Annotated in this window: 58 protein-coding genes and 1 tRNA gene (1 of these 59 cut by a window edge); 21 read left to right on the top strand and 38 right to left on the bottom strand. The window is 69.6% G+C overall.

Annotated elements, in window-relative coordinates; all coding sequences use genetic code 11:
* The 9 genes from J2847_RS00300 to J2847_RS00260 form a co-directional block, all read left to right on the top strand.
* Positions 1-302 carry the 3' portion of a hypothetical protein gene (locus J2847_RS00300; RefSeq protein WP_233474200.1) on the top strand. 262 nt of this gene lie to the left of the window's left edge, so 302 of the gene's 564 nt are visible here — the last part of the coding sequence; the start codon falls outside the window, past its left edge; the stop codon is at positions 300-302.
* Positions 299-1123, top strand: coding sequence for a 4Fe4S-binding leucine-rich repeat protein (locus J2847_RS00295; protein ID WP_209776183.1), 825 nt, complete (start codon positions 299-301; stop codon positions 1121-1123). Before J2847_RS00300 ends, J2847_RS00295 begins: the two co-directional genes overlap by 4 nt.
* Positions 1124-1155: 32 nt before the next feature.
* Positions 1156-1467, top strand: a complete 312-nt coding sequence (locus J2847_RS00290; protein ID WP_209776180.1) for a nitrogen fixation protein NifZ — start codon at positions 1156-1158, stop codon at positions 1465-1467.
* An 81-nt stretch (positions 1468-1548) separates the two neighbouring features.
* Positions 1549-1857 (top strand): nitrogen fixation protein NifZ, encoded by a 309-nt coding sequence (locus J2847_RS00285; protein WP_085556119.1) that lies wholly within the window; start codon positions 1549-1551, stop codon positions 1855-1857.
* Positions 1854-3005 (top strand): cysteine desulfurase family protein, encoded by a 1152-nt coding sequence (locus J2847_RS00280; protein WP_209776179.1) that lies wholly within the window; start codon positions 1854-1856, stop codon positions 3003-3005. Before J2847_RS00285 ends, J2847_RS00280 begins: the two co-directional genes overlap by 4 nt.
* Before the next feature lie 45 nt (positions 3006-3050).
* Positions 3051-3260, top strand: coding sequence for a putative nitrogen fixation protein NifT (gene nifT, locus J2847_RS00275; RefSeq protein WP_209776176.1), 210 nt, complete (start codon positions 3051-3053; stop codon positions 3258-3260).
* A 5-nt stretch (positions 3261-3265) separates the two neighbouring features.
* Positions 3266-3550 (top strand): hypothetical protein, encoded by a 285-nt coding sequence (locus J2847_RS00270; RefSeq protein ID WP_209776174.1) that lies wholly within the window; start codon positions 3266-3268, stop codon positions 3548-3550.
* Positions 3551-4762: a DegT/DnrJ/EryC1/StrS family aminotransferase gene (locus tag J2847_RS00265; protein WP_209776172.1), complete on the top strand. Its 1212-nt coding sequence runs from the start codon at positions 3551-3553 to the stop codon at positions 4760-4762.
* Positions 4763-4786: 24 nt separating this feature from the next.
* Complete coding sequence (locus tag J2847_RS00260; RefSeq protein ID WP_209776171.1) at positions 4787-5683, top strand: SIR2 family protein; 897 nt, start codon at positions 4787-4789, stop codon at positions 5681-5683.
* 43 nt (positions 5684-5726) lie between these two features.
* Here J2847_RS00260 and J2847_RS00255 read toward each other — a convergent pair whose 3' ends face one another.
* Together J2847_RS00255 and J2847_RS00250 are read right to left on the bottom strand one after the other, a co-directional pair.
* Complete coding sequence (locus tag J2847_RS00255) at positions 5727-6350, bottom strand: FMN-dependent NADH-azoreductase (protein ID WP_209776169.1); 624 nt, start codon at positions 6348-6350, stop codon at positions 5727-5729.
* A gap of 134 nt (positions 6351-6484) precedes the next feature.
* Entirely contained in the window at positions 6485-7255 is a 771-nt protein-coding gene (locus J2847_RS00250) for a class II glutamine amidotransferase (RefSeq protein WP_209776167.1), read from the bottom strand.
* Between the two features lie 214 nt (positions 7256-7469).
* On the opposite strand from J2847_RS00250, the gene tyrS reads away from it, so the two are divergent.
* The gene (gene tyrS, locus J2847_RS00245) at positions 7470-8726 is read left to right on the top strand and encodes a tyrosine--tRNA ligase (RefSeq protein ID WP_209776166.1); all 1257 of its coding nucleotides are present in this window, start codon (positions 7470-7472) and stop codon (positions 8724-8726) included.
* 108 nt (positions 8727-8834) lie between these two features.
* On the opposite strand, the gene J2847_RS00240 is transcribed toward tyrS, so the two are convergent.
* Positions 8835-12551 carry a YhdP family protein gene (locus J2847_RS00240; protein WP_209776164.1) on the bottom strand — a complete coding sequence of 1239 codons (3717 nt, stop codon included), beginning with the start codon at positions 12549-12551 and terminating at the stop codon, positions 8835-8837.
* Between the two features lie 114 nt (positions 12552-12665).
* On the opposite strand from J2847_RS00240, the gene J2847_RS00235 reads away from it, so the two are divergent.
* From J2847_RS00235 to J2847_RS00225, 3 genes are all read left to right on the top strand, one after another.
* Complete coding sequence (locus J2847_RS00235; RefSeq protein ID WP_209776161.1) at positions 12666-15665, top strand: bifunctional [glutamine synthetase] adenylyltransferase/[glutamine synthetase]-adenylyl-L-tyrosine phosphorylase; 3000 nt, start codon at positions 12666-12668, stop codon at positions 15663-15665.
* Positions 15662-16138, top strand: a complete 477-nt coding sequence (gene bcp, locus J2847_RS00230) for a thioredoxin-dependent thiol peroxidase (protein ID WP_209776159.1) — start codon at positions 15662-15664, stop codon at positions 16136-16138. The genes J2847_RS00235 and bcp overlap by 4 nt, the downstream gene beginning before the upstream one ends.
* A 180-nt stretch (positions 16139-16318) precedes the next feature.
* Positions 16319-16786: a cache domain-containing protein gene (locus tag J2847_RS00225; RefSeq protein ID WP_209776158.1), complete on the top strand. Its 468-nt coding sequence runs from the start codon at positions 16319-16321 to the stop codon at positions 16784-16786.
* A gap of 235 nt (positions 16787-17021) precedes the next feature.
* On the opposite strand, the gene J2847_RS00220 is transcribed toward J2847_RS00225, so the two are convergent.
* The 4 genes from J2847_RS00220 to J2847_RS00205 form a co-directional block, all read right to left on the bottom strand.
* Positions 17022-18575, bottom strand: a complete 1554-nt coding sequence (locus J2847_RS00220; RefSeq protein ID WP_209776156.1) for a SpoVR family protein — start codon at positions 18573-18575, stop codon at positions 17022-17024.
* An 89-nt stretch (positions 18576-18664) separates the two neighbouring features.
* Positions 18665-19957, bottom strand: a complete 1293-nt coding sequence (locus J2847_RS00215) for a YeaH/YhbH family protein (RefSeq protein WP_209776154.1) — start codon at positions 19955-19957, stop codon at positions 18665-18667.
* Between the two features lie 160 nt (positions 19958-20117).
* Complete coding sequence (locus J2847_RS00210) at positions 20118-22064, bottom strand: PrkA family serine protein kinase (RefSeq protein ID WP_085556105.1); 1947 nt, start codon at positions 22062-22064, stop codon at positions 20118-20120.
* Between the two features lie 909 nt (positions 22065-22973).
* The gene (locus tag J2847_RS00205) at positions 22974-23411 is read right to left on the bottom strand and encodes a response regulator (protein WP_209776153.1); all 438 of its coding nucleotides are present in this window, start codon (positions 23409-23411) and stop codon (positions 22974-22976) included.
* A 134-nt stretch (positions 23412-23545) separates the two neighbouring features.
* Between J2847_RS00205 and J2847_RS00200 the strand changes: the two genes are divergently transcribed.
* Complete coding sequence (locus J2847_RS00200; RefSeq protein WP_209776693.1) at positions 23546-24397, top strand: NUDIX hydrolase; 852 nt, start codon at positions 23546-23548, stop codon at positions 24395-24397.
* Between the two features lie 4 nt (positions 24398-24401).
* Here J2847_RS00200 and gluQRS read toward each other — a convergent pair whose 3' ends face one another.
* Positions 24402-25259 (bottom strand): tRNA glutamyl-Q(34) synthetase GluQRS, encoded by an 858-nt coding sequence (gluQRS, locus tag J2847_RS00195; protein WP_209776151.1) that lies wholly within the window; start codon positions 25257-25259, stop codon positions 24402-24404.
* Positions 25260-25319: 60 nt separating this feature from the next.
* Positions 25320-25487 carry a hypothetical protein gene (locus J2847_RS00190; RefSeq protein WP_179166214.1) on the bottom strand — a complete coding sequence of 56 codons (168 nt, stop codon included), beginning with the start codon at positions 25485-25487 and terminating at the stop codon, positions 25320-25322.
* Between the two features lie 310 nt (positions 25488-25797).
* On the opposite strand from J2847_RS00190, the gene J2847_RS00185 reads away from it, so the two are divergent.
* Positions 25798-26361, top strand: a complete 564-nt coding sequence (locus J2847_RS00185) for an HNH endonuclease (protein ID WP_085556102.1) — start codon at positions 25798-25800, stop codon at positions 26359-26361.
* Positions 26362-26365: 4 nt separating this feature from the next.
* Here the strand turns inward: J2847_RS00185 and J2847_RS00180 are convergent, their stop codons facing one another.
* The gene (locus tag J2847_RS00180; RefSeq protein WP_209776148.1) at positions 26366-26935 is read right to left on the bottom strand and encodes a demethoxyubiquinone hydroxylase family protein; all 570 of its coding nucleotides are present in this window, start codon (positions 26933-26935) and stop codon (positions 26366-26368) included.
* Positions 26936-26940: 5 nt separating this feature from the next.
* Positions 26941-27468 carry a disulfide bond formation protein B gene (locus J2847_RS00175; RefSeq protein WP_143268385.1) on the bottom strand — a complete coding sequence of 176 codons (528 nt, stop codon included), beginning with the start codon at positions 27466-27468 and terminating at the stop codon, positions 26941-26943.
* Positions 27469-27867: 399 nt separating this feature from the next.
* On the opposite strand from J2847_RS00175, the gene J2847_RS00170 reads away from it, so the two are divergent.
* Positions 27868-27952, top strand: a tRNA-Leu gene (locus J2847_RS00170).
* Positions 27953-28038: 86 nt separating this feature from the next.
* On the opposite strand, the gene modC is transcribed toward J2847_RS00170, so the two are convergent.
* The 5 genes from modC to J2847_RS00145 all read right to left on the bottom strand — a co-directional run bounded on the left by modC (position 28039) and on the right by J2847_RS00145 (position 31753).
* The gene (gene modC, locus J2847_RS00165) at positions 28039-29109 is read right to left on the bottom strand and encodes a molybdenum ABC transporter ATP-binding protein (RefSeq protein ID WP_209776145.1); all 1071 of its coding nucleotides are present in this window, start codon (positions 29107-29109) and stop codon (positions 28039-28041) included.
* 1 nt (position 29110) lies between these two features.
* Positions 29111-29788 carry a molybdate ABC transporter permease subunit gene (gene modB / locus J2847_RS00160; protein ID WP_209776143.1) on the bottom strand — a complete coding sequence of 226 codons (678 nt, stop codon included), beginning with the start codon at positions 29786-29788 and terminating at the stop codon, positions 29111-29113.
* A 17-nt stretch (positions 29789-29805) separates the two neighbouring features.
* Complete coding sequence (locus J2847_RS00155; RefSeq protein ID WP_209776140.1) at positions 29806-30603, bottom strand: sulfite exporter TauE/SafE family protein; 798 nt, start codon at positions 30601-30603, stop codon at positions 29806-29808.
* A 17-nt stretch (positions 30604-30620) separates the two neighbouring features.
* A complete protein-coding gene (gene modA, locus J2847_RS00150) occupies positions 30621-31391 on the bottom strand; it encodes a molybdate ABC transporter substrate-binding protein (protein ID WP_209776137.1) in 771 nt (256 codons plus the stop codon).
* A gap of 155 nt (positions 31392-31546) precedes the next feature.
* Positions 31547-31753: a TOBE domain-containing protein gene (locus tag J2847_RS00145; RefSeq protein WP_209776136.1), complete on the bottom strand. Its 207-nt coding sequence runs from the start codon at positions 31751-31753 to the stop codon at positions 31547-31549.
* A gap of 279 nt (positions 31754-32032) precedes the next feature.
* Here J2847_RS00145 and J2847_RS00140 point away from each other — a divergent pair, with 279 nt between their 5' ends.
* On the top strand, positions 32033-32932 hold the full coding sequence (locus tag J2847_RS00140) for a helix-turn-helix transcriptional regulator (RefSeq protein WP_209776134.1): 900 nt from the start codon (positions 32033-32035) through the stop codon (positions 32930-32932).
* A gap of 16 nt (positions 32933-32948) precedes the next feature.
* On the opposite strand, the gene J2847_RS00135 is transcribed toward J2847_RS00140, so the two are convergent.
* The 3 genes from J2847_RS00135 to J2847_RS00125 all read right to left on the bottom strand — a co-directional run bounded on the left by J2847_RS00135 (position 32949) and on the right by J2847_RS00125 (position 36033).
* A complete protein-coding gene (locus J2847_RS00135; protein ID WP_209776133.1) occupies positions 32949-34193 on the bottom strand; it encodes an MFS transporter in 1245 nt (414 codons plus the stop codon).
* Positions 34190-35551 (bottom strand): NAD(P)-binding protein, encoded by a 1362-nt coding sequence (locus J2847_RS00130; RefSeq protein ID WP_209776132.1) that lies wholly within the window; start codon positions 35549-35551, stop codon positions 34190-34192. The genes J2847_RS00135 and J2847_RS00130 overlap by 4 nt, the downstream gene beginning before the upstream one ends.
* Positions 35552-35616: 65 nt before the next feature.
* Positions 35617-36033 carry a PadR family transcriptional regulator gene (locus J2847_RS00125; RefSeq protein WP_233474199.1) on the bottom strand — a complete coding sequence of 139 codons (417 nt, stop codon included), beginning with the start codon at positions 36031-36033 and terminating at the stop codon, positions 35617-35619.
* 226 nt (positions 36034-36259) lie between these two features.
* Here J2847_RS00125 and J2847_RS00120 point away from each other — a divergent pair, with 226 nt between their 5' ends.
* The 4 genes from J2847_RS00120 (at position 36260) to arsB (ending at position 39275) form a co-directional block, all read left to right on the top strand.
* Positions 36260-36655 (top strand): ArsR/SmtB family transcription factor, encoded by a 396-nt coding sequence (locus J2847_RS00120; protein ID WP_209776130.1) that lies wholly within the window; start codon positions 36260-36262, stop codon positions 36653-36655.
* 145 nt (positions 36656-36800) lie between these two features.
* Positions 36801-37310: an arsenate reductase ArsC gene (locus J2847_RS00115; RefSeq protein WP_209776128.1), complete on the top strand. Its 510-nt coding sequence runs from the start codon at positions 36801-36803 to the stop codon at positions 37308-37310.
* Entirely contained in the window at positions 37307-38194 is an 888-nt protein-coding gene (gene arsN2, locus J2847_RS35025; RefSeq protein ID WP_459208591.1) for an arsenic resistance N-acetyltransferase ArsN2, read from the top strand. Before J2847_RS00115 ends, arsN2 begins: the two co-directional genes overlap by 4 nt.
* A gap of 58 nt (positions 38195-38252) precedes the next feature.
* Positions 38253-39275: an ACR3 family arsenite efflux transporter gene (arsB, locus tag J2847_RS00100; protein WP_209776689.1), complete on the top strand. Its 1023-nt coding sequence runs from the start codon at positions 38253-38255 to the stop codon at positions 39273-39275.
* 102 nt (positions 39276-39377) lie between these two features.
* On the opposite strand, the gene J2847_RS00095 is transcribed toward arsB, so the two are convergent.
* The 19 genes from J2847_RS00095 to J2847_RS00005 form a co-directional block, all read right to left on the bottom strand.
* On the bottom strand, positions 39378-40376 hold the full coding sequence (locus J2847_RS00095; RefSeq protein WP_209776126.1) for a TrbI/VirB10 family protein: 999 nt from the start codon (positions 40374-40376) through the stop codon (positions 39378-39380).
* Positions 40373-41332, bottom strand: a complete 960-nt coding sequence (locus tag J2847_RS00090) for a TrbG/VirB9 family P-type conjugative transfer protein (RefSeq protein WP_209776125.1) — start codon at positions 41330-41332, stop codon at positions 40373-40375. The genes J2847_RS00095 and J2847_RS00090 overlap by 4 nt, the downstream gene beginning before the upstream one ends.
* A complete protein-coding gene (locus J2847_RS00085) occupies positions 41329-42099 on the bottom strand; it encodes a hypothetical protein (protein WP_209776123.1) in 771 nt (256 codons plus the stop codon). The genes J2847_RS00090 and J2847_RS00085 overlap by 4 nt, the downstream gene beginning before the upstream one ends.
* Complete coding sequence (locus J2847_RS00080) at positions 42096-43409, bottom strand: type IV secretion system protein (RefSeq protein WP_209776122.1); 1314 nt, start codon at positions 43407-43409, stop codon at positions 42096-42098. The genes J2847_RS00085 and J2847_RS00080 overlap by 4 nt, the downstream gene beginning before the upstream one ends.
* A gap of 6 nt (positions 43410-43415) precedes the next feature.
* On the bottom strand, positions 43416-43610 hold the full coding sequence (locus J2847_RS00075) for a hypothetical protein (protein ID WP_209776120.1): 195 nt from the start codon (positions 43608-43610) through the stop codon (positions 43416-43418).
* Between the two features lie 3 nt (positions 43611-43613).
* A complete protein-coding gene (locus J2847_RS00070; protein WP_209776119.1) occupies positions 43614-44519 on the bottom strand; it encodes a hypothetical protein in 906 nt (301 codons plus the stop codon).
* A complete protein-coding gene (locus J2847_RS00065) occupies positions 44516-46987 on the bottom strand; it encodes a conjugal transfer protein TrbE (RefSeq protein ID WP_209776117.1) in 2472 nt (823 codons plus the stop codon). The genes J2847_RS00070 and J2847_RS00065 overlap by 4 nt, the downstream gene beginning before the upstream one ends.
* Before the next feature lie 3 nt (positions 46988-46990).
* On the bottom strand, positions 46991-47323 hold the full coding sequence (locus J2847_RS00060) for a VirB3 family type IV secretion system protein (protein ID WP_209776116.1): 333 nt from the start codon (positions 47321-47323) through the stop codon (positions 46991-46993).
* Between the two features lie 3 nt (positions 47324-47326).
* Positions 47327-47617 (bottom strand): hypothetical protein, encoded by a 291-nt coding sequence (locus J2847_RS00055; protein ID WP_209776114.1) that lies wholly within the window; start codon positions 47615-47617, stop codon positions 47327-47329.
* Positions 47601-48638, bottom strand: a complete 1038-nt coding sequence (locus tag J2847_RS00050) for a CpaF/VirB11 family protein (RefSeq protein ID WP_209776113.1) — start codon at positions 48636-48638, stop codon at positions 47601-47603. Before J2847_RS00050 ends, J2847_RS00055 begins: the two co-directional genes overlap by 17 nt.
* Positions 48635-49006 (bottom strand): translin family protein, encoded by a 372-nt coding sequence (locus J2847_RS00045; RefSeq protein ID WP_209776111.1) that lies wholly within the window; start codon positions 49004-49006, stop codon positions 48635-48637. Before J2847_RS00045 ends, J2847_RS00050 begins: the two co-directional genes overlap by 4 nt.
* Positions 49003-50487 carry a type IV secretory system conjugative DNA transfer family protein gene (locus tag J2847_RS00040; protein ID WP_209776109.1) on the bottom strand — a complete coding sequence of 495 codons (1485 nt, stop codon included), beginning with the start codon at positions 50485-50487 and terminating at the stop codon, positions 49003-49005. Before J2847_RS00040 ends, J2847_RS00045 begins: the two co-directional genes overlap by 4 nt.
* Positions 50484-50843: a hypothetical protein gene (locus J2847_RS00035; protein ID WP_209776108.1), complete on the bottom strand. Its 360-nt coding sequence runs from the start codon at positions 50841-50843 to the stop codon at positions 50484-50486. Before J2847_RS00035 ends, J2847_RS00040 begins: the two co-directional genes overlap by 4 nt.
* Entirely contained in the window at positions 50840-51583 is a 744-nt protein-coding gene (locus J2847_RS00030) for a hypothetical protein (protein WP_209776106.1), read from the bottom strand. Before J2847_RS00030 ends, J2847_RS00035 begins: the two co-directional genes overlap by 4 nt.
* Positions 51584-51909: 326 nt before the next feature.
* Positions 51910-52563, bottom strand: a complete 654-nt coding sequence (locus J2847_RS00025) for a division plane positioning ATPase MipZ (protein WP_209776105.1) — start codon at positions 52561-52563, stop codon at positions 51910-51912.
* Positions 52560-52799 carry a chromosome partitioning protein ParB gene (locus J2847_RS00020; protein ID WP_209776103.1) on the bottom strand — a complete coding sequence of 80 codons (240 nt, stop codon included), beginning with the start codon at positions 52797-52799 and terminating at the stop codon, positions 52560-52562. The genes J2847_RS00025 and J2847_RS00020 overlap by 4 nt, the downstream gene beginning before the upstream one ends.
* On the bottom strand, positions 52796-53434 hold the full coding sequence (gene parA, locus J2847_RS00015) for a ParA family partition ATPase (protein WP_209776102.1): 639 nt from the start codon (positions 53432-53434) through the stop codon (positions 52796-52798). The genes J2847_RS00020 and parA overlap by 4 nt, the downstream gene beginning before the upstream one ends.
* Positions 53435-53653: 219 nt before the next feature.
* Positions 53654-54529, bottom strand: a complete 876-nt coding sequence (locus J2847_RS00010; RefSeq protein ID WP_209776100.1) for a replication initiator protein A — start codon at positions 54527-54529, stop codon at positions 53654-53656.
* A 9-nt stretch (positions 54530-54538) separates the two neighbouring features.
* On the bottom strand, positions 54539-54790 hold the full coding sequence (locus J2847_RS00005; RefSeq protein WP_209776099.1) for a helix-turn-helix transcriptional regulator: 252 nt from the start codon (positions 54788-54790) through the stop codon (positions 54539-54541).
* Positions 54791-55147: the final 357 nt, after the last annotated feature.

The raw sequence follows: 55147 nt of genomic DNA, 5'->3' as shown, positions 1-55147 counted from the left end.
CCATCGGCCTGAACCACGCCGACTGGCGCGCCGTCACCCCGGCCAGCGCCGACTTCGCCGGGCTGGAGCCCGCCCCCCGCCTGTTCCTCTTCGCGCTCGTCGCCATCGGCTACCTGCAACTGCGCCGGGGCCGCATCGCCGAGGGGCGCGAGGCCCTGACCCTGGTCCGCGCGCTCGACCCCGACGACCGCTTCGGCGCCTCCCGCCTGCTGGCCGTCGCCGACCGCCGCGAGCGGGCCGACGAGCAGGATGACGATTACGAACCCGGCCGCGAGCCCGTCCGCGAGGAGGCCGGCGCATGAGCGACGACGAGATCCTCGAAACGCTCGACTGGCGCGGCAACATGGTGGACTGCGCCGCCTGCGCCCACCGCGACCGCCGGATCGATCCCGAGACGCCGCCGGAGACGGTCTCCAATCCCGACGGCAAACCGGCCGGCCGCTGCCAGCCGCGCCGGGCCTGCGTCCACGACCGCTACGCCAAGCGCATCCAGCGCTTCTTCGAGTGGAACGCGGATCTGGCCGCCGAGCATCTCGGCCACCCCTATTTCGAGGTGCGGGCCAACGCCGCGCGTTTCGCCCCGATCTTCCAGCTTCCCCGGCTGATCGAGGATCCCGACGAGACGGTGCGCGCCACCCTGGCCCGCCGGCTGCCGCGCCGGCTGCTGCTGAAGCTGCGCGACGACCCCGACCGCGAGGTGCGGATCGCCGTCGCCGCCCGGCTGGAGGACGCCGACCTCGCCCCGCTGATGCGCGATCCCGACTGCTCGGTGCGGATGCGCGTCGTGCGCCGCATCCCCGAAGGCATGCTGCCGGCGATGATGCACGACGAGGATCCCGAGGTCCGCGTCGAGGTCGCCCGCCGCGTCGCCATGGACTGGCTGCCCAGCCTCGCCTGGGACGACAGCCCGCGCGTCCGGCTGGTGGTGGCGCAGCGCCTGCCCCCCGCCAAGCTGCACGTCCTGCTGCGCGACGCCGACTGGATGGTCCGGCTCGCCGTCGCCGGGCGCATCGACATCGACCAGCTCGATCCCCTGTTCGACGACCCGGAGGACGAGGTGCGCGCCATCGCCCGCCAGCGCCGCCAGGGCCGCGCCATCGCCAACGACCTGCCGCCGCTATGACGCCCCACTCCCAAGCCAACGGAGCCGCCCGCATGTCCCAGCCCGTCCGCCGCGAGCGCGCCCGCGATCCCAACGAGGCCATCGAGCTGGAAGGCCCCGCCGCCTTCGAGCAGGGCCACAAGGTCCGCGCGCTCAAGGATGTCCGCAACGACGGCACCTATCCGGGGCGCCCCATCGGCGACTTCCTGATCCGCGAGGGCGACGTCGGCTACGTCATCTCGATCGGGACCTACCTCCAGATGTACTACATCTACGCCGTCGATTTTTACGAGAAGCGCGTGGTCGTCGGCATGCGGGCCAAGGAGCTGGAGATCGTCGACGCCCGCTGCAACGACCCGCAATGACCGCCGACCAGCCCCCCGATCGGACCGCCGACCAGACCGACTGACACCCACCGGCCACACCCACCCGGAAGGAGCCTCGCGATGACCGAAGCCGCCACCCCCGCCAAGCCCGGCTTCATCCCGCCGCGCGAACCGCTGTACGACTGGGGCCTGCCGGTCAGCGCGCAGGAGGATCTGTTCAACGACGGCAGCCACCCGCACGCCGCCCCCGGCGCCATCCTGGCCCCCAAGGGCACGCCCGGAATCATCATCCGGATCGGCCGCTCGGAGGAGGGCAACCTCCCGGTCTATCTGGTCGAATTCCCCGGCGGCACCGTGGTCGGCTGCCTGGAGGAGGAGATCGCCCCGTCGGACGGGTCGCGGCGCGGCACGCCGGGGGTGCTGGCATGACGATCTACCTCGACAACAACGCCACCACCGCGCTGGCCCCCGAGGTGCGCGAGGCGATGCTGCCCCACCTGTTCGGCCCGGCCGCCAACCCGTCCAGCCCGCACGGCCCCGGCATGGCCGCCCGGCTGGCGGTCGGCGAGGCGCGCGCCCAGATCGCCGCCCTGATCGGCGCCAAGCCGGCCGACCTCGTGATGACCGGCAGCGCCGCCGAGGCGACGCACGCCGCCATCCTCGGCGCGCTGCGCACGCTGGAGGAAACCGACCACACCCGCAGCCACATCGTCACCACGGCGGTCGAGCACCCCTCGACGCTGGCCCTGTTCGAGGATCTGCGGCAGCAGGGCTGGCGCGTCACCATCCTGCCGGTGAACGCCGACGGGCTGCCCTCGCTGAGCGACCTCGGCGCGGTGGTGACGGAGCGGACGGCGCTGGTCTCCATGATGTGGGCCAACAACGAGACGGGCGTGCTGATGCCGGTGGCCGGCGCCTCGGCCATCGCCCACGCCCACGGCGCGCTGTTCCACACCGACGCGGCGCAGGCGGCCGGCCGGGTGCCGGTCGATTGCGGCATCGCCGACTATCTGACGCTGTCGGCCCACAAGATGCACGGGCCCAAGGGGGTCGGCGCGCTCTACGTCCGCAAGGGCGCGCCCTTCCGCCCGCTGGTCCACGGCCACCAGGAGCGGCGGCGGCGCGGCGGCACCGAGAATGTGCCGGGCATCGTCGGCTTCGGCGCCGCCGCCTCGCTGGCCGCCCTGTGGATGGACGAGGGCGAGCTGGTCGCCTTCCTGCGCGACCGGCTGGAGGCGGGAATCCTCGCCCGCTGGCCCGGCGCCCAGGTCAACGGCGGGCGTGTCGCGCGCCTGCCCAACACCACCAACATCCGCTTCGCCGACGGTCGGGGCCGCCCGGTCGACGCCGAGGAGCTGCTGACCCGGCTCGACCGCGCCGGCATCGCGGTGTCGATGGGCGCCGCCTGCTCGTCGGGCGGCAACGAGCCGAGCCATGTGCTGACCGCCATGGGGCTGAGCGGGGCGGAGGCGTCGGCGAGCCTGCGCTTCTCGCTCAGCCGCTACAGCACGGCGGCGGAGATCGACGCGGTGCTGGGCGAGCTGCCGGCGTTGCACGCCCGCCTCGTCGCCGCGTGAGAGACACAACAACGACAACGAAAACAACGCTCTGGAGTCGAGTTGATGAAAGTGATGATCCGCAAGGTCGCCGAGCAGTACACGATCTACGTCGCCAAGAAGGACCTCGAGGAGCCGATCGTCGAGATGGAGAAGCCGGATCTGTGGGGCGGCTGGGTCAAGGTCGCCAACGGCTGGACGCTCGACCTGCCGGAGCTGCCGGCCGACACCCGCCTTCCCATCACCGTCGAAGCCAAGAAACGCGGCGCGGAGTGATCGTCATGGCCCTGTCCCCCGAGCGGATCGAGAGCATCGCCACGCTGGCCGGCCGGCTGTTCGCCGAGGGCGGCCGGCTGGACACGGTGGTGCGCGCCGTGCGCGACGCGCACCCCGACCTGAAGACCGTCACCGGCGCCCACGCGGCGGTGATGGCCGAGGATCCGTTCCGCGAGGGGAGCGGGTTCGACCTGCATCTGGTCGACGGCAACAACCACTGCTGGCTCATCACCGACAAGCCGGAGCTTGCCACCGGCGTCGTGATCGCCCAACGCGACGAGGACGACTGAATGGACGGCTCACGGGCGGGAGTGGAAACGGCTCCGAACGGCGGCGACCAAGGCGACGACGGCCTCGACGACTTCATCGCGCTGACCGACCCCGACATCTCGGGCGCCGAGGTCGAGGTTCTCGGCCGTGTGCTGACGTCGGGCGGCCTGAGCGACGGGCGGATGACGCGGGCCTTCGAGACCGCCTTCGCGGCCTATGTCGGCCGCGCCCACGCGGTGGCGGTGTCGGGCGGCTCCATCGCCACGCTGCTGCTGCTGAAGGCGCTGGGCATCGGGCCGGGCGACGAGGTGCTGTGCAGCCCCTTCGGCTGGCACCAGGCGCAGCAGGCGGTGGCGCTCAGCGGCGCCACGCCGGTGCTGGTCGACATCGATTACTGGCAGCACACCATCAACCCGGAGAAGGCGGCAGCGCTGGTCAACCCGGCGACCCGCGCCATCCTGGCCGGCAACGTCAACGGCCACCCCGCCCATTGGGACGAGCTGACCGCGCTGGCCAAGGCGCGCGGCCTGATCCTGCTGGAGGATTCGACCGAGGCGATCGGCTCGACCTACAAGGGCCGGATGGTGGGAAGCTTCGGCGAGGCCGCCGTCTTCGACTTCTCCGAGCCCGGCATCCTGCTGGCCGGCCAGGGCGGGATGATCGTCACCGACGACAAGGATCTGGCGCACCGCCTGCGCTACCTGCGCCGCCGCGAGCCGGAGCACCGCAACACCGTGGTCATCACCCGCACCGTGCCGTGGAACGCCGGGATGAGCGACCTCAACGCCGCGCTGGGCCTCGTCCAGTTGAAGCGGCTGCCGGAGATCGTCGCCCGCCGCAACCGGGTGATCGGCTGGTACGACGCGGCGATGGCGAGCTTCGAGGGCATCAAGCCGCCCTACCGCGGCGCCGGGGCCGGGATCGTCAACCCGATGGTCTACAGCGTCCATCTCGGCACGCGCTTCACCGCCTCGGGCCGCCGGGCGATCATCGAGGATCTCGACGGCCAGGGCATCGACGCCTCCGACTACGGCCAGCCTCTGCACACCCAGCAATATTACCTGGAGCGCGGCGCCGGCCGCTCCGACTGCCCGGTCTGCACCAAGACGGCCGACCGGGTGCTGGCATTGCCGCTGCATCACGGGATCACCGAGGATCAGGTCCGCTTCATCGTCGACACGCTGAAGGACGCCTCGGTCAACACCGGAGCGGGTGCCGCGATCTATCTCTGACGCAGGTTCTGAAGGGGAATTCCCATGACCGACACCGCTCTCGCCTCCGGAACCGAAGCCGATTCCGTCACGGTGACCGACACCGCCGCCGCCATCGCCGACATCGTCGCGGCGCTGAAGGCCCGGCGGGCGGTGCCCTATCTCGGACCGGGCGCCTTCGCGCTGCTGCCGCCGGAGGAATGCCCGATCCCGCGCAACTCGGCCGAGCTGACCCAGCGGCTGAACGCCAGGGTCACGGCGCCGGGGCGCTTCCGCACCAACCTGACGGCGGTCGCCCAGTTCATCGAGACGCGGCGCCACCGCAAGACGCTGGACGCGATTCTCAACGAGCTGTTCCGCCAGACGGTGCCGCCGACGCCGGTCCACCGACTGGTCGCCGCCATTCCGGCGCCGCCGCTGATCGTCGACGTCTGGTACGACAACGTGCTGGACGCGCTGCTGACCGGCCTCGGCGACCGCGACTGGGGACAGATCCAGGGGCTGTCGCACCCGCAATCGACCGGGGAATGGGTGAAGTATTACGGACTGGACGGGGCCGAGACGACGGCCGGGGCGGCGGCCGGCTGGGACACCCTGCTCTACAAGCCGTCGGGCGCCGTGGCTCCGGCCGGGAACTATCTGGTGTCCGACAGCGACTTCGTGGAGCTGCTGACCGAGATCGATATCCAGACTCCGATCCCGCCGTCGGTGCAGGAGCGCCGCGCCGGGCGGCACTTCCTCTATCTCGGCTGCCGCTTCGACCACGAGATCCAGCGCACCTACGCGCGCCAGATCGCCAAGCGCTCGTCGGACCGCCACTGGGCGGTGATCCAGGGCGAACTGTCGCGCAACGAGGAGCGCTTCCTCGCCCAGCACGGCATCCAGCGCCTCGACCTGCCGCTCGACGTGGCGGTGGAGATGATCCAGGAGGCGCTGGGGTAACGGTGGATCGTCCCTCTCCCGCCCTGGGAGAGGGCACGCACCCTCACGCGGCGGCGAACAGGCTCTCGATCGTCTCGTCGGCCTTGGCGAAGGCGGCGGCCTTGGCGTCCGGGCCCATGCCGACGCCCTCGGCGCGGACGAAGCTGACGTCGGTGATGCCGAAGAAGCCGAGCACGGTGCGCAGATAGGCCTCCTGATGGTCCAGCCCGGCCAGCGCCGGGTTGCTCGAATAGACGCCGCCACGGCCCGAGGCGACGATGACGCGCTTGCCGCCGGCCAGACCCTCGGGGCCCTTCTCGGTGTAGCGGAAGGTGCGGCCGACCTGGGCGAGCCGGTCGATCCACGCCTTGAGCTGGGTCGGGATCGAGAAGTTGTACATCGGCGCGCCGATGACCACGACGTCGGCGGCCAGGAACTCCTCGACCAGCTCGTCGGTCAGGGCCAGCTCGGCCTTCTGGCGGTCGTTCAGGCCGTCCAGGTTGCGGAACTTCACGACCTGCAACAGCTCGCCCGACAGGTGGTCCGGCGGGTTGGCGGCGACGTCGCGATAGGCCAGCTCGGCGGCCGGCTCGGCCTTGCGCAGGGCCTCGACGATGGAGGCGGTGAGCTGGCGGGTGACCGACGCGGCGCCGAGCGGGCTGGAGTCGATCTGCAAAATCCTGGTCATGACGCGAAGCCTTTTCGTTGGTGCGGCCGGCGCCCGGCGCCGGTCAATCTCTGCCGACGACCATGCTCCATGGACAATGCAAGGGGAAGCCAACGGGTTGACGAAAGATCGTCACGGAATCCGCAACAATGACGTCAGCGCCCCACCACCAGTCCGGACCGGAACACCACCATTTCGCCGGGCTTCATCACGGTCCAGGCCTCGTCGCGGGTCAGCGGCCGGGTGGCGACGACGGTGACGACGTCGTCCGGCGTCGTCTCCTTGGAGAAATCGACGCTCATGTCGGCGTCCAGCAGGGTGGCGGCGCCGAAGGGAGCCTTGCGGGTCAGCCAGGCGAGGTTGGTCGAGCAGTGGCACCACAGGTTCTTGCCGTCGCTGAGCAGCATGTTGAAGACGCCCAGCGTCCCGAGATCGGCGGCCAAGTGGCGGATCAGCTTCATCAGCCCGGCCGTGGAGCGCGGCGGTTCCGGGTACTGCATGCGGATCTGGTCGAGCAGCCAGCAGAAGGCGTGCTCGCTGTCGGTGGTGCCGACCGGCTCGTAGAAGGTCAGCAGCCGGTCCTTGACGCCCTTGAGCTGGCCGTTGTGGGCGAAGGTCCACAGCCGCCCCCACAGCTCGCGCGTGAAGGGGTGGGTGTTCTCCAGCGACACGCGGCCCCGGTTGGCGCGGCGGATGTGCGAGATCACCGTGCAGGACTTGATGGAGTAGCGGCTGACCAGCGCCGCGATCTCCGATTCGCTGCTCGGGGCCGGGTCGTGGAAGCTGCGGCAGCCCTTGCCCTCGTAGAAGGCGATGCCCCAGCCGTCGCGGTGCGGGCCGGTCTGGCCGCCGCGCCGCATCAGCCCGGCGAAGCTGAAGCAGATGTCCGTGGGCACGTTGGCGCTCATGCCCAGGAGTTCGCACATGGTGTCCTCGTGACCGCTCGTCGTTGCCGTAAGGCGTGGGCGCTCAACCTACGACAGGCGATGCGTCCCGTCACCCCTTTGACGTCATCCCCTTAACGCCGGCCCTTTGACGCCACCCCTTTGACGCGGGCCGGCCGCGCGGATTGAGGCTCCCGCCGTTCCATGGTAACAGACGCCGACTTCTGGTCCCCAACGACAGCCGGATTGCGGCCCCATGACGACGACTCCCTCCTCGGATTTCCTGCGCACCCTTCAGGAGCGCGGCTTCATCCACCAGTGCACCGATCTCGCGGCGCTCGACGAGCGCGCGACCAAGGGGCCGATCGTCGCCTACATCGGCTTCGACTGCACGGCGGACAGCCTGCATGTCGGCAGCCTGCTGCCCATCATGATGCTGCGCTGGCTCCAGAAGACCGGGCACAAGCCGATCGTCCTGATGGGCGGCGGCACCACCAAGATCGGCGACCCGTCGGGCAAGGACGAGGCGCGCCAGCTTCTGACCGACGAGGTCATCGCCGCCAACATGGCCGGCATCAAGCGCATCTTCGGCCGCTACCTGACCTTTGGGGACGGGCCGACCGACGCGGTGATGGTCAACAACGGCGACTGGCTCGACGAGCTGAAATACATCCCGCTGCTGCGCGACATCGGCCGCCATTTCACCATCAACCGCATGATGAGCTTCGAATCGGTCAAGCTGCGGCTGGAGCGCGAGCAGCCGCTGACCTTCCTCGAATTCAACTACATGATCCTCCAGGCCTACGATTTCGTCGAGTTGAAGCGGCGGCTCGGCTGCACGCTCCAGATGGGCGGGTCGGACCAGTGGGGCAACATCATCAACGGCGTCGAGCTGGGCCGCCGCACCGACGGGGCGGAGCTGTTCGGCCTGACCACGCCGCTGCTGACGACCTCGTCGGGCGCCAAGATGGGCAAGACGGCGGCGGGTGCGGTCTGGCTGACCGCCGACAAGCTCGGCGCCTATGATTTCTGGCAGTACTGGCGCAACACCGAGGACGCCGACGTCGGCCGCTTCCTGCGCCTCTACACCGAGCTGCCGCTCGACGAGGTCGCCCGGCTGGAGAGGCTGGAGGGCGCCGGCATCAACGAGGCCAAGAAGATCCTCGCCAACGAGGTGACGCGTCTGGCCCATGGCGAGGAGGCCGCCCGGGAGGCAGCCGAGACCGCCCGCCGCGCCTTCGAGGAGGGTGCCGCCGCCGACGGCCTGCCGACCATCGACGTCGCCCGCGCCGAGCTGGAGGCCGGCATCGCCGTGGTCGACCTGCTGGTGTCGGCCGGGCTGGCCGCGTCGAAGGGCGAGGCGCGCCGCCTGATCAAGGGCGGCGGCGCCAAGCTGAACGACGGCGCCATCGCCGACGAGGCGATGAAGGCCACCGTCGCCGATCTGAACGCGGACGGCGTGGTCAAGCTGAGCGCCGGCAAGAAGCGGCATGTTCTGGTGAAGGTGGCGTAAGGGCCGCCCCCCGCCTTCAACCGGCGTTGCTTCCGGTCCCTTTCCCTCGGGGAAAGGGACCCATGTCAGCGCTCATGGACGGGGTCGGGGACGCATGCGCCAGTTCCCCTACCGCATGTGCGAGTCCGGCGGCGGCCTGCTGTCCGGCGGGGCGGTCGGTGCGGACTTCCCATCCCCCAGGAAGAACAGGTTGCGCAGGAAGCCGGGCGCCAGCACGGCCAGCGGGTTGACGGTCACGTCCGGATCGGACAGCGGGCCGCGCACATGCCACGTCGCGGAGAAGATCCCCTGCCCCTCGCCGCCGCTGAGGATGTCGCCAAGCAGCGGAATCTGGCCGATCAGCCGGTTCAGGCCATAGATGGGCACGATGGTGCCGCGCAGGTTGGCGGTGTCGGTGTCGATGTCGACCTCGCCCTCCAGCGTCAGGCCGAGCGCCGAGCCGGAGGTGCGCAGGTCCTTCAGGGTCAACAGGCGCCCCTCCTTGCGGAAATCCGCCGACATCCGCCCGAAATTGACGCCCTTGCCGCCGCCCAGCAGTTCGGCGACGCCCGAGGGGGAGATGGCGTTGAGGATGCGCGCCAGCACCGGCACGTCGATCAGCGTGTAGTCGAGGATCTCGGTCTTGCCCTCGATGGCGGCGTCGGCGCGCGGCTCCACCGTCCGGCCGGTCAGACGCAGCCGGCCGCCCTGCATCCGGTCGTTGAGATCCATCGCCTTCAACGCCTCGCCGAGGTCGTCGGCGCGGATGGCGAGGTCGTAGACCCCGCGCGGCCCCGGCTTGTAGGTGATGGCCACGCCTCCACCCGGCCCGCTGCGCCCGGTGACGTCCAGCCAGGTCCAGGCGATGGGATCGCGGCGCATGGTGCCGGCGACCTGACGCAGCCGCCGCCCGTCGCCGAACACCAAGGAATTCAGCTTCAGATCCAGATCCAGCGGGGTCTTGCGGCCGTCGCCGGGGTCCGGCTTGGCCGGATCGGAGGGCGGGGCCGCCGCCTTCGCGGGGTCGGGCTTGCCGACCAGATGGCGGGCGTCGAGGCTCTCGCCGGTGATGCTGCCAACATAGCCGCCGGGCGCACCCGACGCGGTCTTCGGCCGCACCAGCAGATCGGCGCGCAGGTCGGTCGACCCGAGCTTCAGCGACGGCACGACGACGCGCGCCACCCGCCGCCCGCCGTCGGCCAGCTCCAGGTTGGCCTGCGCCTTCAGCCCGCCGGCATCGACCGTCAGCCCGCTGATCCGGGTCGGGCGGTCCTTGTCGAACTCCAGGGTCAGCTTGCCGCTTCCCGGCTGGCCGGGCGGCTTCTCCCAGCCCAGCTCGGCGATCGACAGGCGGGTCTTCTCCAGGTTCATCGTCGCGGCGAGCGCCAGCTTGTGGCGGCGGTCCACCGTGAACAGGATGTCGGCGCCCATCGGCCCCGCCACCCGCTCCTCCAGGTCGATGCCGTGGGCGCGCAGGTCGTCGGCGGTGACGTCGCCCTTCACGGCGATGCGGGTGCGCGGCCCCTTGGCGGTCGAATCGAAGGACTCCTTCCAGTCGACCGACACCGGAATGCCGTCCAGCCTGGTGTTGCCCTTGATCGTCATCGCCTTGAGGTCGAGCGCCAGCGACAGGTCGCCGTCGGTGGCGTTCAGGCCGGCCGCGACCTTCTCCACCCCGACGCCGCGCAGCTTGCCGGTGACGTCGAGATTCAGGTCCTCGACCTTCAGATCGGCCAGCAGCGGAAAGGCGAAGTGGAGCTGCGCCTCGGCCGTGCCCTGGGTGCGCTTGGGGTCCAGCTCCAGCTTGGTCGGGTAGCCCAGCGGCGGCGTGTCGAGCAGCGTCAGGATCGAGCGCACCGGCCCCTGCACCGGGACGCGGATGTCCATCGTCTCCTTGCCGACGTCGAGGCCGCCGATCACCGCCTTGCCGTCGCCGACCTCGATGTCGCCGATGCGGCCGCCCTTGGTCAGGATGGTGAAGGTCTTGCCGTCGCTCGTCGCGTCCATGCCGGCGCCGGTGACCGGGGAGAGGTCGTGGAAGTAACGGACGGTGGCGTTCTCGCCCTGGATGCGGGCGTGGAACTGGCCGAGCTTCGCCGCGCCGGGATTGTCGAGCGGCAAGGACAGCGCGGCGTTCGCCGTCGCCTCCGTCACCGTGCCGTGCGAGATGTTGGCCGTCACCCAGGCCCGCGAATTGTGGCTGAGCGTCTTCGGCCAATAGCGGTGCAGATCGTCCAGCGGCACGCCGCGCGCGACGACCGACGCCTCGGCCGACACCTGTCCGGCCTGCTCGGTCGCCGTCGCCCTGCCCTCGATGCGCGGGCCGGCGGGGCCGTCGCCAAGCGCCAGGGCGAAACGCTCCACCTCCAGCCGGCCGCTGGCGCGGTCGCCCCGCACCCGCAGTTCGGCCGAGGCCAACGGCACGGGTTCGTCGAACATTTTGGGCTGCGAGATCCGCCCCGCCCCGGCGGTCAGCGCCGCGCGCAGCGCGGTGGGGTGCAGGGCGGAATCGACAGCCAGCTCCACCTCGCCGGACAGCGGCACGGCGGCGGCGGCCAGCGGCGCCAGCGCCGGGGCGAGCGGCGCCAGGGCGGAGGGCTGCACACCGGTCAGACGCAGACGCGCCCGCGCGCTCCCGTCCGGCCCTTGCGTGCCGTCGATGTCGAAGCCGGCCGTATGCCCGCCGGCCGTCAGCGACAGGGTGGCGGTCCCCGAACGGCCGTCGTCGCGTTCGGTCAGCGTGCCGCGCGCGGTGAGGGCGACCGGCTCCCCGCCGTCGGGGGCGGCGACCCGCAGGGCGAGCGCGTCGAGCACGCCGCGCCGGCCGGCGACGTCCAGGCTGCCGCGCGCCGACAGGCCGAGGACCGCGACCGGCTCGGGCCGCAACTCCGGCAGGCTCACGCTCCCCGCCCCGCCCTTCAGATCGAAGCCGATGCGCAGCGGTTCGAACCGCTCGTCGAGCCGCGCCTCCAGCCGCCCGCCCAGCGGCACCGACACCGCCGCCAGCGGCGCCAGCGCCGGCCCGATGTCGGCCAGCTCCGCCGGCAGCAGCCGGTCGAAGGCCAGCGTCAGGTCGGTGGTGGAGTCGGCGTTGTGGTAGCTGCCGCTGGCCTCCACCGTGACCGGCCGGGCGTCGTCGCGCCGCGAGGCGTCGAGCGCCACCCGCGCCCGCGCCTGGGTGCCCTGGTCGTCGCGGGTCAGCAGGATGTCGGCCCGCTTGGCGTGCCAGGACAGATCCAGCATGCGGTTGACCACCGTCAGGTCGGCCCCGGTCACCGACAGGCGGCGCAACAGCCCCATCGGCCGGTTGACGTCGGGCGGGCTGCGCAGGCTCGCCACCAGTTCCTGCAACAAATCCGGCCGGCCGTCCTTCGCGGAGGATTCGGCGACGCCCGCGCTGTCGGTGCGCACGTCGAAGGCGAGGCTGCCGTCGGCGCGCCGCAGCACCTGCACGCGCGGCCGCACCAGATCGAGCCGGGTCGGCGACAGCTTGCCCAGGAACAGCGCCGGGACGGAGAAGCCGATGCCCATCTCCGGCACCGCCGCCAGCTCCTCGCCGTCGGCGTTCACCGCCCGCACCCGCCGTGCCCGCAGGTCGAGCCGGCGCGGTCCGGCGCCAACGTCGCCCACCGCCTCCTCGGCTTCCAGCGACAGCACCAGCTCGCCGACCTGCACGCCGAAGCGCCCCTCCGGATCGCTCAGCGCGCGTTCGACGTAGGGGGTCAGCGGGTCGAGCGCGATCGGGCCTTCCGACAGCCGCCACGCGAACAGGCCGGCGCTGGCGACCGCCACCACCGCGACGCCACCCAGCGTCACGGCGAGAATCTTCGCGGTCCGGCGGATCAAGGGAAGGTCCGCCGGACCATCACGCCGCAGGCGGGGCGCTCAATCGCCCGATTGACGCAATCCCCCAAGCCGTGCAGGTTTTTGCCCATGATTTGAGCAAGAAAGCCCGGTCCCATGCCCATCGTCTTGTCCGCCGCCCTTCCCAAAGCCTTCGACGCCGCCCAGGCCGCGCTGGGGGTGGAACGCTGGCTGCAACAGGCCGCCGCCAGCGCCGACCCCGAACTGCGGACATGGGCCGAGGGCTTCGCCGCCACAAGCCCCGGACGGACCCTGATCGACGCGGTGTGCGGCAACAGCCCGTATCTCGGCCACAGCCTGACGCGCGAGCTGCCCTTCGTCCGGCGCATCGTCGAGGACGGCTTCGAGGCGACCTTCGACGCCCTGCTGGCGACGCTGGCGGCGGAATACGCCGGGGAGCGCGCCATGGACCGGCTGATGACCGGGCTGCGGCTGGCCAAGCGGCGGGCGGCATTGCTGATCGCGCTGGCCGACATCGCCGGCGTCTGGACGCTGGAGCAGGTCACAGGCGCCCTGTCGGAGATGGCGGAGACGGCCGTGCGGCTGGCCGCGGCGCATCTGCTGCGGCGGGCCGGCGAGGCGGGCACGCTGACGCTGCCGGATCCGCAGCGTCCGTGGGTGGGGTCGGGCCTGATCGTTCTCGGCATGGGCAAGCTTGGCGGGCGCGAACTCAATTACTCCAGCGACATCGACCTGATCGTCCTATACGACGACGCCGTTGTGCGGACGCCCCAGCCGGACAACCTCGCCCGTACGTTCATCCGTATCGCGCGCGATCTTGTGCGCATTATGGATGAACACACCAAGGACGGCTACGTCTTCCGCACCGACCTGCGGCTGCGCCCCGACCCCGGAGCCACGCCCCTGGCGGTTTCCGTGTCGGCGGCCGAAATTTATTACGGCAGCGTCGGCCAGAACTGGGAGCGCGCGGCCATGATCAAGGCCCGCGCCATCGCCGGCGACCCGGAGGCCGGGGCCAGCTTCCTGCGCTTCCTGGAGCCCTTCATCTGGCGCCGCAACCTGGATTTCGCGGCGATCCAGGACATCCACTCGATCAAGCGCCAGATCAACGCCCACAAGGGCCACCGCGAGGTGACGGTCAACGGCCACGACATCAAGGTCGGGCGCGGCGGCATCCGCGAGATCGAGTTCTTCGCCCAGACCCAGCAGCTGATCTTCGGCGGGCGCGACACCCGCGTCCGCATCGCCCCCACCCTGCTGGCCAACGAGGCGTTGTGCGGCATCGGCCGCGTGCCGCCGCAGACGGTGGAGGAGCTGGCCGAGGCCTACCGTTTCCTGCGCCGGGTCGAGCACCGCATCCAGATGACCAACGACCAGCAGACCCACCGCATCCCCGCCGACGACGAGGGCGTGGCGCATCTGGCGACCTTCCTCGGCTACGACGACCCGGCCGACTTCCGCGCCGACCTGCTGGCCCGGCTCGGCCGCGTCGAGGACCGCTACGCCGAACTGTTCGAGGAGGCGCCGTCGCTGTCCGGCCCCGGCAACCTCGTCTTCACCGGCACCGACGACGACCCCGGCACGGTGGAGACGCTGCGCGGCATGGGCTACGCCGACCCCAGCCGGGTGATCGCCGTGGTGTCCTCCTGGCACCGGGGCCGCTACCGCGCCACCCGCTCGGCCCGCGCGCGCGAGCTGCTGACCGAGCTGACGCCCGCCCTGCTCGCCGATCTGGCCAAGACGCCGGCCCCCGACACCGCGCTGATGAATTTCGACGGCTTCCTCGCCCGGCTGCCGGCCGGGGTCGGGCTGTTCTCGCTGTTCGTCGCCAACCCGTGGCTGCTGGCGCTGGTCGCCGAGATCCTGGGAACGGCGCCGCAGCTCGCCGCCACCCTGTCGCGCAACCCGTCGCTGCTCGACGCGGTGATCTCCCCCGACTTCTTCGACCCGCTGCCGACCAAGGACGAGGGGCTGGCCGGCGACCACGCCCGCGTCATCGCCGCCGCCCGCGACTTCGAGGACGCGCTGACCCTGTCGCGGCGCTGGACCAACGACCAGCGCTTCCGCGCCGGCGCCCACATCCTGCGCGGCATCACCGACGGCGACCGCTGCGGGCTGTTCCTGTCCGACCTCGCCGACATCGTGGTTCCCGACCTCGCCCGCCGGGTGGAGGAGGAGTTCGCCGCCCGCCACGGCCGCATCCCCGGCGGCGCCTGGGTGGTGGTGGCGATGGGCAAGCTGGGCAGCCGGCAGCTCACCGTCACCTCCGACATCGACCTGATCGTCATTTACGACATCCAAGGCTCCGCCCGCGTGTCGGACGGCGCCAAGCCGCTGTCGCCCAACGAGTATTACATCAAGCTGACGCAGCGGCTGACCAACGCCATCACCGCGCCGATGGGCGACGGGCGGCTCTACGAGGTCGACATGCGGCTGCGCCCGTCGGGCAACGCCGGGCCGCTGGCGACCTCGCTCGACGCCTTCGTCAAGTACCAGGCCGGCGACGCCTGGACCTGGGAGCAGATGGCGCTGACCCGCGCCCGCGTCATCGGCGGCGACCCGGCCCTGGCGGAGCGGGTGTCGAAGGCCGTCTGCGACGCGCTGACCGCGCCGCGCGACCCGGACAAGCTGCTGTGGGACGTCGCCGACATGCGCCGCCGGATCGACAAGGAGTTCGGCACGCCCAACCCGTGGAACGTCAAATACGCGCGCGGCGGGCTGATCGACATCGAGTTCATCGCCCAGTATCTCCAGCTCCGATTCGCCCATGAGCGGCCCGAGATCCTCCACATCGGCACCGCCAAGGCGCTCCAGAGCGCGGCGCGCACCGGCGCGCTGGAACCGGAGGTGGCGGCGGAGCTGGAAGCGACCCTGCGGCTGTGGCGGCGGGTGCAGGGATTCCTGCGGCTGACCACCGCCGGCGTGCTCGATCCCGAGCAGGTGTCGCCCACCCTGTTCGCCGGCCTCGCCCGCGCCGCCTTCCCCGACGAGGAACCGCCGGTTGACTTCGCCGCGCTGGACAGCAGAATCCGCGCCATCGCCGCCCGCGCCCACGCCCGTTACCGGGCGCTGGTCGAGGAACCGGCGTCCCGCCTCACCCCGCCCGCTTCCCAGCAGGATCCGAAGCTGCCATGACCGCCCCCGCCCCGATCGAGATCGGAACCACCGCCCCCGACTTCACCATGCCGACCGACGGCGGCGGCAGCGTCACGCTGTCGGCCCTGCGCGGCAAACCGGTGGTGCTGTATTTCTACCCCAAGGACGACACGTCGGGCTGCACCTCGCAGGCCTGCGGCTTCCGCGACCAGCTGCCGGACTTCTCCGCCGTCGACGCCACCGTCATCGGCGTGTCGAAGGACAGCGTCGCCAGCCACGACAAGTTCAAGGCCAAGCACGACCTGACCTTCCCGCTGGCGTCCGACACCGACGGCAGCGTGTCGGAGGCCTACGGCGTCTGGGTCGAGAAGAGCATGTACGGCCGCAAATACATGGGGCTGGAGCGCGCCACCTTCCTGATCGACAAGGACGGGGTGGTGCGGCAGGTGTGGCGCAAGGTGAAGGTCACCGGCCATGTCGCCGCCGTGCTGAAGGCGGTCAAGGCGCTGTAAGGGTTCGGGCCCTGTCATACTTTGGGAGGAGGTGCGGCAACGCGCCTCTTCCTCCGCCACCCTCATGCGCTAGGATGTTTCCGCTCCAACCGAAGAGCACGGGCGAGGCCGGACCACCGGCCCGTCCAGAACTGATGCTGCCCGATAGGTCCATTCGTCAAAAACAAGGACACCAGCATCATGGAACATAGCCGCTTCACCCGCGCCCTCCTTCTGGCGGCGGCGCTGCTTTCGATCGCCGCCGCCCCGGCGCTGGCCGCTCCCTCGACGCCCGACCAGGCCAAGGCCCTGGTGCAGGACGCCGTCGCCTATCTGAAGGCCAAGGGGCCGGCGGAGGCCGCGAAGGCCTTCAACGACCCCAAGGGCGGCTTCGTCCGGCAGGATCTCTACGTCTTCGTGTTCGACAAGAGCGGCCGCTACGTCGCCTCCGGCGGCAACCCGTCCCTGACCGGCCAGGACGCCGCCGGGCTGACGGATGCCGAGGGCAAGCCGATCGTGCAGGAGATGCAGAAGGCCACCGCCGCCAACCCGGCCGGCGTGGTCGAGTATGTCTGGCTGAACCGCTCCAGCAACAAGGTGGAGCACAAGCACTCCTACATCGTCCGCGAGGGCGATTACTTGGTGGGCAGCGGCTACTACACGGAGTAATCGGCCGCCGCATCCCGTCCCAACCCCCACTCTCTTATCCCCTCTCCCCCCGGGGAGAGGGTCGGGGTGAGGGGGATGCGTGGGGTGGATTTACGGGACGGACAGCAGGTCGCCCGCAAAGCCTTGTAATGAGAAGCCCCCGGCGATCCCGCCGGGTGTCGCAATGCATTCCCCTCACCCCACCCCTCTCCCCAGGGGGGGAGAGGGGGAAGCTTGCGAGGTGGGGAGCGTGCCGTTACCCCCCAACCCCGCTCGGGGCGGTCACGGCGTGCTCCTTGAGGATCGCCTCGGAGATCGACGACACCTCGACCAGTTGCACCTCGTAGCCCCACAGGTTGGCGATGTGGCGCAGCACGGCCTTGGCGTCGCTCTCGTCCAGCAGCACGCCGTTGGTCACGCGGTGGTGCAGGATCAGCTTGCGGTCGCCCGCCAGATCGACGTCGACGATCTGGATGTCCGGCTCCAGGAAGCCGAGGTCGTACTGCCGCGCCAGCATCTTGCGGATCGAGCGGTAACCGCGCTCGTTGTGGATGTGGTCCACCAGCAGATAAGGATCCTCGGCGTCGTCGCGCACGCTGAACATCTTCAGCTTCCGCATCAGGTGCGGGCTGAGATATTGCAGGATGAAGCTCTCGTCGCGGTAGTTGGCCCAGGCGTCGCGCACCGCCGCCATGCCGTCGCCCCGCCCGGCCAGATCGGGGAACCACTGGCGGTCCTCGTCGGTCGGCTTTTCGGCGATGCGGACGATGTCCTGCATCATCGCGAAGCCCAGCGCGTAGGGGTTGATGCCCGAGAAGCGCTTGTCGTCGAACTCCGGCTGGAAGACCACCGAGGTGTGCGAGTGCAGAAACTCCAGGAAGGCGCCTTCGCTGATCCGCCCGGTTTCGTGCAGCCGGTTCATGATCTGGTAATGCACATAGGTCGCGCAGCCCTCGTTCATCACCTTGGTCTGCTTCTGCGGGTAGAAATACTGCGCGATGTGGCGGACGATGCGCAGCAGCTCACGCTGCCAATGCTCCAGCCGGGGGGCCTTCTTCTCCAGGAAATAGAGGATGTTCTCCTCCGGCAGACCGAGCAACTTCTTGCGCTCCGACACCGACTTGGGCGGGCGGGCGCCGGCGGCCGGCTTGGGCACCGTGCGCCACAGGTCGTTGAAGGTCTGGTCCTGATACTCCTGCCGCTCGCGCTCGCGCTTCTGCTCGAGCCGCAGGTCGAGCGAGCGCTTTTTCGGATACTTGTGGACGCCCTGGTTCATCAGCGCGTGGGCGGCGTCGAGCACCCGCTCCACCGCGGCGTGGCCGTAGCGCTCCTCGCACTGGCTGATGAAGGTCTTGGCGAATTCCAGATAGTCGAGGATACCCTCGGCGTCGGTCCATTGCTGGAAGAGCTGGTTGTTCTTGAAGAAATGGTTGTGGCCGAAGGCCGCGTGGGCGATCACCAGCGTCTGCATCGTCATGGTGTTCTCTTCCATGATGTAGCTGATGCAGGGGCTGGAATTGATGACGATCTCGTAGGCGAGACCACGATAGCCCTTGCGGTAGAGCATCTCGTCGCGGGCGAAATGCTTGCCAAAGGACCAGTGCTTGTACATCAGCGGCATGCCGATCGAGGAATAGGCGTCGAGCATCTGCTCGGCGGTGATGACCTCGATCTGGTTGGGATAGACGTCGAGGCCCATCTCCTTCAGCGCGACGTGCTCGATGGCGTCGTAGACGCGCTTGACCTTGTCGTAGTCCCAATCGACGCCGTCATACAGCAGCGTGTCGGGCTTGGTGATCACAACGCTCATCCTCGGCCTCCCCCGGCCTTCCGCGCGCGGAAGGCGTCAAACCGGCACCGGCGCTCTCGGCGCGGCGCCGTCCCCGTGATGGATGTCGGTTACGCGGTCGCCTTTTCGCGGGCGAAGAGTTCGCGGAACACCGGGAAGATCTCGCGGCGCGACCGCACCCGGCGCATTGCCAGCGGGCGCTCCGGGCTCTGCACCTGCTTGTAGGTCCGCCACAGCTCGGTCTCGCGGCCCAGCGCCGACAGCCCCATGTTGTGCTCCGCCGCCACCTCGATGTAGGCGAAATACTGGCAGAGCGGCAGGATCGCGTCGCGCAGCAGCGTCACCGACTTGGCGTTGTCCGACGACATGTTGTCGCCGTCCGACGCCTGCGCGGCGTAGATGTTCCATTCCTCCGCCGGGTAGCGCTCGCGCACCACCTTCTGCATCTCCTCCAGCGCCGTCGACACCACGGTGCCGCCGGTCTCGGCCGAGTAGAAGAAGGTTTCCTCGTCGACCTCCTTGGCCTCGTGGGTGTGGCGGATGAAGACGATGTCGACCGAGCGATAGCGCCGCTTGAGGAACAGGAACAGCAGCATGAAGAAGCGCTTGGCGAGATCCTTCATGTGCTCGGTCATCGAACCGGACACGTCCATCAGGCAGAACATCACCGCCTGGGCGATCGGCTTGGGCACCGATTCGAAGCGGTTGTAGCGGACGTCGATCGGGTCGATGAAGGGGATGCGCTTGGAACGCAGGACGATGTGCTCCAGCTGCTCGCGCAGCGCCTGGATCTGCGTCGCGTCCTCGCCGGCCTCCTCGGCCTCGCGCAGCATCTCCTCCAGCTCCTGGATCTCGGCGGGCTTGGGGCGCCGCAGCGCCATGCGGCGCGACAGGCTGTTCCGCATGGTGCGGACCAGGTTGAGGTTGGCCGGCGAGCCCGACACCGAATAGCCGGCGCGCGTCAGCGAATGCGATTCCGACTGCTTGACCTTCTGCTTCACCAGATCGGGAAGCTCCAGATCCTCCAGGAAGATGTCGAGGAACTCCTCGCGCGACAGGACGAAGCGGAAATCATCCTCGCCGTCGCCGTCCGGGCTGCCCTCGCTGCCACGACCGCCGCCGCCGCCGTCGGGGCGCTGGATGGTGTCGCCCTCGACATACTCCTTGTTGCCGGGCACGACGTAGTCGCGCACGCCGCCGGAGCTGGCGCGGTGGAAGGAGGGTTCCCGCACGCCGCCGGCCGAGATCGTCACCTTCTCGCCGTTCTCGATGTCCTGGATGCCCCGCTTGCCCGAGGCGTCGCGCACCGCCTTGACCACCTGTTCCTTGGCGCGCCGCAGGAAGCGCTGGCGGTTGGCCAGGCTCTTGCCCTGCGGATTCAGGCGACGGTCGATGATGTTCATCAAGAGGCTGGCCCTCCCACCCGTTGCTTCACACCCGTTGCTTCACGCACGGCTCGTTCGTCACGCACACCCTAGTGAAGTGGGGTGCGGCAGGGGGTTGCAACAAGGGCGTTGCAACAGCCCGCCGCACCACCACCCCTTTTGATCCGGGCTTCCGGCCTCAGCCCGCCTGCTTGACGCGCATGTACCATTCGACCAGCCGGCGGACCTGCCGCTCGGTGTAGCCGCGCGTCATCATGCGCGAGACGAACTCGGTGTGCTTCTTCTCGGTCTCACCGTCCTTCTTCGAGCCGAAGCTGATGACCGGCAGCAGATCCTCGACCTGGGAGAACATCCGCTTCTCGATCACTTCGCGGATCTTCTCGTAGCTGGTCCAGGACGGGTTGCGGCCGGCGTTGGCGGCGCGCGCCCGCAACGCGAACTTGACGACCTCGTTGCGGAAGTCCTTCGGGTTGGCGATGCCGGCCGGCTTCTCGATCTTGGTCAGCTCCTGGTTCAGAAGCTCGCGGTTCATCAGCTGGCCGGTGTCGGGATCCTTGAAGTCCTGGTCCTCGATCCACGCGTCGGCGTAATCGACGTAGCGGTCGAACAGGTTCTGCCCGTAATCCGAGTAGGATTCCAGATAGGCCTTCTGGATCTCGTTGCCGATGAACTCGGCGTAGCGCGGGGCCAGCTCGGCCTTGATGAACTCGATGTACTTCTTCTCGGTCTCCTCGTGGAACTGCTCGCGCTTGATCGCCTGCTCCAGCACATACATCAGGTGGACCGGATCGGCGGAAATCTCGGTCGAGTCGTAGTTGAAGGTCGAGGCGAGCACCTTGAAGGCGAAGCGGGTGGAGATGCCGCCCATGCCCTCGTCGACGCCGGCCTGGTCCTTGTACTCCTGCATCGACTTGGCCTTGGGGTCGGTCTCCTTGACGCTCTCGCCGTCATAGACCCGCATCTTCGAGTAGTAGCTGGAGTTCGGGTGCTCGCGCAGCCGCGACAGCACCGAGAAGCGGGCCAGCATCTCCAGCGTCGAGGGCGCGCAGGGCGCCGTCGCCAGGTCGGAGCCCTTGACCAGCTTGTCGTAGATCTTCTGCTCTTCCTGGACCCGCAGGCAGTAGGGGACCTTGATGACGCAGATGCGGTCGATGAAGGCTTCGTTGTTCTTGTTGTTCTTGAAGGTCTGCCACTCCGCCTCGTTGGAGTGGGCGAGGATCATGCCCTGGAAGGGGATGGCGCCGATGTTCTCCGACCCGACATAGTTGCCTTCCTGCGTCGCGGTCAGCAGGGGGTGCAGCATCTTGATCGGGGCCTTGAACATCTCGACGAACTCGAGCAGACCCTGGGTCGAGCGGTTGAGGCCGCCGGAGAAGCTGTAGGCGTCGGGGTCGTTCTGGCTGTAGATCTCCAGCTTGCGGATGTCGACCTTGCCGACCAGGGAGGAGATGTCCTGGTTGTTCTCGTCGCCCGGCTCGGTCTTGGTGACGCCGATCTGGCGCAGCTTGCTGGGGTGCAGCTTGACGACCTTGAAGCGCGAGATGTCGCCGCCGAACTCGTCGAGCCGCTTGACCGCCCACGGGCTCATCAGCCCGGTCAGGCGGCGCTTGGGGATGTTGTAGCGCTCCTCCAGCACGTCTCCCATCTCGTCCGGGTTGAACAGGCCGAGCGGGCTTTCGAAGATCGGGCTGATCTCCTTGCCGGCCTTCAGGACGTAGATCGGGCATTTCTCGACCAGCGCCTTCAGGCGCTCGGCGAGCGAGGATTTGCCGCCGCCGACCGGACCCAGCAGATAGAGGATCTGCTTGCGCTCCTCCAGCCCCTGCGCGGCGTGGCGGAAGAAGCCGACGATCCGCTCGATCGTCTCCTCCATGCCGTAGAATTCGGAGAAGGCGGGATAGACCTTGATGGTCCGGTTCATGAAGATGCGGCCCTGCCGCGGGTCGCGGGCGGTGTCGACGACCTCGGGCTCGCCGATGGCGGCCAGGAGGCGCTCGGCCGCCGAGGCGTAGGTCATGGGATCGTCACGGCAGAGCTGGAGATAGTCCGTCAGGGACATCTCGGTCTCGCGGCGACCTTCGTACGATTGCGTGTAGCGCGTGAACAGTTCGTCGGCCGGGAACATTCGTCGCTCCGTCTTATCGGGTCCGATGCGTCGGGGGCGCCGCCGGGGGACCCGGACGGCGGGGGCGGCGCACGCCGCGATCATGGGACAGTCCAAGGGACAACGCGGCTTCCGTGGAGCCGCCCTGCCCCCGCTCACCGAAACAAGCCAGCACAGGGATCCTGGGAACGGATCCTGAAGTTCTCCTGGGGGAGTCACCTGCCGCCACACCGTCGACGCGGCGGCGTTTGAACACATCGTATGTGAATGTAATGCTCGACCTAGAGCTTTCCAGGCGTTCAGGTTTGATAGCCGGAAAGCCCGTGGGGGGGATGGCCTCGGCCGTAGGAACTAGGTCCCACGGAAGAAGAGGGAAGGGCCGGCGCGGGATGACGCCCGCGGTTTCAGCGTTTGATTGCGGGGTCTGCAAGGACACAAGGAGGAGGCGCGGGATCGGGCCCGGACCGGCGGCGCGGCGGGATGCCCGTCCAGTCGGGAAAAGTCGCCCGGTATGGATCGACTGGGTGCCCATTGTCACGCCATCGCCCTCCAGAGACCAAAGGAACGTCAGGATCGCCCCGACGTTGCGGTTACACCTCGATGCTGCTCTCCAAACCTTAACAAAACCTCGCAGGAGCGTTGCGGAGCCTCCCCGACCGGCTCCCATTACGGACGCCGGCGGGGTGGTTCGTCACGGCGCCTCCCGATCGGGACACGCACGCTCCTGCCATTCCCAAAACGAATGTTGCGGCGCATTGGACCGGGTCAACAAGGCGGAAATTGGACCTTTTCCAGGCAAAGTCGCCGCATGGAATCGGGAAAAACGGCAAAGCTCCCGCCGAATCAGGGACTTGGCAGCGTTGCCACAGGGCTGTGAAAAATTGTAACAGAAGCGCAACGGTGGACACCCGCCCCACGCGGGGTCGGTGGTCAGCCGGCGGCGCGCACCGCCAGACGCTCCGCCAGCGCCCGGCGCAGCGCGTCGGGGGTCGCCGGCTTGGGAAGGATCGCGTCGGCGCCGCTCGCCCGCGCCTCGGCCAGACGCTCGGCGTCGGCGCGTCCGCTCATGAACAGGACCGGCAGGACGGCAAGCGCGCGGTCCCCCTCGGCGCGCAGCGCGCGGACGAAGGCGAAGCCGTCCATCGGCTGCATCTCGACGTCGCAGAGGATCAGGTCCGGCCTGTGTTCGGCAACGGCGGCCAGTCCCGCCGCCCCGTCGGCCGCCTGGTGGACGGCGGCGAAGCCCATCCCGGACAGCATCCGGACGAGCACCATGCGGGTGAAGGCCTCATCCTCCACGACCAGCACCGAACGGTCGCGGAACCCGTCATCCACCGCCATGGCCGCCCCCTTTCCGCTGCGGAACATCCGCACCTCGCCCGAGTTCTGCTGTGTAGGATGGCACTCGACGCGGCGCAAGCCTCTCGCCACGACGGCGCCGCGCTCGGAAACGCCGCACGACGCGGTTGCGGGACGGCCCGGACACTGCTTGGATGAACGGCATGAGCTTCCTCGACCACATCCGCGCCTGCAACGCGCACGACCTGTCCGGCTTCCGGCCCTTCGAACTGGACGGTCACCACCTCGGCTGGATCCGTCACGCGCTGGCGCAGGAGCTGCCGGGCGTCGATCCCGGCTTCGTCACCAGCCCGGAGCGCGTCACCATCGCGCCGGAGATCCGCGACTTCGAAGCGCGCTCCACCCTGCTCGACCACGCCGCCCGCTATCTGGTCGAGCGCGGCACGGTGAAGGCCCTGCGCGGCGAGCATTACGCGGTGATGCCACGCTGGGGGGCGGAGCCGCTGATGCGGCTGGACCGCGCGGTGGTCGCCGCCTTCGGCATCGAATCCTACGGGCTGCACGTCAACGGCTTCCAGCGCGGGGCCGACGGCACCCTGTCCCTATGGATCGGCCGCCGCGCCCGCGACCGCGAGATCGCCCCCGGCCAGCTCGACAACATGATCGCCGGCGGCCAGCCCATCGGCCTGAGCCTGGGCGAGAATCTGGTCAAGGAGGCGCAGGAGGAGGCCGGGCTCGATCCCGCCACCGCGCGGCGGGCGGTTCCGGTCGGCGCCATCCGCTACACGATGGAGACGGAGGCCGGGCTGAAGCGCGACCGTCTGTTCATCTACGATCTGGAGCTTCCGGCGGACATCACCCCGGTCAACACCGACGGCGAGGTCGAGGAGTTCGCGCTGTGGACGCTCGACCGCGTCGCGGAATCGGTGCGGACGACCGGCGACTGGAAATTCAACGTCAATCTGGTGATCGCCGACTTCCTGATCCGCCACGGGCACCTGACCCCGGAGAACGAACCCGACTATCTGGAGATCGCCTGCGGCCTGCGGCAATAGCCCGTCAGTCCTTGGAGTCGTCCGGAAAACCGGCGAGGGCCCGCACCGCTTCGGCGCTCGCCCCCTCCGCGCGCAGCGAACGCAGCGACTGCGCGCGGTCGCGCTTGGCCAGCCGCTCGCCGGCCGCGTTGCGCAGCAGCCCGTGGTGGTGGTGGTCCGGCGGCTCGAAACCGAACAGCGCCTGGAGCAGCCGGTGGGTGTGGGTGGCGACGAACAGGTCCTCGCCGCGCGTCACCAGCGTCACGCCTTGGAGATGGTCGTCCAGCGTGACGCTGAGGTGGTAGCTGGTCGGCGTGTCCTTGCGCGCCAGCACCACGTCGCCGAGCAATTCCGGAGTCGCAGCCTGCCAGCCCTGCGCCCGGTCGTGCCAGCGCAGCGGCCCGGTCAGCCGCAGCGCGGCGCCGACGTCGAGCCGCATCGCCCAGGCGTCGCCCGCCGCGATCCGTTCGGCGCGGACGCTCTCGGGAAGATGGCGGCAGGTGCCGGGGTAGAGCGGGCCGTCCGGCCCGTGCGGAGCCGCCCCCGCCCGCGCGATCTCGGCGGCGATGTCCTTGCGGGTGCAGAAACACGGATAGGCGACGCCCATCCCGGTCAGCCGGGCCAGCGCCGCGCGGTACTCGTCGAGATGCTCCGACTGGCGGCGCACCGGTCCGTCCCACTCCAGGCCGAGCCAGGACAGATCCTCGATCAGATCCCGCTCGAACTCCGGCCGGCAACGGTTCGGGTCGATGTCCTCGATGCGCAGCAGGAAACGTCCGCCGCCCCGGCGCGCCTCGCGCCAGCCGAACAGGGCGGAATGGGCGTGGCCGAGATGCAGATGCCCGGTCGGGCTGGGCGCGAAGCGGGTGACGAGGTCGCTCATGACCCGTCTTATACCCTGGGACGGCCGCCCCTGGACCGGAAAGATCGGCGGCCGGGCCGATCAGATGTAGGGGTTGTCGCGGATCGGCTCGACCGGCAGGTCGTCGCCGTCGAGATAGAGCGCCAGCCGGCGGCGCAGCTCGCGGTCGAAGGCGTCGATGCGGCGCTGACGCTCACGCTCCTCGCGTTCGCGGCGCTTGTCGGCAAGGTCGATGACGATGGCGCTCATGAGGTGTCTCCCCGGTCGCTGGCTTGATCGAACGGCCCCACCATCGCCGATCATGGTTAACGGTCCGTAACCAAGCTGGAGGGACCGGCGATTGTCACACCCCCTACCAAGAGGCGATTCCGGCGATGCCCATGGAGATAAAAAGGTTACACGATCGTGAAGTTTTTGGGCCGCCCGTCCCCGGGATGTTGAGTCACGGCCCTTGATCCACTATGTCTATGGTGTCTCGGATCGGCGATCCGGCCGGCCGGGGCGGCGCAGACACGCCCCCGCAAGCGGGGCCCAGACAATCCAGACAAGGGAGTGGCCTTTGGCTCCACCACCCGATCACTGTCCGGCTCTGGTGCTGAACGCGGATTTCCGTCCGCTCAGCTACTTCCCCTTGTCCCTGTGGTCCTGGCAGGAAGCGGTCAAGGCGGTGTTTCTGGAGCGGGTCAACATCGTATCGCACTATGACCGCATCGTCCGGTCGCCCAGTTTCGAAGTCCAGCTTCCCAGCGTGATTTCCCTCAAAGAGTTCATCCCGGCGACACGCCGCCCGGCCTTCACACGCTTCAACGTCTTCCTGCGCGACCGCTTCACCTGCCAGTATTGCGGACGCCCCTTCCCCACCCACGAACTGACCTTCGACCATGTGATCCCGCGCTCGCGCGGCGGTCGGACGACGTGGGAGAACGTCATCACCTCCTGCTCGGCCTGCAACCTGGAAAAGGGCAACCGGATGCCGCATGTCTGCGGCATGATCCCGCTCAGTCCGCCTTTCCAGCCGAGTGCCTACGAGCTTCAGGAGAACGGACGCGCCTTCCCGCCAAACTTCCTTCACGAAAGTTGGCGGGATTTTCTTTATTGGGACACCGAACTCGATCCGATGTAACGGGTCACACCCGCTCGGCCACCCAGATCACCGCCCGGGTGCCGGCCTTGATCGCGGCGGACAGGACGGGATAGGCGGGCGCCTGCTCCGCCTCGTTGGCGAGACCGATGTCGCGGTGCGCGACCTCCTCCGCCTGGAAGCGGAGGATGCTGTCCTTCAGTTCCCCCTCATCCGGGCCGAGATGCTTGAGCTGCTCCTCGTAATGGCCCTCGATGACCTCCTCGACCGCCACCGTGCAGGCCATCGCCGCGCGCTCGCCGATCAGCGCCGTGCCGGCGCCGAGCAGGAAGCCGGTGACGTGCCACAGCGGTTGCAGCAGGGTGGGACGCACCTGGCGCCTGTTGAGCTGCGTCTCGAAATATCGCAGGTGCTCAAGCTCCTGCTCGGCCATGTGGCGCAGCGTCTTGCCGTGCCGGCCCTTGCCCATGACGGCGATCTGGCCCTCGTAGATGCGCTTGGCGCCATACTCCCCGGCGTGGTCGACACGGACGATGCGGGCCAGCCGCTCGCGCGGCGTCGGATCGCCGGGCAGGAAACCACGCTTCGGAGCGGCGGCCGGATTCGGTTGGGTCATTGCGGTCACAATGCGGTCCTCGACACCGGGGTGCGGGTGTAGGCGGCGCGGGCCGCGACGAAGGCGAAGACGGCCAGCCCCAACGAGATCAGCACGTTGTACCCTGCCATGGAAACCCCGAACAGCGACCACGCCACTTCGTCGCAGCGCGTGACGGGAGCCGCCATCACCTGGGCGCGCAACGCCTCCAGCGAGTTGGCCGGGGCCGACCCGCCGCAGGACGAGGTTCCCGCCCACCAATGCTGCTCCACCCCGACATGGTAGGCGGCGATGCCGGCGCAGGCCAGCAGGGCCAGCCCGCTGGCCACCAGCATCGCGTCCCCCACCCCCTTCCACTGGCGGAACAGCAGGGTCACGCCGGAGAAGACCAGCACCGCCACATAGGGCCAGCGCTGCATGAGGCAGAGCACGCAGGGCTGGTAGCCCAGCACGAACTGGAAGAACAGCGCCGCCCCCAGAACCCCGGCGCTGGCCAGGGCGAGCAGGATGGCGGGAAGCCGCGGATCGTCGAGCGGATGGGAAAGCGTCGTCATGCCAGGGAGAGTAGCGCGGACGGCGCCGTTCGACCAGCCGCCCCGTGCGTCGCCCGACGCCGGGGACGGCATGGCTGCCGTCGGCGCAACCCCATGGAATGGAAGGCGCATCGCCGTCGTCGCCGCCCCGGCCCCCATGCCGTGAGGCGGCGGCGAATTTGGCCTTTCCGTTTCACGGCGATTGCGCTAGAAGGGGCGCGTTGCGGGCGTGGTGGAACTGGTAGACGCGCCGGACTCAAAAACTGGTTTGTTTACGGTGCGACACTTTGTCACAGCGCGTCGAAAAAGCGTTGGATTGTAATAGGTTAGAGTGGTAGCAGGAACGTCGTCGGGAAGGCCCTCAAAGGCGCTAGGTGCAGAATAGGTGCAGAGCGCGAAAGACGGGTTCGGCGGCACAGTGCGGGCGTGGTGAAACTGGTAGACGCGCCGGATTCAAAATCCGGTTCCGAAAGGAGTGTCGGTTCGATTCCGACCGCCCGCACCATCTTCTCTTGACATGACATCGCTCACCGACACCGCTGTGAAAGTTGGCGTGTGAGCAACCTTCGTCGCATCGTCAAACAAGCTTCTCTATTCCAAGAGAGCAACCGACTTCACCTGAACCCACAGCTCTTCGCCCGCGGTCACGCCGAGAGCCGCCGCTGCACGCTTCGTCAGGCGGGCGATCAACGCTGATTCCCCGACCAGGACGCGCACCAGCACCAGACCGGGGTGATCGTCCTCCGCGACGGCATCGACACGCCCCCTGAGCACGTTCTGGATGCTGCTTTGCCCCTGGTGATCCCGCGCCAGGCTCACGTCCCGGGCCAGCACCCGCACCCTCACCGGGCAGCCGACCGGAATTCCGTGATTCCGGGTCCACGCGCTTCCGCCGGAGAAGTCCACGCGCATCAGGTGCCATTTTTCGTCGATGGCCCCCACCACGGCGTCGAGCACGGCGCCGGTGTCCTCGCCGAGTCGGATGGGCAGGTCGAGCCGGGTGAGCGTTTCGGCCAGGGGACCGGCGGCCAGCACCCGTCCGCCCTCCATGGCGACGATGTGATCCGCCAGCCGCGCCACCTCGTCCGGGGAATGGCTGACGTAGAGCACGGGGATGTCCAGCTCGTCGTGCAGGCGCTCCAGATAGGGCAGGATTTCCTGCTTGCGCTTGAGGTCGAGCGCGGCCAGCGGCTCGTCCATCAGCAGGATGCGCGGGCTGACGGCCAGCGCCCGGGCGATGGCGACGCGCTGCCGCTCGCCTCCGGACAGACGGTCGGGCTTGCGGTCAAGCAGATGACCGATGCCCAGCAGGTCAATGGCGTGGTCCAGGCTCACGCGGTGGGCGTCGGACACCCGCTTCAGGCCGTAGCGCAGGTTTCCCATCACCGTCAGGTGGGGAAACAGGCTGGCCTCCTGGAAGACATAGCCCAAGGGGCGCTTGTGCGGCGGCACCCACCGGCTGTCGTCCTGCCAGACGTCGCCGTTGACGACGACCCGGCCCTGCGCCGCGCGTTCCAGCCCGGCGACGCAGCGCAACAGCGTCGTCTTGCCGGAACCGGAATGGCCGAACAGAGCGGTCACACCATGCCCCGGCAGCGAAAGATCGACATCGAGGGTGAAGCCGGCCCAGTCGAGCCGGAAACGCGCGTGGATGCCATCCATGTCAGGCGCCCTTTTTCGGACCGGGGCGCCACGCATACAGGGCGAGCAACACCAGGAAGGAGAAGATCATCATCACCGCCGCCAGCCGATGGGCCGGCGCGTACTCCAGGGCTTCGACGTGGTCGTAAATCTGCACCGAGACGACGCGCGTCACACCCGGCAGGTTGCCGCCGATCATCAGCACCACGCCGAACTCACCCACCGTGTGGGCGAAGGTCAGAATGGAGGCGGTCAGAAAGCCCGGCAGAGCCAGCGGCACGGCCACGGTGAAGAAGGCGTCGAGAGGGGAAGCGCGCAACGTCGCCGCGACTTCCAGCGGGCGCTCGCCGACCGCCTCGAAGGCGCTTTGCAGCGGCTGGACCATGAACGGCAGCGAGTAGAACACCGACGCCACCACCAGCCCCCAGAAGGTGAAGGGCAGCGGCCCGATGCCCAAGGCCCGGGTCGCCTGTCCCAACGGGCCGTTCGGCCCCATCACCAGCAGCAGGTAGAAGCCGAGGACGGACGGTGGCAACACCAGCGGCAAGGCCACCACCGCCCCGACCGGCCCCTTCCACCACGTCTTGGCCCGCGCCAGCCACCAGGCGATGGGCGTTCCGATCAGCAGCAGCAGGACGGTGACGATGCCCGCCAGCTTGACGGTGAGCCCGATGGCTTGGAGATCGCTGTTGGTCAGCATGATGTGGATCGTCGGGATCAATGGGCGTGACGGAAGGTCTTGATGGCGGACACCAGCAGGATCACGCCGAGAAGGGTCATCAGCACGTTCGTCGGCACCATGCCCAGCAGCATGCCACCCACGGCGGCCCCCAGGATCGAACCGACCACCATCCAGCGGAAAAGCGACTGCTCCTGCCGCAGGATGTCGAAGGCGTCGGAACGGGTGTAGCGGGCAAAGCCGACGATCATGGTGGGCAGGCTGACCATCAGGGACAGGCTGCCCGCCAGCTTGATGTCCTGGCCGTAGAGAAGCACGATGGTGGGGATCAGCAGTTCGCCGCCGGCCACGCCCAGCAGGGCCGCGACCACGCCGATGCCGAAACCGGCCGCCAGACCGGCCACCAGACGCAGCGGTCCGGCTTCGACGAGGGGGGCGGCGCCGTCGTGCAGGCCGATCAGGGACTCCGACAGCATCACCAGGGACAACCCCGCCAGCAGGACCATGATGATCCGGTTGAGCCAGGCCCGCGGCATGGTCATGGCATGACCGGCTGCCCACCACGCCCCGACGAGGCTGCCAGCGAGCAGGTTCAAGGCAACGTCCAGATGATCGGTGAGCTGGTCGAAGGGGATGGCCTTGGCCCGGAAGACCAGCGCCGCGGCCACCACCACCAGGCTCATGGCCTTGTTGAGGATGACCGCCTCCAAGGTGGAGAGCTTGAAGACCCCGACCAGCACCGGCAGGCGGAATTCCGCCCCACCCAGGCCGATCAGCCCGCCCAGGGCGCCGATCAGCGATCCGGCCACGAAGCTCTGGCCATTGCGGTTGCGCATGTTCAGGCCCCCCTCGTTCACTTTGCAGCGACTTCGCCGGGAAGCACGAAACCGTACTTCACCATGATGACGCGGGCGGGCGTGCTGCCGATGTACTCGGCGAAGCGTCCGGCAAGCGCGTTGCCGGCGGCCCGCTTGGTGATGACGAAGCCCTGCTCCAGGGGCTCGTGCAGAGTGTCGGGGATCAGCCAGTACCCTCCCTTGCCGGCCAGCTCGGGATTGACCGCCAGGGCAAGCGCGATGATGCCGACCTCGGCGTTGCCGGTCTGCACGTACTGCGCGGTTTGGGCGATGTTCTCTCCCAGGACCAGCTTGGACTCGACCTTTTCCCACAGCCCCGACGCGCGCAGGGCCTCCTCCGCCCGCTTGCCGTAGGGGGCATGCTTGGGGTTGGCGATGGCGATGCGGGCAATCGTCGGGTCGGTGAGGCTGGCCAGGGTCATCTTGGTGGCGTCCCGGCTGCCGCTCCACAGCACGATCCGGCCCACGGCGTAGGGCTTCACGTCGGACGCGGCCAGACCGTTGGTCGCCAGCTCCCGCGCGAAACCGATGTCGGCGGAAAAGAAAAGATCGTAGGGAGCGCCCTGCTGGATTTGCGTGTGGAACTTGCCGGACGATCCGTAAATCACGTCCACCTCGTGGCCGGCGTTGGCCTCCTTGAAGGAGGCGGCGATCTCGTCCATCGCGAACTTGAGATCGGCGGCCGCAGCAACGGTGATCTTGTCGGCGTGGGCCGCTCCGGAGAGCAGAAGCGAACAGGCAACAAACAGGGATGCAACGATCTTCATGGGGTCTCTCCAAGGATCGGAAACGGCATCACGCCACGGACATCGCTGGATACAGTCCGATATAACGGCGCTCGTGGCTTTCCCAGACGTGGCGGATCATGCGGATCATCATGGCCGGTCATCCGGAAAGGCGCCCGTTTCAACACGGATGGCGGTTACTTGCCGATGAGGACTTCGGACGACTTGATGATGGCAACGACGCTGTCGCCCTGTTGCAGGTCGAGGTCGGCCACCGTTTCAGTCGTGATGACGGAGGTGATGATGGTGCCACCGCCGATGTCGATCTTCACCTTCGCGGTCACCGGCCCCGTCTCCACGGCGACGACGGTGCCCTTCAGTTGATTGCGGGCGGAGAGCTTCATAATGCGCAGTCCTTATGGATCAAGGGAAGGCGGGCGTTGGCGCGGATGGTAATACGTCATTTATTTTGCCTGCAACGACATTCAACTGAGTTTATCAGGTAAATAATGCGCAATTCTTGGAATGGCGCATAAATTACTCGGATGATGCATATTCCTGCAAATATTCCGTCTTGCACGTAAAGTCGCACCGACCGCCCCGAATTTGCAAATCCCGCCGACGCCGCCATAATGGCGTCCGTCGAGCCTGCCTGTCGGCGGGAATGCCTCGGGAGCGGTGCGATGAGCCAATTGCTGAACACGCGGGAGATCGCGGACTACCTGCGCCTCAAGCAGCGCAAGGTTTACGATCTCGTGCAGCGGGGCGAGATCCCCTGCACCCGCGTCGGCGGCAAGTGGCTTTTTCCCAAGGAGCAGATTGACCGCTGGCTGTCCATGCGGGGCAGCGCGGAATCGGTCGGCCCGCCCGTCGCCCGGCCGGCCGCCGGGGCGCCTCCGGTGATCGCCGGCAGCCATGATCCCCTGTTGGAATGGTGCGTGGCGGAATCGGGATGCAGGCTCGCCCTCATGGGGGGCGGGAGCCTGAGCGGGCTGGACCGCTTCGCCGAAGGGGCGGCACTCGCCTGCGGTCTGCACGCCCTCGATGTGGCGAGCGGAGAACACAACGTCCCCTTCGTCCGGCAGCGCCTCGGCGACCGCGGCGTGGTCGCCATCGAATGGGCGCGACGCGAGCAAGGACTGGTCGTCGCCGCCGGAAACCCTTCGGGCATCCGCACCGTCGCCGACTTGCCGGCGGTGCGTGCCCGCGTCGTGCGGCGGCAGCCTGAAGCCGGAGCGCAACTCCTGTTCGATCACCTCATCACCCAAGCCGGGCTGCGCTGGGACGAGCTGACCACGCTCGACCGCCCGGTGCAGGCTGAAATGGATGTCGGGCTGGCGGTGCTCAGCGGGCAGGCGGATGCGGGACTCGCCGTCCGCGCCGTCGCGCACCAGTTGCGGCTGGACTTCGTGCCTCTGCACTGGGAGCGCTACGATCTGATCATGCACCGCCGCGACTTTTTCGAGCCGCCGCTGCAAAAGCTGCTCACCTTCGCCCGCTCACCGGCGGCAGCGGCCAAGGCGGCAGACCTCCAGGGCTATGATCTTGCCGGTCTCGGCACCGTCCATTTCAACGGTCCTTGATCCAGCAGGGAAACCATCAGGCCGAACGATCACCTTCCGGCGCCGCACCGCTCTTCATGGCAGCCAGCCAGAAGCCGGCCACGACCATCAGAGAGCCGCCGAACGCGACGAGCAGTACCGCATCGTAGGCCCCGGTCGCCGACCAGAGGATCGCGGCGGCGGCGGGAGCAACCGCCTTGGCCGCCGTGGATGGCACCGCCAGGACGCCATTGAGCGCGCCATAGGCGTCGCGGGTCAGCATTTCCGGCACGGCGAGGCCGCGGACAATGGTCATGACCCCGTTTGCCGCTCCGTAGACCGCCGCGAAGACCGCCAGCGAGGCGAAGCCCGAAGGTAGCAGCCAAAGCAGCAGCAATGCGGCCGGGAACCCGAGGACGGCACCTCCGCCCACCGCCCGGATCGACCGCCGCACGGCGAAGATCCACACCACGATGCGGCCGGCCACCTGCGACGGGCCGATGAGCGCGATGGCACCGACCACGGTCGCTGTGTCGTACCCGCGCTCCAGGAGAAGCGGATAGAGATGGAAGGTCAGCGCGGAGAAGGTGCCGTAGTAGACGGTGAACGCCACCAGGATGCCCCAGAACGCCGGCTTGCGCATAGCCCAGCCGATCACCCGCCGTCCGGCCATGGGAGCGGTGGCCAGCGTCGGCGTGTCGGCCGCCGGGTTGATGGCGGCGAGGTGCGGGGCCACCCCCAACATCACGTTGACGGCTGCCAGCGCCAGCAGCGTCTGGCGCCAGCCGACGCCGTCCAGCAACAATTGGATGAACGGCACGAAGACGGTGCTGGCGAACCCGCCCCACAGCGTCAGGGCCGTGATCCCCGACCGGGCCTCCGGCCCGTAGCGCCGGGCGACGACCGCGAAAGCCGGTTCGTACAGCGTCATCGCCTGGGCCAGCCCGATCCCGGCGAACACGGGATAGAGCGCCCACCCCGCGGACAGCAGCGACCACGCCAACAGGAGAAAGGCGGCCAGGGCGGAACCGAGCGTCATCACCATGCGCCCGTGGCCGCGGTCGATGGCCGCCCCGACCGGATAGGCGGCGAGGCTGGCCGCGGCCAGCCCCACCGTCGCTGCTCCATAGACCTCAGGCTTGGTCAGGCCGAACTCCTGCGTCATCGGCCCGGCCAGCAGCGGGAAGCTGTAATAGAGCGACCCCCAGGAAACGATCTGGCCGATGCCGAGCGCGGCGATGAACGCCCGCCGGCCGCGGTGCCGTCCGGGCGGCGGCGCCGCGTCGGCAATGGTGTCGGTCACGCGCTCCCCGCGCAGCAGCCGGCGGGTGCCGACGTCTCGGCCGGCGCCTGAGCACCGCAGCAACGATCCGTGGTCTCCCGCTCGTCTCCGAACACGGGGTCGCTGCTGCACACCCCGGTTTCCGGCAGCACCAGATGGATGTCGCGCGCCGCCGCATGGTCACCGGCGATCTCCGCCACCACCGAACGGACCTGCTCATAGCCGGTGGCCATCAGGAAGGTCGGCGCACGTCCGTAGCTCTTGCCGCCGACGACGTAGAAGCCGGGTTCGGGATGCGTCAGCTCCTCCACGCCGTGCGGCGGCACGGTGCCGCAGGAATGCAGGTTCGGGTCGATCAGCGGCGCCAGCTTCGGCGGCGCTTCCATCAGCGGGTCCAGGTCCACGCGCAGTTCGCGCAGGAACGACAGGTCCGGGCGTAGGCCGGTGGCGACGACCACGCGCTGCACCCGAGCTTCGTGCGGCTGGTCGCCGAGAAGGCCGGCGATGCGCAGCCCGTCCGCGGCGCGCTCCACCCGTTCCGCCGCGTAGGGGCTCAGCAACTCCAGCCGCCCGTCCTCGATGGCACGGGTGGCGGCGATGCCCAACGCCCCGCGCGCCGGCAGTTGGTCGTTGAGCCCCCCGCCGAGCAGCCGGGCCAGACGGTTCCAGCGCAGCGCCCACAGAACGCGGGTGCCGGGCGCCTGCTCCCGGAGCGTGAGCAGATCGAGGACGACGTTCATCGCCGAGTGCCCGGACCCGACCACCATCGTCGTGACGCCGACGTAGGAGGCGCGGGCAGCCCCCCGCACGTCCGGAATGCCATAGGCGATCCGGTCGGCCGCGGCGCGTTCGCCGGGGACCGCCAGACCATCCGCGCCCATCGGGTTCGGCGTGAACCATGTGCCGGACGCGTCGAGCACCGCCTGCGCCGGGGTCCGGTGCTCGGTGCCGTCGCCGTCGCGCCAGCTCACGACGAACGGCGCGTCGGCCCGACCGGAGGTCGTCAGCTTGTCGGTGCCCCTGCGGGTGACGGCCAGCACCTCGGCGCCGAGCCGGAGGTGCGGCGCGAGACGCGGATGGGCCGCCAGCGGTTCCAGATAGCTGCGCACGATCTCCCCACCGGTCGGCACCGCCGCGTCGTCGGGGGCGGCCCAGCCGGTATCCTCCAGCAAGGTCCGGGCGGCATGGTCGATGTTCAGGCTCCAGGGGGTGAAGACGCGGACGTGCGCCCAATCCCGCAGTGAGGCGCCGACTGCCGCGCCCCGCTCGAACAGGATGGGGGTCAGCCCCCGCAGCACGGCGTGCGCGGCTGCGGCGAGACCGACGGGTCCGGCGCCGATGATGGCGACGGGATGTGAAGGATTGGACGAACATGACATCGCTGGTTTCCTCCTATGCCTTGGTTGTCGATGCCTCGAAGGGCGATATATATGGCCAAAAAAAATCAGGAGCAGCAGCCCCCCGGCTTGCCCGCAACGTCGCGGCCGCTGTCGAGCAGAACCTGGGTGATCTCCATCCAGGACGCGACCGCCACCCGGAACGCCTCCCGTCCCCGCTCGGTGAGGGTGTAGACCTTGCGCTCGCGGCCGGAGACGACCTCGGCTTCCGAGGTGACGTAGCCGCCCTCCTCGAAGTCCCGCAGGGCCGGGTAAATGGTGCCTTCCGTCGGCGAGCAGCAGCCGTTGGTGGTCCGCTCGACGGCGCGGGCGATGTCGTAGCCGTGCATCGGCCGCTGGTGCAGGACGCTGAGGATGAAGAACTTCGACAGGCTCATCTTGATCGTGCCGTTCCAATAGGCCCGGCTGGTCAGGTCGGGGGCCGGCTTGGAAACGGGGCGAGGGCGGGCGGTGGGTGTGCTCATACCTCTCCTCTATACCTCGATGATCGATGCATCAAGGGGAAAAGTTCATGCGACCGGCACGGGCTGCCGGGAAGTCAGGCGGCGCCTCCATATTTCGATTATTCCAAAAATATCATTGACGAGCCATCGGGTGGCCATCATTTTGACGATTATCGAATCATCAAATCCAACCGCGGCCACGCCTGACGAGGCCGGTGCACAACGACTCTGAGGACGGGTGGCCTTCATGGAGAAGAAGAGCGCTCTGGCCGCGTTGACGGCCCTGTCGCAGGAAACGCGGCTGGACATCTTCCGCCTGCTGGTCGAGGCCGGCCCCGACGGCCGGTCGGCGGGCGCCATCGCCGAAGCGCTCGGCGTCGCTCCCGCCACCCTGTCCTTCCACCTGTCCAACCTCAGCCACGCCGGGCTGATCGTGCAGCGGCGCGAGAGCCGGTCGCTGATCTATTCGGCCGACTTCGAGCGCATGAACGACCTTCTCGGCTTCCTGTCGGAAAACTGCTGTGGTCGCCCGGCCAACGCGGCCTCCTGCGCACCGGTCTGCGCGCCGCTCCCGGCTGCGGCCAACGCCGGACGCCAGGACGATGCCTTCGATGGGGTGGTGGCGCCATGCCGCGATTGCTGACCCGATCCTGATCCCGGTGGGGTAAACGGCGCCGACCCTTCGCCGTGCCACGCCTTCACAGCGGCTCCGGACTCGAACCATCCCGGCCGGGAGCCGCCCCCAGCGTCCGATGACCCAGACCGTCGCCAAGCCCACGGAGAGGCCCATGGTCGAGACCCGCGTGTACAACGTGCTGTTCCTGTGCACCCACAACAGCGCGCGCAGCGTGATGGCGGAATGCATCCTGAACCGTGAGGGCAAGGGCCGCTTCCGCGCCTTCAGTGCGGGAAGCCATCCTTCGGGAGGCATCAACCCTTACGTTCGCGATCTGCTGCAACGGTTGGGATTCCCGACCGCGCCCCTGCGCTCCAAGAGCTGGGACGAGTTCGCTCTGCCCGGCGCCCCGCACATGGACTTCGTCTTCACCGTCTGCGACAGCGCCGCCGGCGAGGTCTGCCCGGTGTGGCCGGGCCAGCCGATGACGGCGCATTGGGGGTTCCCGGACCCGTCGAGCGCCCAGGGCTCGGACGCCGAGAAGGCCGCCTTCACCGCCACGGTGTTCGGCCAGATCCAGCGCCGCATCCAAGCCTTCGCCAGCCTGCCCTTCGCCTCGCTCGACCGGCTGGCCCTGAAGCGCACGCTGGACGACATGGCCGCCGGGGGGAACGACGCATGACCGGAACCGTCATCCCGCTGACCGACGCGGAGCGTCCGGCGCTCGCCCGGCTGCTGGCGGCGGACAACCTGCCGACCGACGATCTTGCCGAACCCGGCCGGCGCTTCTGGCGCGTCAAGGACGACCAGGGGACGCTCGGCTATGGCGGACTGGAGGTCTATGGCGCCGATGCCCTGCTGCGCTCCGTGGTCGTACCGCCGGAGCGGCGCGGAATCGGCGCCGGCGGGGCGGTGGTGGCGGCCGTGCGCGTGGAGGCAGGCACGCTGGGAGTCGAGCGCCTGTGGCTGCTTACCACCGGCGCCGCCGGCTTCTTCGAACGTCTCGGATTCCGGCGGGTGGAGCGGGCCTCGACCCCTCTCGCCATCCAGTCCAGCGCGCAGTTCGCCGGTCTGTGCCCAGACAGCGCCGTCTGCCTGCGCATCGACCTTGCGCGGCCGGCTGACGGGCCGGAGACGGCTGGGCCGGCGGTCACCATCTATCACAACCCGGCCTGCGGGACGTCGCGCAACACGCTGGCGCTGATCCGTAACTCCGGCGTCGAACCGGCCGTGGTCGAGTATCTGAAGACGCCGCCCGACCGCGGACGGCTGGCCGATCTCATCCGCCGCATGGGCATGCCGGTGCGCGACGTGCTGCGCCAGAAGGGGACACCCTATGCCGAGCTTGGCCTGGATGATCCGTCACTGACCGACGATCAATTGCTCGACGCGATGATGGCCCACCCGATCCTGATCAACCGGCCCATCGTCGAGACGCCGCTCGGCGTCCGCCTGTGCCGCCCGTCCGAGGCCGTGCTCGACATCCTCCCCGACCCGCAGCGCGGCGCCTTCACCAAGGAGGATGGGGAGCGCGTCGTGGACGAGGCCGGACGCCGCATCCTTTGAACCGGGACACACCGACATGACAGCCGACGTCCACGCCACTCCGGCGGCCCGCCCCACGATGGGGACCTTCGAACGTTACCTGAGCGTCTGGGTGGCGCTGTGCATCGCCGCCGGCGTCGCGCTGGGGCACGCGCTGCCCGGTGCCTTTTCCGTCGTCGCCGCCACCGAGATCGCCCAGGTCAACCTGCCGGTGGCGGTGCTGATCTGGCTGATGATCGTGCCGATGCTGCTGAAGATCGACTTCGGCGCCCTCGGGCAGGTCCGTGAACACTGGCGGGGCATCGGCGTCACGCTGTTCATCAACTGGGCGGTCAAGCCGTTCTCCATGGCGCTGCTGGGGTGGCTGTTCGTCGCCACCCTGTTCCGCGGCCTGCTGCCCGCCGACCAGATCGACAGCTACATCGCCGGGCTGATCCTGCTGGCCGCCGCCCCGTGCACCGCCATGGTGTTCGTCTGGTCGAACCTTTGCGGCGGCGAGCCGCACTACACGCTAAGCCAGGTTGCCCTGAACGACCTGATCATGGTGGTCGCCTTCGCCCCCATCGTCGGGCTGCTGCTGGGCGTGGCGTCGATCACCGTGCCCTGGAACACCCTCCTGCTGTCGGTGGTGCTCTACATCGTCGTCCCGGTCATCGCGGCCCAGGCATGGCGGCGCAGCCTGCTGGCCGGCGGCGGCGAGACGGCGCTGAAGCGGGTGCTCGACCGCCTTCATCCGGTGTCCCTGGTGGCGCTGCTCGCCACGCTGGTGCTGCTGTTCGGTTTCCAGGGCGAACAGGTGCTGGCCCAGCCCCTGGTCATCCTGCTTCTGGCCGTGCCGATCCTGATCCAGGTTTACCTGAACGCCGGGCTGGCCTACTGGCTCTCGCGCCGCTTCGGGGTTGCGTGGTGCGTGGCGGCGCCATCGGCGCTGATCGGTGCCTCGAACTTCTTCGAGCTGGCGGTGGCGGCTGCGATCAGCCTGTTCGGCCTGCACTCGGGCGCCGCCCTGGCCACCGTCGTCGGCGTGCTGGTGGAGGTGCCGGTGATGTTGTCCGTGGTCAGGATCGTCACCGCGACCCGTGGCTGGTACGAGGCCCGCTGAACGATCCCTTCACCACCTTGACGCTGGCCCTGAATTCACGGAAGCAGGGCGACGACAACGATCGGGCTGGGCCGGCACCCGGTCGTGCGGATTGCGCCAAGGTCAGTCGTCACGGCCGAAATCGTCGGCCCGCAGCCCACCGCGCAACAGCAGCAGCACCGGCTCCCCGGCATCTAGGGTGATGACGGGCGCCCGGTCGAGCAGATCCTTGGCGGCTTTGTCGAGCGGGCGGTCGATGCTGTGCCCGAGGATGCCGCCGATCAGGCTGCCGCCGCCGGTCAGCGCCGCCGCCGCCACGTCCACCGCCGTGCTGGCGGCGATCAGCAGCCCGGTCTGGAGCCACGGCACCTGCACCGACCCGGCCAGCCCGGCCGCACCGGTGATGTCCGCTCCGATGGCAGCGACACGCACCGTGTCGTTGCGCGGCCAGGGCCGGGTGATCACCGGGTTGGCCACCTCGATGCGCTTCTGCCCCTTGCTGACGCCGCTGCCCACGTCCAGCGTCACCACCGAGCCGGCCGGCACCGCCAGACAGGAGAAGCCGGCGTCCCAGACGTCCTGCGTTACCCGCGCGGTGACGATGCCGCCGCGCTCGGTCACCACCCGGTTCACCGTCAGCAGGGGGATCGGCGTGCCCGGCGGCACGAGGCAGTCGGACCCGGCGGCGGCGAAGTCCGACGCCCCGGCCTGGGCGGAGGCGACGGCTGTGCCCTCCTCCTTGCGGCTCCAGCCGCCGACGCCGGCCTCCATCGCCTTCTTGCGCAGCTCGTCCTCCTTCGGGACAGTCTTGGCTTGCGGCCGAGGCGGTGGAGGGGGCGGTTCCTTCTTTTCGATGCGGGGTGCCGGTGCCGGCGCTGGTTTGGGCGCCATGTCCTCGTAGCTGGGCAGCCGCGGTTCCGGCTGCGTCGGGCCGAGGGCAATCGGCAGCTTGGGCAGCCCCCCTGCTCCCTGGCTGCGGCCCAGCATGTAGGCGGCCAGGCCGAGCCCGATCACGACGGCCGCCACCAGCAGGATGCGGACGACGTGCGGACCGGAGGTCACCACCCGGTGGCGGGCCAGAGGATCGGGCGGCAGCGGCGGGGTGTCGTTGGTCGCGGTCACGGGCGGGTCCTCCGGATGTGCACCTCCTGGGCGCCGATCGCCAGCAGCAGGTGGTCGTGGATGCCGGCGACGCGGTAGGTGGCGTTCATCCGGCCGTACTGGACGGGGATGCGGGTGCCGTCGGCGCCGACGCGCCAGAGGATCGGCGCCCCGTAAGCGCCGAGCACGCCGGGGGTGAAGTTGATGATCGTCACCTCGCCGTCGTCGCACACCGGCGGCTGGCCGTCGGGGGTCGGCACCGGCCGCCACTCCGGCGTGTCGCCGTCGAGCGTGTAGGTGCAGCGGCGGTCGCGGGTGGCCAGCTCGGTGGTGCGGTCCCGCCGGTCGCCTCCGACGGCGGCCGGGATGACGGCCGCCTGACCGTTCAGGGTGGCGAGATAGTCCTCGGGATAGCGCCAGCGCACCTCGACGTGGTGGGTGCGCGTGTGGGTCTCGACGTTGAGGTCGTACTTGCGCTCGCTGGTGAAAAGGGAGATCTGCTGGTTAAGGCCGGCCCGGCGCGGCATGAAGGCGATGCATTCGGTGCGCTGGGCACCCTTGCCGAAGCTGTAGGGCTGGTGGGGAATCCACACCTGGGCGCCGGGTGCCACGATGTCGCGCACCACCTCGCCGGGCTTCAAGCAGACCAGCGTCTGGTTCCCTTCCGCCATGTAGACGAGGTATTGCAGGTCGGGCTGGTACCAGTATTCGCAGCTCTTGCCCTTGAAGCAGGTGAGTGTCGGCAGATCGAGGGCGGCCTCGTTGGCCTGCCCGACCCAACTGCGGGTCTGCGCCCGCGACGGTCGCGGCCCCGCCTTCTCCTTCGGCTCCCGCTCCATCGCCGTCGGCGGAATGTGCAGGTCGGCCAGGGTGTAGGGGCGCTGCGGGGTGGCGGGACCGGCGGCTGGCGCCGAGGGCGGCTCGGTGGCGCAGGCGGCGAGCAGTGGCAACGCCAGCAGGGAAATCGGGAGTCTCATGGCTGGGGCTCCATCGTCTCGGATTGGGGGATGGGGTGGGCTTTGGGCGGCTCCTTCGTCTCGGCCTTCAGCGGCGTGCCGCTGGGCTCGGAGAAGCCGGAGATCGACACGCCGTCGAGCGCGCCCTCACGCGACGGGCCGTCCACGGTGACCACGGCGGCGCTCATCAGAGTCTTCGAGCGCGGCTTGAAGTCCCGGTACACCGTCTCGGTCCAGACGACGTAGAAGGCGGTAGCGCCGGTCTTCGGGTCGGCCTCGCGCTCCTGGACACGGACGTCGGCGACATCGCGGGTCCAGCCCTCGGCCGGGGCAAGATCGGATGCGATCAGGGCGTCCCACTTGCGCTCGGCCCCGCCGGTCAGCCGGGCGCGGGCGGCGGCGCGGTCCCTGGCGAGCATCACCGGGTCAGTGCCGATCTGGCGCTGCCAGCGGACGAACCACTGGACGGCGTTGATCCGCGCACCCTTGGTCACGGTGATGGTGTTGTCGAGCAGCACGAGGCGCTGGTGGCCGTCCATCGCCTGCTCAACGCGGTAGACCGGCTTGTACTTGGCGATCTCCACCAGCTTGCCGGCGATGCGCAGGTTGTCCCAGGTCATCAGCGAGCCCCAGGACAGGCCGAGCACGGCCAGGGCGAAGGTCCAGCGCTTCAGCCGCAGCGCCTTGGCCTCGCGGCTGGCGCGGTAGGTCATGGCGGCGAGGTACTTCGCACTGTCGGACACGGCCAGCGGCGGCGGGTCGTAGACGTTGACGACGCGCTCCTTCATGACGGGTCGGTCTCCTTGTCGTCGGCGCGGCGATCCGTTTCGGGCGTCCTGCCCGGCGGGTCCTGCGGCCGTTCGGTGGCGTTGGAGGCGGAGCGGCGCAGCCACGACTCTTCGCCGCCCCAGCGTTCGATGAGCCGGCTGGCCTGCCCGCGGGTGAGAGTGGGATCGACGGTGCGGCCGGCGGCGAGGCGGTCGAGTTCGCCGCGCTGGGCGTCGGTCATCGGTTTGTCCCAGCCGCTGCCGCGCGGCGCCGAGGCCCGGGAACCACCAAAGTGGCCGGCCGGGTAACGGCGCCCGGCGGAATTACCGCCGGTCCCGCCACCAGCGCCGCCCCCGGTCCCGCCGGTGCTGCCGACGGACGCGGTTGCACCAGTCGTCACATGACGCAGGCCGCTCCACAGCGCCGACGCACCGACGGCGAGGCTGCCGGGCGCCCCGGTGGTGGCCGCCGCCGCTCCGGCCATGGTGCGCATGCCGAGCCAGCCAGCCGTCCAGAGTGCTGCCAGCGCCGTCATGCCGTCCATCACCGGGCCGCCGTTGACCAGGCCGGCGGCGGCGCGCGGCGCCTTGATGGCCAGCACGAAGATGGCGGCCGCCAGCACCGCCACCCCGAAGGCCTGGGCCAGCGTCGGCGTGCCGGTGAAGGTCAGCGCCAGCAGCGTGGCGCTGCACATGGCGATGACGCAGCCGAGCACCAGCAGCTTGAGCGCGGTGGCCGCGATGTAGCCGATGGCGCGCTCGGCGACGAAGCTGGTGGGGCCGAGCACGGCGAAGGGAATGGCGAGGTAGGCGGCGAGCGACAGCAGCCGGTATTCCAGGAAGGCGAGGAACACCTGGATGGCCAGGATGCAGAAGCTGACGATCACCACCAGCGCGGCCAGCAGGAAGATGACAATCTCGACGAAGTTCAGGAAGAAATCGACCGGCCCCAGCATCTCCTTGACGCGCTGCATCAGCGGGATCACCGCCTGGATGCCGAGGTGGGCGATGTAGCCGGGGTCGTCGAGGGCGAAGCCGCCGCCGGGCACGAGGTTCAATCCCTGCTGGGCGGCGGCCTGCATCAGCGCGGCCGAGCCGGCGGGGAACCATTCGACCAGGGCGCCGATGGCGGCGAACTTCAGCAGCATGCGCAGGAAGGGGCCGTGCACCGCCGCCTTGCCCTCGAACAGCCAGAGCAGCAGGGCCAGGGTGTAGGACAGCATCATCAGCAGGCGCAGGGCCGTCCGCACGTCCGGCCCGAGCAGGCCAAGGCCGGTGACCACGGCGGCGGTGAGCTGGTGCAGGACGACGGAGAGGGCGCTGACGTCCATGGCCGGTCACTCCCGCACGGGGCGGGCCGGCACCGGCCGCTCATACCGGCCGATGCCCTCCCAGGCCGGGTTGCTGCGCTCCAGCCGCTCCAGGGCGGACGCCCCGTCGTCGGACCGGACGTACAGCACCAGGATGATGGCACCGATGATGCTGACGACCAGCATGGCGCCGAGGGCGAGGAGAATGTGCCGGATGCCCACGATTCAGCTCCCCGGTGCGCCGTAGGTATCGAGGCCCTGCCAGTTGATGCGCGTGTGCTGGCGGGCGCGTTCGACGGCGGCCTGCTCGTAGTCGAGCTGGGCTTCCGCCGCCCGGTGGTGCGCCGCCTGCATCATCAGCAGCTGGCCGGCGACCTCGGCGTTCAGCAGCGTCGCCTGGGTGCCGGCGTCGATGGCGCAGGTCTGGCCGTCGCACGCCTTCAGCGCCGCCATGAGCGCCCGGGCGCGCGCCGGGTAATCCTCGATCCCGGTCATGACGTCGGCCGAGACCAGCTTGCTCGCCCGGCTGGCGTCGCGCGCCAGCCGCGCCTGCTCGGCTTGGTGCTCCGCCAGCGCCCCGGCGCTCATCCCCTCGGGCAGCGTATCGGGGTAGAGGTCGGCGAACTGCTGTCCGACGCCGTCCAGGCTCCACAGCACCCGGTCCACCAAGCCGGCGGCACGGCGAGCGTCGCCGAGCCGGACGGCCACTTCGACCCGCGTGTCGAGGTCGGACAGCCGGCGCATGCGGATCATGTTGTCGATCTGGGTCAGCATGTGCGCGGTCTGGGCGATGATCTCGACCTCCTGGCGCTGCACCATCTCCTCGACGATGCGCGGCCGGCTCTCCACGATCGGGCAGCCGGGCGCCTGGGAGCCGCCGCTCCCCGTCATGCCGGATGCGGCCCCCATGACGGCGCCGGCGGCTCCGCCGGTGACATAGCCGGCGACGACGGACAGCGCTGTGCCGAACAGCCCGTCGCCCTCCTCGGAGAAGCAGCCGCCTCCGCCGCCACCGCCGAAGAAGCTGTTGAGCAGCCCGCCCAGGAAAGCGTGGGCCGGAGGCGGGCCGGCGGTCAGGCCGACCGTGAGGGCGAGCGCCGCGGTGGCGGCGCGCAGGGTGCGGGTCCTCATGGGGAGTCTCCTTCATGGGTGGTCTCCAGGGTGTCGGCGGCCTCGGCCAAGCCGCTGCGGCGCAGCCATTCCGCGGCGAAGCGCTGCGGCCCGACGTCGGTCCTTAGTTCGAAGGCCCGGCGCTTGTGGGCCGCCCCGCCGCAGCCGCAGACGGCAAGTGCTGCCGGATCGAGGGTGAGCTGGCCGAGCCGGCTGCCCTCGGGGGTCTTGAAGAAGAGGTCGCGGCGCGGCATGGCGCGGGCGACCTGCCCGGCCTGGGTGGCGTTCAGCCCCCAGTCGCGCAAGATGGAGCGCTTGGCGGCGTTGGGATCGGCGAGCAGCACCAGGACCTGGATGGTCTTCAGCATCGCCGCGATGGCCGAGCCCTCGATGTCGTCGAGCTGGTGGGTGGCCAGCACCAGAGCGACGTTCTTCTTCGGCCCGCGCCGGCGCAGTTCGTCCAGTTCGGCCGGCTGGTGCTTGAGCGCCTTGAACGCCTCGTCGACCAGGAACAGGGTCGGCCGGCCATCCTCGAACAGGCGGTAGAAGCGGCGGAACAGCGCCTTGATCACCGGCGCCGCACCGGGGCCGCGGTCGATCAGCGCGCCGATGTCCACCGTGGTCCAGGCGGAGCCGAGGAAACGGTCCTCGGCGGCATCGACGAGGTCGCCGTAGGGGCCGCCGCGGCAGTACGGCTCCAGCGCGATGCGGACGATGTTGTCCTGCACCAGATGGGCGAGGTGCGACAGCGTGCGTTCAGCCGGCGGCGAGACCGCCAGCAGGTGCAGGGCGGCGTCCACCGCGTCGCCGGCCTCGGCGGCCGAAAGGTTGCCCGGTGCCAGCACGCCCTGAAGGCGCAGCAGGTCCATGATGAAGCCATGGCCCCAGGCGAAGCCGTTGGCGGTGTCCACGTCGGCCAGCGGCTGCAAGGCGAGGTCACCGAGAGCGCCGTCGCCGGAGCCCATGGACAGGAACTCGCCGCCGGCCGTCCAGGTCGCCACCAGCGACGTGCTCTCGGTGGCGTCGACGTCGATCCACACCACGCGTCCATTTGGGACGCGGGCGAGGAACTGGTGGCCCATGAAGGCCAGCACGGTGGACTTGCCGGTGCGCGGCGGGCCGATCACCAGCGCCGCCCCGTCCTGCCCCTGGTGGATGTCGAGCATCAGCGGCGTGCCGCCCTCGGCCTCCAGCTGCATCAGCGGATCGCATTTGAGGTGCGGGTTGCGCTCCGGCCCGCCCCAGGCCGAGGAGAGGATGAGGAAGTCGGCGAGCTGGACCTGGGTCAGCGGCACCTTGCGCGGGTTCGGGCGGACGTGGCCGGGCAGCGTGCCGTACCACGCCCGCTCGGCGCCCCAGGTCTCCTCGATGACGGTGAAGCCCAGCGTGCGCAGCGCCTTGACCAAGTCGTCACGACGTTCCTCCACCTCCTCGACCGAACGGCCCCACAGCACGGCGGTCGGCGTCATCCAGCCGGAGCTGGTGCCGGCCTGCTCGGCCTCCAGCCGGGCGGCCTCCGCCTCCAGCGCCTCCATGACGCCGACCGGATCGTGGCGCAGGGCGGCGTAGCCGCCGACGGCGCGCAGCAGCACCGAGCGCCAGTCGTAGGAGGTGTCGTCGTGCTTGCGCCACAGCGCCGCGAAGACGCCGCGGGCCTGGACGTGGTCCATGGCCTCGAAGCGCACCGACCAGCGGAATTCGAACGGCAGCTTGTCCAGCAGGTTGAGCAGACCGGGGTGGCTGACCTTGGGGTAGCCGCCGATGCCGATCATCCGGACCGGCCATTCGGCCCCGCCGTTGCTCCAGGCCGGGAACGAGCCGGGCTTGAAGCCGAGGTCCACGAGGTTGGCCTTGATCGGGAAGCCCGGAAGGTCGGGGGCGGTGACGTGGCGCTGGCACAGCGGCGAGACGCAGTTGTGCAGCAGGGTCTGCACGCCGTCGTCGTCCAGCATGTGCGCCCACCCCACCGCCCGGCCGAGCAGGGACGCGAACTGGAGCACCAGTTGGCGGAACGGCTCGACGTGGTCGCGCATCACGTCCGGCTTGGCGCGCTCGGGCGGGTTGCGGGTGAACCAGGAGGCCACCGTGCGCGTGGTGGGCCGCGACGGCGTGTAGGTGATCGCCACGAAGGTGCGGGTGCGGAGTTGCTGGCCGGCGGCATCGAGGCGGTCACGCCGCTCCCGGTCGATCAGCTCGGAGACGGGATGCATGCCCGTGCTGCGGGGATAGCCGCCAACCTCCCGTCGCTGCATCTCGAAGTGGAAGGTCCAGCCGCCGGTGAAGGGGAACAGCACGTTGCCGGCGGCCAGCGCCGTCTGCATCCGCTCGGCCGGGTCCTGACCGTCCTGGTCGCGGCCGCCGTACTCGACGACGGCCATCAGCGCGCCGTCCTCCTCCAGCAGCACCACGCCCGGCCAGACGAAGCAGTCCCACGGCAGGTGCCGCGACAGGGAATCGAAGCCGTCATCGAAGGCGGTCAGGTCGAGCATGCCTCACCTCGGGGCGCGGTAGGACGAGAGGGACAGCGACCGGCCGCCGGTGCGCAGCGCCCGCAGCAGCCAGGCCGAGGCGTTCTGGCGGACGATCTCCAGCCACCAGGGATCACGGCGCGTCAGGTACCGCGCCGTCAGGAAGACCAGCAGGAACCCCCCCACCGCCTGTGCGATGGCGCCCAGCGCCAGCCACAGCTCCGCGGCCAGCCAGACGGCGATGGCCAGCAGCTCCATGGGCACGCCGAGCGGCATCTTGGTCGGCCGCACCGAGGTGCGACGCACCGGCTTCTCCCAGCCGTCGGGAACGGAGGGCGGCAGCAGCGGGGTCTCCACGACTCAGCCCCCCGCCAGCGCGATGATGGCGTCGCGGGCACCGTAGGCGGCGGCACCGGCCACGGTGAAGACGAACACCACCACCCCGGCAATGCGGGAGAACATCGCCGCCACCAGCGCCAGCAGCAGGCCGGCGGTGACGGCGATCGGCACGAAATTGGTGTCGAACACCGCCTGCCAGGACAGCAGCTCCGCCCCGAGGTTGGCGATCACCTGCGCCCGTGCCGACCCACTCAGGGCGGCCATCGTCAACGCCAGGGCCAATCCCCAGCGCGCGTTACCGTTGCTCTGCATGCTCACCTCCACCATCAAGTTCCCCCGCCCCCAGCGGGCGGAGGACGAATCCCCGGTCCGGGTCGAAGCGCTCGACCCGGACGATCTCGTTGACGAAGCGGCGCCCGTCCGGGCGGCGGGCGAGGTGCACCACCGCGTGCACCGCCTTGGCGATCCAGCGCATCTGCAAGGCGTCCATGGCGACGCCGCCCAACCCGACCATCTGGGCGATGCGGTCGAGCGCGTCCCAGGCGGAGCCGGCGTGCACGGTGCACAGCCCCGGATGCCCGGTGGTCCAGCCGACCACCATCTGCCGCGCCTCGGCCCGGCGGACCTCGCCGAGCACCAAGTGCGTCATCGGTACGCGCAGGGCGTTGGCGACCAGCGCCTCCAGCGTGACCGGCGGGTCGGCCCAGGGGTCGGCGACCATGGCGTAGGCAAAGGGGCACGGCGGCTCGAACTCGTAGGGGTCCTGCAACACCGCCGGCAGGCCGTCCCGGAAGGCGGGTTCCTCCAGGCAGGCGCGCAGCAGCGTGGTCTTGCCGGTGTCCACGTCGCCGGCGATCACCACCGTGCGGCGCCCGTCGATCAGGCGGCGGATCAGACGCGCCTGGAGTGTTGTCGCGGCGCCGGACCGCACCCAGTCGTCCAGCGTGATGCGGCCGCGGTAGGGCTTGCGGATCGAGCAGGCCGGGCCGGTGGTGACCGGCTCGATGTCGGCGTGGATGCGCTCGCCGGTCTCCGGCAGAGTGACGTCGAGGGTTGGGCGGTCGCGGCGCAGCTCCTTGCGCTGGAAGCCGGCGACGTAGGCCAGGAAGCGGCGCACCTGATCGGGATCGGCGTCGCGCACGAACTCCGGCGACGGCCCGTTCTTGATCAGCACCCGGCAGGTGCCCTGCCCGCGCAATGGCGGCAGCACCAGGACGTTGGCGACGTCCTCGCGGGACAGCAGGTCGCCGAACAACCCGTCCATCAGACGGCGCAGGGCCAGCAGCAGCATCTCGCGGCGCGCCGGCTCGTCGATCACCACCAGCTCGGTCATGCGCCGGCCTCCTTCGGGTGGAAGCCGTCGCGCACGCTGGGCACCGTGCGGCGGGGATGGCCAAGCTGTTCCAGGATCGCCGCCTTGGTCGCGGCCACATCCGCCGGGTCGAGGTCGTGCACGAGGTTGAGCACGGCGACCACGGTGATCAGCAGGTCGTCGATGCGGGCGACGGTGGCCTCCAGCCGTTCGGTCTTCGCCCGCTCGTGGGCGATGGCGTCCAGCCCCTTGTCGAGCACATGGATCACCGCGTCGCTCAGCGTGCGCAGCCCCTGACGGGCCTGGACCAGGGCGATCTGATCGGCCAGCAGCGCCGGCACGCGGGCGGAGACCGGGCGGGTGGCGGTGGTGTCGGGGGTGTCCGTCATGTCCAGACCTTCGGGGGTTTGGGACGCCGGGGGGCTGCGGGCGTGTCGGGCGCCGTGGGCACGCGGCCGTCGGGAGCCGGGCCGGTGGCGCCGCACCAGCGGTTGGCGTCGGGGTTGGGAATCCAGGCCGCCGCGGCGCGGCCGTAGAGCGGGCGCCAGCGCGGATCGGCGTAGGGGTGCAGGCGGGTGGCGCGGATCGGCTTGCCGTAGCCGAAGACGATCAGGTCGTCCCCGCCCATCTCCAGTGCCTCGTGCATCGGCATCACCGGCCGGCGGTCCACCCGCACGCCGCGGCTGACGGTGGGGAACAGGTCGAGCAGCCCCTTGGAGGTCGAGCGGGTCGGCACCTCCTCGATGGCCTCGCCAACCATCCGGCTGACCCGCTCGGCCTCGTCCGACGAGTTGGGGCGGAAAACCACCAGCCGGCAGTTGGCGGTGAGGCCGCGGCCGTACTCCTCCTCGACCTCCCACAGGCTCTGGGCCAGCAGCAGCAGGCGGATGCCGTACTCGCGGACGTACTTGATCCACTCTGCCGCCTCGCGGAGGTGGAATTGCAGGAACTCGTCAAGCACCACCAGCAGCCGCCAGCGCCGCGCCCGGCCGTCGTCGGCGAGCGCGCGGTCGATGGTGAGGAAGTCCACCATCTGGGTCAGGATCAGCTTGAACACCCGGCGAAGCCGCCGGGCGTCGAGCGGGCGGGCGACGATGTAGAGGGTGACCGGCCGCTCGCCGGCCACGAGGTCGGCAATCGAGAAGTCGCTGGCGGCGGTCTGCTCCTCCAGGACGGAGTCCTCGAACTCGGCGAGCAGCACCGACGCGGTGACGTAGACCGACTTGCGGTAATGCAGGCTTTTGTCGGGCGGGGTGGAGCCGCCGCCCGGCCGCCCCTTCCCCTCGCCCTCGCCGGTGCCACGCTCCTCGGCGAGCGCCAGGCTCTTGTCCCACAGCTCCTGGGCGGCGCGCTGGGCGGTCGGGTGGACGCCCTCGGCCAGCATCAGCTTCAGCCCGTCGTCGCCGAGCAGGATGTGCCGGCGTGCCCCGGCCAGCGACTTCTCGGAATCGGCCGCGGCGGTGAGGAGGTAGACGAAGACGCCGGTGAGGTAGGAGAAGGCGGCGTTGCGCCAGTGCCCCTCCTGCTCGCCCTCGGTGAGGACGCGGGCGGCGTGCTGGCAGTCGGGGACGAGGTACGGCTCCGGCCGCACCGCCATCAGCGGGTTGTAGCGCGGCCCGCCCCGGCGGGCGAGGTCGAGGACGATGACGTCACCGAAGCGGGTGCGGGCGCGGCTGGTGTCCTCGGTCACCGAGCCCTTGAAGTCCCAGACCACCGCGCTCTCGTCCCAGGATGCCAGCAGCGTCGGGTGCACGGTGGTGGTGGTCTTGCCCGAACCGGTCGGGCCGATCACCAGCACCGGCTGCATGGTGCGCTCGTGCAGCAGGTCGCGGCCGTAGGCGCCGAGGATGACGGAGGAACGGTCGGTCATCGCCGTCCCCCGCCCAGCAGACCACTGCGGCGCACGGCAGCGCGGTCGGCCCAGCGGCCGGTGCCGAAGCCCGGCCGGCGGGTCCCACGCAGGTCGAGGACGACGCGGGCACCCAGCGCCAGCGCGCAGAGGCCCGACACCACGGTGGCACCATCGACGATCCAGCGGTGGTCGGGGGCCAGCAGCCCGCGCCAGCCAAGGAACTGGCCGGGTCCGTACAGGGCGATCGGGCCGACGCGCCACCCGCCGAAGACGGCCGGCCAAGCGAACAGCCAGCCGGTCAGCTCGGTGATGGCGAAGACGGCGGTAAGCCAGACCAGCAGCAGGGTTGCGCCGCGGCGGATGGAAGCGGTCACAGCTCGCGCCCTCCGAGATCATGGAGGTCGTCGCGACCGGCCTCGCGGCCGCGCTGCTGCTCGCGCAGGCGCTGCATCTCGACGAGCTGGCGCTCGAAGTCGCGGCGCTCACGCTCGGTCATGTACCCCAGGCGGTCGGTGGTCACCTCGACGGCGTCATGACGCAGCCAGCGCGAGACGACGTCCGGGTCGAGGTGGAGGTCGCGGTCGTGCTGGACGCCGCGCACCATAATGTGCAGGTGCTGATTGCCCTCCGGGTGGGCCATGTCGGGCTTGCGCTCGACCGAGGCCACCCACTCCAGCGGGCCGACCCGGCGCTCCCAGGCGGCAACGACGTCGCGCCCGTAGGAGACCATGTCGTCGATGCGGTGCCCGTCGTTCGGGCTGACGATGAGGTGGAACACCCGGCGGTCGGCCGACCAGGCGTCCACGATCTCGGCAGTGTCGATGCCCAGCCGCTCGCGGTCGAACAGCGGCCCCTCCTTGGCGAGGTAGTTGGCCAGCGCCGAGACCGTGTTCGGGTATGCGCCGCGGGCGCGGTCGTGGTAGAGCACCTTGACCATCACCGGGCGGGCGTAGGGGCCGGCTTGCGGCGGCGCGCCCTTGACGCGCACGCGCTGCATCGGCCGGCGGGTGTAGGCGCGGGCGAGACGGCGCCCGCGGTCGGCCAGCGCCTTCATGCGGGCCTTGAAGCCGTCGTCGTCGAGGATGCCGCCGAACAGGCCGAACCGCTTTCCCATGCTCCGCCCCACCGATCACCGGACACAAGTCCGGCATGATCATCGTTGAGCTGCGCGCTGCTCTTTCTCAATTTCTCTGATGAGTTAAGAGGATCGACGCTTTGAATGCGCCCGCATTCCCAAATCTTTCCGAAATACAGATAAGTTGTTGATCTGGAACGGGACGAAACGGCGGTGTAGACGCTCTTTTATCTTGCTGAATGGCCCTTCTTACTCCCCAAACAGCCGCAACCTATTCTTTCCGTTAGCCGTCGGACGCCTGTCTTTGCCGCCGTTTCTACACCACACTACGCCCGATCCCGGAACCGCCCCGGACCCCGCCCCGCTCAGCCCGTTTTCCCCGTCGGGGCGCGGCCGAACACCTCATCGACCAGCCGCCGGACATCGACCTCGGCTGGCCCGACGAAGTCGATCTCCTGCACCAGCAGCCCGGTGCCCCGGCTCATGGCGAAGCTCATCCGTTCGCCCACCACCGCGGCGGCCACGGGCAGACGCAGGCCGCAGACGGTCATCTCGGTGCCCGGCTCGATCGCCAGGCCCGCGGGGGCATGCGTCAGGACCACCGACGCTGTCATGGCCGGCTCGACCGCCAGCGCCTCGACCACCAACTGCATGGTGGCGGCGCAGCGCCCCACGGCGTCCCGTTCGGGATGGGTCGGCACCAGCACGGTGTCCGCCGCCAGCAGCGCCGCACGCAGGGCTGGAGTGGACGCCGCCGGGGTGTCGATGATCACGTGGTCGAAGCGGGCGTGCAGGCCCCAGACGCCGCAGCGCAGGTCCGGGCTGGCGACGCCGATGGTCTCGAACAGCGCCGGCAGGTCGTTGCGCCTCCGGCATTCGGCCCACTCCAGGGCGCCAGAGCGCAAGTCGGTGTCGAGCAGCGCCACCCGCTTGCCCCGAAGCGCCAGTTCGCCGGCGAGATGCACGGCCAGCGTCGTCCGCCCAGCACCATGGGCCTGGTTCATAAGCGCCACGATCATGAGGAACTGCCCTCCTCGGGAAAGGCGCCGTCCAGCAGCTCGCGCAGCAGCACGGCCATGGTCACGCCCCGGCGGAAGGCGGCGATCCTGATCCGCCCGCGCAGCTCGGGCGTGACGTCCACCGTGAGCCGCGCGGTGTAGAGGTCCGCCTTGGGAGTGGACGGTCCGTCGCCGCGGCGCACCCAGGTGTCGGGGGTGCCGGGACGCGCCCCGAAGCCGATCCGCCCGCCGCTCATCCCGCCGTCCCCAGCACTTCGGCGGCGAGCGCCACCATCTCGCGGGCGGCCAGCGATCCGGGCGCCTCCTCGGCCGCCAGCCGGCCGGTGCGGGCGCAGCGGGCGAAGACGACGCGCTGCCCGACCGTCGTCGCCAGAGCCGGCGGCAGCGTGCCGGCGAGTTCCCGGCGGGCGTCGCGCAGCAGCAGCGTGCGGGCGATGCAGCGGTTGAGGACAAAGCGCGCCTCCAGGCCGGGTTTCCAGCCGCGGGCATCGTCCAGCAGGCGCAGCAGCTCCGCCGACGCCCAGGCGTCGTAGGGGCTCGGCTGCACCGGGATGAGCACGAGGTCGGCGGCCAGTAGCGCCGAGCGGACGAGGCCGGTGACGCGCGGTGGCCCGTCGATGACAACGTGCTCATAGCCGCGGGCCAGCTCCGGCACCTCGCGGTGCAGCGTCTCGCGGGCCAGCCCGGTCATCGCGAACAGCCGGGGCAGCCCCCCGCGGTCGCGCTGCACCGACCAGTCGAGCGCGGAGCCCTGGGGATCGGCGTCGATGAGCAGGACCCGGTGGCCCAGCCGTGCCAGCTCAGCGGCGAGGTGGGTGGCGAGCGTCGTCTTGCCGACGCCGCCCTTCTGGTTGAGCAGCGCCACGATCATGACGCCGCTCCCCGGAATCGGACGGCATACCGCCCGTCCCCATGATTCCGCTGCCCCAACAACAAAGACTCGTTAGAGTCTACGTTAGATACGTTAAGGGCGTGAATCGGCCCTGTGGACCAAGGGCTTGGATGGTGTCCGTGCACCCGATAGCACGAGTGCCGTGCACCCGATGGCACGAGCGTTTGCACACCCGATAGCACGAGCGGTGTCACCGGTTTATCCCCCGTGTCTGTGGATAACTTTGGCGGCGGTCAGCAGCGCCTCGGCCGTGCCGCGCGGCACGAAGCGCAGCAGCTCGGCACCATCGGACCGGCGCTCGACGGCCAGCCGGTAGCCCGGCAGCCGCTGGCGCCGGGCGATGGTGCGCAGGTCGATGGCGAAGTTGGCGAAGCGGGCGAGGCTGCCCGACTTGGCGTGCAGGTGGTGGAAGTCGAAGGCCCAGCCTTCGGACTGGCGGCCGGCGTGCTTGCGGGCCAGCCGGTACAGCCAGCGCTCGATGCCGCCGGTGAGGCCGAAGTAGTCCCGGTCGATGGTGAGCACGAAGGCGTCGGCGAGGACGCCTTGGTAGAACCAGTCCGGCAGGATCAGCTCCAGCCCCAGCGGGCGGCCGGCGGCGTCGGTGCGCTCCTTCCACTCGTTGATCCAGGAGAAGCGGTGCCGGCGCCGCCGGTCGGGCTGGCGCAGGTTGGTGACCACCGTGGTCGCCTGGAGCCGGTCGAGGGCGGCGCGCAGGCGCTGGTAGTCGCGCAGCGAGGTGCCGCGCCCGGTGAAGGTGAGGATCTGGTGCGGCGTGGCGCTGAGCAGGCGCGCGGTGCGTAGGCTGGCGTCGCGCGCCTCGACGAGCTGGCTGGCCGCCCAGATCAGCACGTCGGCGTCCCAGATGGTGGCGAGGCCGTGCTCGGCGGTGCCCTCGACGCGGATGCGCGTTTCGCCCGCGGCGTAGTCGATGGGCTCGGTGCGCTTCGACTTGGCGAGCGAGAAGAACGGATGCGCCATCAGGTCCTGCTGGTCGCGCACCGCCATGTCGCCGGGCAGCGCCACGAAGAGGTCGAGCTGCATCTGGCGGTCGCCGTCGCGGAAGACCCCGTCCATGACACGGCCTCAGCGGCGTACCGGCCGGGCCGGCCGCACGGTGCCGGTGCCGGGGTCGGAGGTGGACGTGCGCAGGCCCTGGTCGGCCCAGTTCCTCAGGTCCTCGACGGCGTAGACGACGCGGCCGCCGATCTTGCGGTAGCGCGGGCCGGTGCCGTAGAGGCGGTGCTTCTCCATCGTCCGGGTGGACAGGCCGAGGAAGCGGGCCGCCTCGGGTGTGCGCAGAAAGCGTGGGGGAAGGCCGCCGGTCTTGTCGTCCATTCGTCCGTCTCCGTGTGCTGCGGGCGCCCCTGGGACAGAGGAGCGCGTCGTGGAGCACGGTGGCGGAGGAGAAGCAGGGTCAGGGAGGGGAAAGACTTTATGGGGATGAGTCCCCCGGAGATGGCGCAGCTAACACATTGAAAACGTTTGATGTCAGAGTTCCTCAAGCGTCGGCGCAAGGCGCAATGGATAACATTCTTGCCTGACGAACAGCGTGATACTGCCGGATCAGCGGCAATCCGAATTTCCGGATCGGACCCTTATACCGGCTCACGCCTGAGCTGACTCTCGGGCCGCATGGGATTCCCAAATTATAGCGAGCATGATTCACTGAAGCTCCACCGGGAGTGGGAGTAA

Source organism: Azospirillum agricola, from assembly GCF_017876095.1.
Classification (GTDB): domain Bacteria; phylum Pseudomonadota; class Alphaproteobacteria; order Azospirillales; family Azospirillaceae; genus Azospirillum; species Azospirillum agricola.
This window is presented reverse-complemented; position numbering and strand designations above follow the sequence as displayed.

Coding starts and splice junctions, on each gene's coding strand:
- J2847_RS00295 (WP_209776183.1), top strand. CDS start 299: ATGAGCGACGACGAGATCCTCGAAACGCTCGACTGGCGCGGCAACATG.
- J2847_RS00290 (WP_209776180.1), top strand. CDS start 1,156: ATGTCCCAGCCCGTCCGCCGCGAGCGCGCCCGCGATCCCAACGAGGCC.
- J2847_RS00285 (WP_085556119.1), top strand. CDS start 1,549: ATGACCGAAGCCGCCACCCCCGCCAAGCCCGGCTTCATCCCGCCGCGC.
- J2847_RS00280 (WP_209776179.1), top strand. CDS start 1,854: ATGACGATCTACCTCGACAACAACGCCACCACCGCGCTGGCCCCCGAG.
- nifT (WP_209776176.1), top strand. CDS start 3,051: ATGAAAGTGATGATCCGCAAGGTCGCCGAGCAGTACACGATCTACGTC.
- J2847_RS00270 (WP_209776174.1), top strand. CDS start 3,266: ATGGCCCTGTCCCCCGAGCGGATCGAGAGCATCGCCACGCTGGCCGGC.
- J2847_RS00265 (WP_209776172.1), top strand. CDS start 3,551: ATGGACGGCTCACGGGCGGGAGTGGAAACGGCTCCGAACGGCGGCGAC.
- J2847_RS00260 (WP_209776171.1), top strand. CDS start 4,787: ATGACCGACACCGCTCTCGCCTCCGGAACCGAAGCCGATTCCGTCACG.
- J2847_RS00255 (WP_209776169.1), bottom strand. CDS start 6,350: ATGACCAGGATTTTGCAGATCGACTCCAGCCCGCTCGGCGCCGCGTCG.
- J2847_RS00250 (WP_209776167.1), bottom strand. CDS start 7,255: ATGTGCGAACTCCTGGGCATGAGCGCCAACGTGCCCACGGACATCTGC.
- tyrS (WP_209776166.1), top strand. CDS start 7,470: ATGACGACGACTCCCTCCTCGGATTTCCTGCGCACCCTTCAGGAGCGC.
- J2847_RS00235 (WP_209776161.1), top strand. CDS start 12,666: ATGCCCATCGTCTTGTCCGCCGCCCTTCCCAAAGCCTTCGACGCCGCC.
- bcp (WP_209776159.1), top strand. CDS start 15,662: ATGACCGCCCCCGCCCCGATCGAGATCGGAACCACCGCCCCCGACTTC.
- J2847_RS00225 (WP_209776158.1), top strand. CDS start 16,319: ATGGAACATAGCCGCTTCACCCGCGCCCTCCTTCTGGCGGCGGCGCTG.
- J2847_RS00220 (WP_209776156.1), bottom strand. CDS start 18,575: ATGAGCGTTGTGATCACCAAGCCCGACACGCTGCTGTATGACGGCGTC.
- J2847_RS00215 (WP_209776154.1), bottom strand. CDS start 19,957: ATGAACATCATCGACCGTCGCCTGAATCCGCAGGGCAAGAGCCTGGCC.
- J2847_RS00210 (WP_085556105.1), bottom strand. CDS start 22,064: ATGTTCCCGGCCGACGAACTGTTCACGCGCTACACGCAATCGTACGAA.
- J2847_RS00205 (WP_209776153.1), bottom strand. CDS start 23,411: ATGTTCCGCAGCGGAAAGGGGGCGGCCATGGCGGTGGATGACGGGTTC.
- J2847_RS00200 (WP_209776693.1), top strand. CDS start 23,546: ATGAGCTTCCTCGACCACATCCGCGCCTGCAACGCGCACGACCTGTCC.
- gluQRS (WP_209776151.1), bottom strand. CDS start 25,259: ATGAGCGACCTCGTCACCCGCTTCGCGCCCAGCCCGACCGGGCATCTG.
- J2847_RS00190 (WP_179166214.1), bottom strand. CDS start 25,487: ATGAGCGCCATCGTCATCGACCTTGCCGACAAGCGCCGCGAACGCGAG.
- J2847_RS00180 (WP_209776148.1), bottom strand. CDS start 26,935: ATGACCCAACCGAATCCGGCCGCCGCTCCGAAGCGTGGTTTCCTGCCC.
- J2847_RS00175 (WP_143268385.1), bottom strand. CDS start 27,468: ATGACGACGCTTTCCCATCCGCTCGACGATCCGCGGCTTCCCGCCATC.
- modC (WP_209776145.1), bottom strand. CDS start 29,109: ATGGATGGCATCCACGCGCGTTTCCGGCTCGACTGGGCCGGCTTCACC.
- modB (WP_209776143.1), bottom strand. CDS start 29,788: ATGCTGACCAACAGCGATCTCCAAGCCATCGGGCTCACCGTCAAGCTG.
- J2847_RS00155 (WP_209776140.1), bottom strand. CDS start 30,603: ATGCGCAACCGCAATGGCCAGAGCTTCGTGGCCGGATCGCTGATCGGC.
- modA (WP_209776137.1), bottom strand. CDS start 31,391: ATGAAGATCGTTGCATCCCTGTTTGTTGCCTGTTCGCTTCTGCTCTCC.
- J2847_RS00145 (WP_209776136.1), bottom strand. CDS start 31,753: ATGAAGCTCTCCGCCCGCAATCAACTGAAGGGCACCGTCGTCGCCGTG.
- J2847_RS00140 (WP_209776134.1), top strand. CDS start 32,033: ATGAGCCAATTGCTGAACACGCGGGAGATCGCGGACTACCTGCGCCTC.
- J2847_RS00130 (WP_209776132.1), bottom strand. CDS start 35,551: ATGTCATGTTCGTCCAATCCTTCACATCCCGTCGCCATCATCGGCGCC.
- J2847_RS00125 (WP_233474199.1), bottom strand. CDS start 36,033: ATGAGCACACCCACCGCCCGCCCTCGCCCCGTTTCCAAGCCGGCCCCC.
- J2847_RS00120 (WP_209776130.1), top strand. CDS start 36,260: ATGGAGAAGAAGAGCGCTCTGGCCGCGTTGACGGCCCTGTCGCAGGAA.
- J2847_RS00115 (WP_209776128.1), top strand. CDS start 36,801: ATGGTCGAGACCCGCGTGTACAACGTGCTGTTCCTGTGCACCCACAAC.
- arsN2 (WP_459208591.1), top strand. CDS start 37,307: ATGACCGGAACCGTCATCCCGCTGACCGACGCGGAGCGTCCGGCGCTC.
- arsB (WP_209776689.1), top strand. CDS start 38,253: ATGGGGACCTTCGAACGTTACCTGAGCGTCTGGGTGGCGCTGTGCATC.
- J2847_RS00090 (WP_209776125.1), bottom strand. CDS start 41,332: ATGAGACTCCCGATTTCCCTGCTGGCGTTGCCACTGCTCGCCGCCTGC.
- J2847_RS00085 (WP_209776123.1), bottom strand. CDS start 42,099: ATGAAGGAGCGCGTCGTCAACGTCTACGACCCGCCGCCGCTGGCCGTG.
- J2847_RS00080 (WP_209776122.1), bottom strand. CDS start 43,409: ATGGACGTCAGCGCCCTCTCCGTCGTCCTGCACCAGCTCACCGCCGCC.
- J2847_RS00070 (WP_209776119.1), bottom strand. CDS start 44,519: ATGAGGACCCGCACCCTGCGCGCCGCCACCGCGGCGCTCGCCCTCACG.
- J2847_RS00065 (WP_209776117.1), bottom strand. CDS start 46,987: ATGCTCGACCTGACCGCCTTCGATGACGGCTTCGATTCCCTGTCGCGG.
- J2847_RS00055 (WP_209776114.1), bottom strand. CDS start 47,617: ATGCAGAGCAACGGTAACGCGCGCTGGGGATTGGCCCTGGCGTTGACG.
- J2847_RS00050 (WP_209776113.1), bottom strand. CDS start 48,638: ATGACCGAGCTGGTGGTGATCGACGAGCCGGCGCGCCGCGAGATGCTG.
- J2847_RS00045 (WP_209776111.1), bottom strand. CDS start 49,006: ATGACGGACACCCCCGACACCACCGCCACCCGCCCGGTCTCCGCCCGC.
- J2847_RS00040 (WP_209776109.1), bottom strand. CDS start 50,487: ATGACCGACCGTTCCTCCGTCATCCTCGGCGCCTACGGCCGCGACCTG.
- J2847_RS00030 (WP_209776106.1), bottom strand. CDS start 51,583: ATGGGAAAGCGGTTCGGCCTGTTCGGCGGCATCCTCGACGACGACGGC.
- J2847_RS00025 (WP_209776105.1), bottom strand. CDS start 52,563: ATGATCGTGGCGCTTATGAACCAGGCCCATGGTGCTGGGCGGACGACG.
- J2847_RS00020 (WP_209776103.1), bottom strand. CDS start 52,799: ATGAGCGGCGGGCGGATCGGCTTCGGGGCGCGTCCCGGCACCCCCGAC.
- parA (WP_209776102.1), bottom strand. CDS start 53,434: ATGATCGTGGCGCTGCTCAACCAGAAGGGCGGCGTCGGCAAGACGACG.
- J2847_RS00010 (WP_209776100.1), bottom strand. CDS start 54,529: ATGGACGGGGTCTTCCGCGACGGCGACCGCCAGATGCAGCTCGACCTC.
- J2847_RS00005 (WP_209776099.1), bottom strand. CDS start 54,790: ATGGACGACAAGACCGGCGGCCTTCCCCCACGCTTTCTGCGCACACCC.